This window comes from Atopobium sp. ICM42b (genome assembly GCA_000564995.1).
Taxonomy (GTDB): domain Bacteria; phylum Actinomycetota; class Coriobacteriia; order Coriobacteriales; family Atopobiaceae; genus Lancefieldella.
The window spans coordinates 1-51,040 of record JDFH01000007.1 but is presented as its reverse complement, the minus strand read 5'-3'; the positions used below and the strand labels follow the sequence as shown (position 1 = coordinate 51,040).

General features: G+C 47.0%; 42 protein-coding genes. 31 read left to right on the top strand and 11 right to left on the bottom strand.

Annotated features, from left to right (window positions below):
- Positions 1–121: 121 nt before the first annotated feature.
- From HMPREF1493_RS03060 to HMPREF1493_RS03040, 5 genes are all read right to left on the bottom strand, one after another.
- On the bottom strand, positions 122–2,038 hold the full coding sequence (locus HMPREF1493_RS03060) for an ABC transporter ATP-binding protein (protein ID WP_035427760.1): 1,917 nt from the start codon (positions 2,036–2,038) through the stop codon (positions 122–124).
- On the bottom strand, positions 2,031–3,932 hold the full coding sequence (locus HMPREF1493_RS03055; protein WP_051485238.1) for an ABC transporter ATP-binding protein: 1,902 nt from the start codon (positions 3,930–3,932) through the stop codon (positions 2,031–2,033). Before HMPREF1493_RS03055 ends, HMPREF1493_RS03060 begins: the two co-directional genes overlap by 8 nt.
- Complete coding sequence (locus HMPREF1493_RS03050) at positions 3,917–4,381, bottom strand: MarR family winged helix-turn-helix transcriptional regulator (protein WP_035427759.1); 465 nt, start codon at positions 4,379–4,381, stop codon at positions 3,917–3,919. Before HMPREF1493_RS03050 ends, HMPREF1493_RS03055 begins: the two co-directional genes overlap by 16 nt.
- A gap of 143 nt (positions 4,382–4,524) precedes the next feature.
- The gene (locus HMPREF1493_RS03045; protein ID WP_035427758.1) at positions 4,525–5,421 is read right to left on the bottom strand and encodes an alpha/beta fold hydrolase; all 897 of its coding nucleotides are present in this window, start codon (positions 5,419–5,421) and stop codon (positions 4,525–4,527) included.
- A 21-nt stretch (positions 5,422–5,442) separates the two neighbouring features.
- Positions 5,443–7,482 carry a class I tRNA ligase family protein gene (locus HMPREF1493_RS03040; RefSeq protein ID WP_035427757.1) on the bottom strand — a complete coding sequence of 680 codons (2,040 nt, stop codon included), beginning with the start codon at positions 7,480–7,482 and terminating at the stop codon, positions 5,443–5,445.
- Positions 7,483–7,609: 127 nt separating this feature from the next.
- On the opposite strand from HMPREF1493_RS03040, the gene HMPREF1493_RS03035 reads away from it, so the two are divergent.
- From HMPREF1493_RS03035 to queA, 3 genes are read left to right on the top strand one after another with little or no spacing between them, the layout of a single operon-like run.
- Positions 7,610–8,476, top strand: coding sequence for a CPBP family intramembrane glutamic endopeptidase (locus tag HMPREF1493_RS03035; RefSeq protein WP_035427756.1), 867 nt, complete (start codon positions 7,610–7,612; stop codon positions 8,474–8,476).
- Positions 8,476–9,108, top strand: coding sequence for an epoxyqueuosine reductase QueH (locus tag HMPREF1493_RS03030; RefSeq protein ID WP_232215494.1), 633 nt, complete (start codon positions 8,476–8,478; stop codon positions 9,106–9,108). The genes HMPREF1493_RS03035 and HMPREF1493_RS03030 overlap by 1 nt, the downstream gene beginning before the upstream one ends.
- Positions 9,098–10,261, top strand: coding sequence for a tRNA preQ1(34) S-adenosylmethionine ribosyltransferase-isomerase QueA (gene queA, locus HMPREF1493_RS03025; protein ID WP_035427755.1), 1,164 nt, complete (start codon positions 9,098–9,100; stop codon positions 10,259–10,261). The genes HMPREF1493_RS03030 and queA overlap by 11 nt, the downstream gene beginning before the upstream one ends.
- A gap of 118 nt (positions 10,262–10,379) precedes the next feature.
- On the opposite strand, the gene HMPREF1493_RS03020 is transcribed toward queA, so the two are convergent.
- Entirely contained in the window at positions 10,380–11,690 is a 1,311-nt protein-coding gene (locus HMPREF1493_RS03020) for a coiled-coil domain-containing protein (RefSeq protein ID WP_035427754.1), read from the bottom strand.
- A 183-nt stretch (positions 11,691–11,873) separates the two neighbouring features.
- Between HMPREF1493_RS03020 and HMPREF1493_RS03015 the strand changes: the two genes are divergently transcribed.
- Complete coding sequence (locus HMPREF1493_RS03015) at positions 11,874–12,146, top strand: HPr family phosphocarrier protein (RefSeq protein WP_035427753.1); 273 nt, start codon at positions 11,874–11,876, stop codon at positions 12,144–12,146.
- A gap of 66 nt (positions 12,147–12,212) precedes the next feature.
- Entirely contained in the window at positions 12,213–12,590 is a 378-nt protein-coding gene (locus HMPREF1493_RS03010) for a phage holin family protein (protein WP_035427752.1), read from the top strand.
- Here HMPREF1493_RS03010 and HMPREF1493_RS03005 read toward each other — a convergent pair.
- Entirely contained in the window at positions 12,559–13,785 is a 1,227-nt protein-coding gene (locus HMPREF1493_RS03005) for an Mbeg1-like protein (RefSeq protein ID WP_035427751.1), read from the bottom strand. The two genes, HMPREF1493_RS03010 and HMPREF1493_RS03005, sit on opposite strands and share 32 nt — an antisense overlap.
- A 72-nt stretch (positions 13,786–13,857) precedes the next feature.
- Between HMPREF1493_RS03005 and HMPREF1493_RS03000 the strand changes: the two genes are divergently transcribed.
- Positions 13,858–15,003: an acyltransferase gene (locus HMPREF1493_RS03000; protein ID WP_051485237.1), complete on the top strand. Its 1,146-nt coding sequence runs from the start codon at positions 13,858–13,860 to the stop codon at positions 15,001–15,003.
- A gap of 5 nt (positions 15,004–15,008) precedes the next feature.
- Here HMPREF1493_RS03000 and HMPREF1493_RS02995 read toward each other — a convergent pair whose 3' ends face one another.
- On the bottom strand, positions 15,009–15,851 hold the full coding sequence (locus HMPREF1493_RS02995) for a YaaA family protein (RefSeq protein WP_035427750.1): 843 nt from the start codon (positions 15,849–15,851) through the stop codon (positions 15,009–15,011).
- A 106-nt stretch (positions 15,852–15,957) separates the two neighbouring features.
- On the opposite strand from HMPREF1493_RS02995, the gene HMPREF1493_RS02990 reads away from it, so the two are divergent.
- The 6 genes from HMPREF1493_RS02990 to HMPREF1493_RS02965 are packed head-to-tail and all read left to right on the top strand — an operon-like array spanning position 15,958 to position 27,909.
- Positions 15,958–19,101, top strand: a complete 3,144-nt coding sequence (locus tag HMPREF1493_RS02990; RefSeq protein ID WP_035427749.1) for a PD-(D/E)XK nuclease family protein — start codon at positions 15,958–15,960, stop codon at positions 19,099–19,101.
- 6 nt (positions 19,102–19,107) lie between these two features.
- A complete protein-coding gene (locus tag HMPREF1493_RS02985) occupies positions 19,108–22,605 on the top strand; it encodes a UvrD-helicase domain-containing protein (protein ID WP_051485236.1) in 3,498 nt (1,165 codons plus the stop codon).
- Positions 22,606–22,617: 12 nt separating this feature from the next.
- Positions 22,618–24,930, top strand: a complete 2,313-nt coding sequence (priA, locus tag HMPREF1493_RS02980; RefSeq protein WP_035427748.1) for a replication restart helicase PriA — start codon at positions 22,618–22,620, stop codon at positions 24,928–24,930.
- Between the two features lie 8 nt (positions 24,931–24,938).
- Positions 24,939–25,481: a peptide deformylase gene (gene def, locus HMPREF1493_RS02975; RefSeq protein WP_035427747.1), complete on the top strand. Its 543-nt coding sequence runs from the start codon at positions 24,939–24,941 to the stop codon at positions 25,479–25,481.
- 8 nt (positions 25,482–25,489) lie between these two features.
- Positions 25,490–26,413, top strand: coding sequence for a methionyl-tRNA formyltransferase (gene fmt, locus HMPREF1493_RS02970; RefSeq protein ID WP_035427746.1), 924 nt, complete (start codon positions 25,490–25,492; stop codon positions 26,411–26,413).
- Positions 26,413–27,909, top strand: coding sequence for an RsmB/NOP family class I SAM-dependent RNA methyltransferase (locus tag HMPREF1493_RS02965; protein ID WP_084058300.1), 1,497 nt, complete (start codon positions 26,413–26,415; stop codon positions 27,907–27,909). The genes fmt and HMPREF1493_RS02965 overlap by 1 nt, the downstream gene beginning before the upstream one ends.
- On the opposite strand, the gene HMPREF1493_RS02960 is transcribed toward HMPREF1493_RS02965, so the two are convergent.
- Complete coding sequence (locus HMPREF1493_RS02960; protein WP_035427745.1) at positions 27,882–28,067, bottom strand: FmdB family zinc ribbon protein; 186 nt, start codon at positions 28,065–28,067, stop codon at positions 27,882–27,884. The genes HMPREF1493_RS02965 and HMPREF1493_RS02960 overlap by 28 nt on opposite strands.
- 99 nt (positions 28,068–28,166) lie before the next feature.
- Between HMPREF1493_RS02960 and HMPREF1493_RS02955 the strand changes: the two genes are divergently transcribed.
- A complete protein-coding gene (locus tag HMPREF1493_RS02955) occupies positions 28,167–29,531 on the top strand; it encodes a thiamine diphosphokinase (protein ID WP_035427744.1) in 1,365 nt (454 codons plus the stop codon).
- Positions 29,532–29,693: 162 nt separating this feature from the next.
- Here HMPREF1493_RS02955 and rpmB read toward each other — a convergent pair whose 3' ends face one another.
- Complete coding sequence (rpmB, locus tag HMPREF1493_RS02950; RefSeq protein ID WP_012808949.1) at positions 29,694–29,882, bottom strand: 50S ribosomal protein L28; 189 nt, start codon at positions 29,880–29,882, stop codon at positions 29,694–29,696.
- A 295-nt stretch (positions 29,883–30,177) separates the two neighbouring features.
- Here rpmB and HMPREF1493_RS02945 point away from each other — a divergent pair, with 295 nt between their 5' ends.
- The 16 genes from HMPREF1493_RS02945 (at position 30,178) to HMPREF1493_RS02870 (ending at position 46,362) form a co-directional block, all read left to right on the top strand.
- The gene (locus HMPREF1493_RS02945; protein ID WP_035427743.1) at positions 30,178–30,525 is read left to right on the top strand and encodes an Asp23/Gls24 family envelope stress response protein; all 348 of its coding nucleotides are present in this window, start codon (positions 30,178–30,180) and stop codon (positions 30,523–30,525) included.
- 37 nt (positions 30,526–30,562) lie between these two features.
- Positions 30,563–32,227 (top strand): DAK2 domain-containing protein, encoded by a 1,665-nt coding sequence (locus tag HMPREF1493_RS02940; protein WP_035427741.1) that lies wholly within the window; start codon positions 30,563–30,565, stop codon positions 32,225–32,227.
- A 3-nt stretch (positions 32,228–32,230) separates the two neighbouring features.
- The gene (gene recG, locus HMPREF1493_RS02935; protein WP_035427740.1) at positions 32,231–34,423 is read left to right on the top strand and encodes an ATP-dependent DNA helicase RecG; all 2,193 of its coding nucleotides are present in this window, start codon (positions 32,231–32,233) and stop codon (positions 34,421–34,423) included.
- A 50-nt stretch (positions 34,424–34,473) separates the two neighbouring features.
- A complete protein-coding gene (gene rsmD, locus HMPREF1493_RS02930) occupies positions 34,474–35,052 on the top strand; it encodes a 16S rRNA (guanine(966)-N(2))-methyltransferase RsmD (RefSeq protein WP_035427739.1) in 579 nt (192 codons plus the stop codon).
- Positions 35,053–35,060: 8 nt separating this feature from the next.
- A complete protein-coding gene (gene coaD, locus HMPREF1493_RS02925) occupies positions 35,061–35,570 on the top strand; it encodes a pantetheine-phosphate adenylyltransferase (RefSeq protein ID WP_035427737.1) in 510 nt (169 codons plus the stop codon).
- A 126-nt stretch (positions 35,571–35,696) separates the two neighbouring features.
- A complete protein-coding gene (locus tag HMPREF1493_RS02920; protein WP_012808943.1) occupies positions 35,697–36,194 on the top strand; it encodes an SPFH domain-containing protein in 498 nt (165 codons plus the stop codon).
- A gap of 5 nt (positions 36,195–36,199) precedes the next feature.
- The gene (locus tag HMPREF1493_RS02915) at positions 36,200–36,769 is read left to right on the top strand and encodes a YceD family protein (RefSeq protein WP_035427736.1); all 570 of its coding nucleotides are present in this window, start codon (positions 36,200–36,202) and stop codon (positions 36,767–36,769) included.
- A gap of 147 nt (positions 36,770–36,916) precedes the next feature.
- Positions 36,917–37,096: a 50S ribosomal protein L32 gene (gene rpmF / locus HMPREF1493_RS02910; RefSeq protein ID WP_012808941.1), complete on the top strand. Its 180-nt coding sequence runs from the start codon at positions 36,917–36,919 to the stop codon at positions 37,094–37,096.
- Positions 37,097–37,172: 76 nt separating this feature from the next.
- The gene (gene plsX / locus HMPREF1493_RS02905) at positions 37,173–38,156 is read left to right on the top strand and encodes a phosphate acyltransferase PlsX (protein WP_035427735.1); all 984 of its coding nucleotides are present in this window, start codon (positions 37,173–37,175) and stop codon (positions 38,154–38,156) included.
- A 168-nt stretch (positions 38,157–38,324) separates the two neighbouring features.
- Positions 38,325–38,561: a phosphopantetheine-binding protein gene (locus HMPREF1493_RS02900; RefSeq protein ID WP_035427734.1), complete on the top strand. Its 237-nt coding sequence runs from the start codon at positions 38,325–38,327 to the stop codon at positions 38,559–38,561.
- 13 nt (positions 38,562–38,574) lie between these two features.
- Positions 38,575–39,306, top strand: a complete 732-nt coding sequence (rnc, locus tag HMPREF1493_RS02895; RefSeq protein WP_035427733.1) for a ribonuclease III — start codon at positions 38,575–38,577, stop codon at positions 39,304–39,306.
- Positions 39,307–39,323: 17 nt separating this feature from the next.
- Positions 39,324–42,863 (top strand): chromosome segregation protein SMC, encoded by a 3,540-nt coding sequence (gene smc, locus HMPREF1493_RS02890; protein ID WP_035427732.1) that lies wholly within the window; start codon positions 39,324–39,326, stop codon positions 42,861–42,863.
- Positions 42,863–43,768, top strand: coding sequence for a signal recognition particle-docking protein FtsY (gene ftsY, locus HMPREF1493_RS02885; protein WP_035427731.1), 906 nt, complete (start codon positions 42,863–42,865; stop codon positions 43,766–43,768). The genes smc and ftsY overlap by 1 nt, the downstream gene beginning before the upstream one ends.
- Positions 43,768–45,147, top strand: coding sequence for a signal recognition particle protein (gene ffh, locus HMPREF1493_RS02880; protein ID WP_035427730.1), 1,380 nt, complete (start codon positions 43,768–43,770; stop codon positions 45,145–45,147). Before ftsY ends, ffh begins: the two co-directional genes overlap by 1 nt.
- A 108-nt stretch (positions 45,148–45,255) precedes the next feature.
- A complete protein-coding gene (locus HMPREF1493_RS02875) occupies positions 45,256–45,636 on the top strand; it encodes a YbaN family protein (RefSeq protein WP_035427729.1) in 381 nt (126 codons plus the stop codon).
- Positions 45,637–45,696: 60 nt separating this feature from the next.
- Positions 45,697–46,362 (top strand): hypothetical protein, encoded by a 666-nt coding sequence (locus HMPREF1493_RS02870; RefSeq protein WP_035427728.1) that lies wholly within the window; start codon positions 45,697–45,699, stop codon positions 46,360–46,362.
- 67 nt (positions 46,363–46,429) lie between these two features.
- Here the strand turns inward: HMPREF1493_RS02870 and HMPREF1493_RS02865 are convergent, their stop codons facing one another.
- Positions 46,430–48,109, bottom strand: a complete 1,680-nt coding sequence (locus HMPREF1493_RS02865) for a L,D-transpeptidase (protein ID WP_035427727.1) — start codon at positions 48,107–48,109, stop codon at positions 46,430–46,432.
- Positions 48,110–48,336: 227 nt separating this feature from the next.
- On the opposite strand from HMPREF1493_RS02865, the gene HMPREF1493_RS02860 reads away from it, so the two are divergent.
- Both HMPREF1493_RS02860 and HMPREF1493_RS02855 read left to right on the top strand, forming a co-directional pair.
- Positions 48,337–49,989 carry a hypothetical protein gene (locus HMPREF1493_RS02860; protein WP_035427726.1) on the top strand — a complete coding sequence of 551 codons (1,653 nt, stop codon included), beginning with the start codon at positions 48,337–48,339 and terminating at the stop codon, positions 49,987–49,989.
- Positions 49,990–50,066: 77 nt separating this feature from the next.
- Positions 50,067–50,900: a TrmH family RNA methyltransferase gene (locus HMPREF1493_RS02855; protein ID WP_035427725.1), complete on the top strand. Its 834-nt coding sequence runs from the start codon at positions 50,067–50,069 to the stop codon at positions 50,898–50,900.
- Positions 50,901–51,040: the final 140 nt, after the last annotated feature.

The following is a 51,040-nucleotide window of genomic DNA, read 5'->3' as shown; positions in this document are numbered from 1 at the left end:
GCCTAAAAGCCGACGCTAACACGCTGCAGAATCATAATCCCCCGCATATGAACTGCCTCCCATTTCTTGGACATAAGAAATGGGAGGCAGTTCGATGACAAGGCGTTTTACGTGTCAGACGTTACTCAAGCTCAAAGGCTCCTGTGTAGAGCTGGTAGTACGTTCCTCGCTTGGCGAGAAGTTCGTCGTGTGTACCGCGCTCAATAATGCGACCGTGGTCAAGTACGACAATAACATCTGCATTTCTAACCGTAGAAAGACGGTGAGCAATAACAAAGGTGGTGCGGTCGTACATCAGAGCGTCCATACCACGCTGGACAATTGCTTCAGTACGTGTGTCAATGCTGGAGGTAGCTTCGTCCAGAATCATGACGGGTGGATCTGCAACCGCAGCGCGGGCAATGGAGATGAGCTGGCGCTGTCCTTGGGAGAGGGCGCTGCCGTTGTCCTTAAGCATAGTGTGGTAACCCTCTGGAAGACGTCTGATAAAGTCATCGGCACCAGCAAGTTTTGCGGCCTTCACGCAGTCCTCATCAGTAGCATCAAGACGGCCGTAGCGGATGTTATCCAAGACGGTACCTGTAAAGAGATTGACGTCTTGCAGAACAATACCGAGAGCACGACGAAGAGCGCTCTTTCTAATCTTGTTAATGTTGATGCCGTCATAGCGAATCTTGCCGTCTTCAATGTCATAGAAGCGGTTGAGCAGGTTAGTAATGGTTGTTTTACCAGCACCTGTTGCGCCAACAAAGGCAACCTTCTGACCAGGTTTTGCATAAAGAGAAATATCATGCAACACGGTGTGGCCAGGCTCGTAGCCAAAGTCAACATCAAAGAGGCGAACGTCTCCCTTAACAGGGGTGTAAGTAACCGTGCCGTCACTGTGTGGATACTTCCAAGCCCAGTAACCGGTGCGGTATTCAGCTTCCTGAACTTTACCGTCAATGGTTTCTGCGTTGACTAAAGTAACGTAACCTTCTTCAGTCTCTACTGGTTCATCAAGTAGCTCAAAAACTCGGTTAGCACCAGCGATACCCATAACAACAGAGTTAATCTGACTAGAAATCTGGTTGATCTGAGCGGAGAACTGACGTGTCATGTTGAGGAAGGGGACAGCTACAGCAATGGTGAAAGGCAGTCCAGACAAAGAAACGTTTTGAATGTTCAGAGCAATAAACACACCAGAAACTACAGCAACTACAACGTACATAATGTTGCCCAGATTGTTGAGGATAGGCATAAGCGTGTTGGCATAAAGATTTGCATTTCTTGCAACAACCATCAGCTCATCGTTGATTTTGTCAAATGATTCAATAGTTTCTGCCTCATGACTAAAGACCTTAACGATCTTCTCGCCATTCATCATTTCCTGAATGTGACCCTCAACATCTGCGGTAGTTTTCTGAGTCTTAACAAAGTTTTTTGCGGACTTACCGCCAAGGTTTTTAGTAGCAAGACCCATCAAAGAGAAGCCAAACAGAACGACCATGGCCATAAGTGCGCTGTAGTAAAACATGATGAATACTACTGCGATGATAACCACAGAGGTAAAGAGGAGGTTTGGAAGACTGGTGCCAATCATCTGGCGCATTGCGTCAATATCATTGGTGTAATAGCTCATGATGTCGCCATTGAGGTGCGTATCAAAGTACCTAATAGGCAAGTCCTGCATATGGGAGAACATCTTTGAACGCCATTTTTGCAGAGCTCCCTGGGTGACAATAGCCATACCCTGGGTAGAGATGATATTCGCAAGAAGTCCAATGACGTAGAAGGTGGCGAGAAGAGCTACGTTCTGGAAGACTAAGCCTTCAGCAGAACTCCAGTCACCAGTATCAATAAAGTTAGAGATGATAGAGAGGATTCGTTCCAAGAAGACACTTGGGAGTGACTGCATAATTGCTTGGATAACAGCACCAAGGAGTGCTATAGGGAGAAGGACAGGATAGAACTCCCAGAGCATTTTAATGGTTCGAGTAAGAATTTTTCCCACGGGAAGCTTTGGTCTTGTGTTGTTTGTTTCTGTTGCCCTACTCATGAGAAGTCACCTCACCTTCCTGAGACTGATTTTCATCAACACTTTGCTTGTTCTGTGAGAAGTACACTTCGCGGTAGATTGGGTTATCTTTCAGGAGTTCTTCGTGCGTACCAATTGCGTTAACGCGACCGTTATCCAGAACAATAATCTTGTCAGATTCTTCGATACTGGAAGTACGCTGAGCAATGATGATCTTGGTGGTATCAGGCAAGAAATCTTTAAGACCAGAGCGAATTAAAGAATCTGTCTTTGTATCAACAGCACTGGTAGAGTCATCAAGAATAAGTACTTTTGGACGTCTAAGCAGTGCGCGCGCAATACAGAGTCGCTGCTTCTGACCACCAGAAACGTTGTTGCCACCCTGCTCGATATGAGTCTCATATTTATCAGGGAAGGTTTGAACAAAGCTATCAGCCTGAGCAAGACGAGCTGCCTCAAGAATCTCTTCATCGGTAGCGTCAGGGTTACCCCACAGGAGATTCTCTTTGATGGTACCGCTAAAGAGAACGTTTTTCTGAAGAACCATGGCAACAGCACCACGAAGAGTGTCAATGTCATAGTCTTTGACATTGTGTCCGCCAACAGAAACGCTACCAGCGGTTACATCGTATAAGCGAGGAATAAGCTGCACCAGCGTGGACTTTGCAGAACCGGTACCACCGATGATACCGATGACCTCACCAGAGTTGATGTGAAGATCTACACCAGACAGGGCTTCTCGACCCTCTGGACCGGAATAGGAGAATCCAACGTTCTCAAAATCAATGGATCCGTCTGTAACCTCGGTCAGAGGATTTTCTGGGTTGTTAATAGTGGAAGTTGCAAGAAGTACCTCACAGATGCGGCGAGCACCTTCTTCTGCAATGATGATCATGGCAAAGACAAAGGAAAGCATCATGAGTGACATAAGCATCATAAAGCCATACGTAATAAGCGAAGAAAGCTGTCCAACGCCAAATGCAGTTCCTTGAGAAGAGACAATCAGGTACGAGCCAAAGTACAGAATGAAGACAAACAGCACGTAAATAGTGAAGTTCATAAATGGAGAGTTCAGAGCCATGAGCCTCTCGGCTGCTGTAAAATCTTCGCGCAGCTCTTCTGAAGCTTTATCAAATTTCTGACGCTCAAAGTTTTCATTTACAAATGACTTAACAACGCGGATACCAGCCAAGTTTTCTTCAGCGGATTCATTGAGTGCGTCGTATCTCTTAAATACCTTTTTAAAAATAGGAATGACTCTAGAAATAATGAAGTAGAGGCCAATTCCTAGAAGAGGCATGACGGCAACAAAAATAATGGCAAGCCAGCCGCCCATGATAAAGCCGGCAATAAACGCTGCAATAAACATAAATGGAGCACGAACGGCCATGCGGATGAGCATCATAAATGCCATTTGTACGTTAGAAATATCCGTAGTAAGGCGTGTTACTAACGATGACGAAGAGAATGCATCAATAGTGGTAAACGAGAAATTTTGGATATTACGGAACATATCACGACGAAGATTGCGTGCAAAGCCCGTGGATGCTTTGGCAACAGAAATACCGGATAGTGTTCCAAACAGTAGCGACAGCATTGCCATAGCAGCAAGAACAGCGCCAGACTGAATGACAGCGTTTAGTTCTGCCCCCGTACGAAGCGTATCAACAAGATTGGCTGTTCTAAAAGGAATGAGGATTTCTAAGATGGTCTCAATTAACACAAAGAGAGGAGTGAGGATAGTGTCTCTTTTGAATTCACCGATACTCTTTGAAAGCACTAAAGCAATCTCTTTAATGGAAAGATTACTGACATCTACAATACCTGTCAGGGTAGAGGGAGCCAAGGTAGTATCTGCTTCAGATGTTTCAACCATGCTTTCAAGTTCTTCAGTTGAAGTTACTTCTTCTGACATGCTTTTTCTCCTTTCTCATCTCTGTTAATTGTGTCCCAATGTTCAACTAAACGATCTAGATATGCGCAGAATGTAACTTTTTCTTCATCTGAAAGAACCGACAAAGCCTGTGCTTCAAATGACTCGATGGCCTCTTGAGCTTCTTTTGCTTGTTTTCGACCTTCTTTTGTCAAAGAAAGAAGTGTTTGTCTGCGATCTTTGTCTACGCGCGTACGTTCAACAAGACCTTTTGCTTCAAGTTTGCTCACCATTTCTGAAAGAGATGCAGATGTATTCTTTGTCTTGGCGAGAAGATCTTTTTGGGTCATATCTCCATCACGATAGAGCGCAGTCAAAATAAATTGTTGACCGCCACGACATCCGCGCGTGATGTAAAGATAATGACCTAGATGGCCAAGATTGCGAATAATGTGCATCTCTTGAGTAGGTGAGGTTGATGCTTGATGCATGAGCACCTCCCGTAACAGAAATAATTCTTGCTAGGTATTTTACTCAAAAATCCTGAGATAGCAAGGTACTTAACAATTAAGTACCGAAGTTTTATTTTCTTGAAATAAAAGCAGGTAAATTACTTAAAGTTTCAGTGCCGTTCTTAAAGATAGGCAAAATTTGCAAAAATTCTTCTCACCACCGCACCAGGAGACACCTTGGGAACATTGTGAGGGCATCCTGGAATGAAGAGAAGTCGAGCGGTAGGAATTGCCTCAGCAATACGGCGAGTTTCCTCTGGATAAATCTCGTCGTACTCTCCTGCCATGACAACAACAGGAACGGAGATGTGTTCAAGGGACGCGGGGTCAATATGAGGGTTATCTACCATGAGTTCCAAATGCTCTGCAATACGAGCCGCCTCAGCAGGCGAGGGAACGGGATAGCCATCTTCTAGAACAGCACCTTCCCAACCTTGAGCTGCCCAACGTTTATTGCCCTTGATACTTTCATAGAGCCAGGTCATATCACCTAACGTGTCAGGCTCAAGATTTGCTCCGATAGATACGAGGGAGGCAACTACGTCTGGATAGTCACGTGCCAGAAGAAGACCAAGAATAGCTCCGTCAGAAAAGCCCACAATATGTGCAGATGAAATACCAAGCTGCCTCAGGACAACATACGCATCTTCTGCCATCTGCTCGTAGGTAAAGGCGGCAGTTCCTCGGGTGCTTAAACCCTGATCTCTTGAATCAATACCAATTGCGATGTAACCGCGGCTGCATACTTCATCAATGATGGTGCCAAAAATTCCGTGCTCTTCTCCATTTCCGTGGAGAAAAACAATGGGAGTTGCAAACGTATCATCGGGAACAGACGCCAAATAAGCCGCAGTTGAAGCGAGGTCTTCACAGGGTTTCTCGCCAGCAGAGGTGTGGGGAGTGTAGACAAACGTTGCAATTTCTGCGCCGTCATCAAGCAACACCTGAAGATGGCTCTTCAGGTGTGCTGTTGGCTTGCTATAAGGTTTTGGGCGGTAGACGGGCGGAAACTCAACCACGTATGCTCCTAGCTGCGCGTTTTAATTCTTCTGGCTGGGATGTGCTTTGAAGAAGTCAAAGCGAGGAGGAAGCTCTTCAAGCTGGTGCTCCTCTGCGCTCTGGCCAAGTTTTGCCGCAAGCTCTTTTGGACCCATAAAGGCGTTCTCCCAAGAGAAGAACTCCTCATGTGGGAAGTTGAGAGCATCTGCAATGCGCTCGCAGCCTTCCGGAACAGCCGGGTGCATAAGCAGTGTGATGGTCTTGAGCGCATAGAATGCATCAGCAAGTGCCTGGTCGTAGGCCTCGTCATTGCCCTGAGCGGCCTTGGAAGCCTCGCCCCAACGCTTGTTTTCTGCGCGAGCATACTCATCAACAGCGGCAAGTGCAGAGTGTGCGTCAAAGCCGTATGCAAGCTGCTCGTACTTCAGCAGAACCTCTTGAGCAGCATCGATAACTTCCTGGTGAGGCTCACTGATGGGCAGGTGACCACCACACGCATTGGCTGCACCATACAGGCAGCTACGAGCCATGCGGTTAAAGATGTTAGTGAGAAATGCTGACTCCTTGAGCGCTGGATCAACAACGCGAGGGTCATCCTTTACCAGAAGATCTGGCTCGCCGTCTTTGCCCTTCCTGGATACAGAGGTGTCAAAAGCCTTTGGCGAGAAGGACACGGCACGCTGATCAAGGCCAAGTGAGAGCCAGTGAGCGCGAAGCTGCTCTGGAGTGTAGAACTCAAGGAGCTCTTCAGCCATTGGAGGCTTGATAGCACCAGAGCTGGAAGCCTTCTTGTTCATGAAGAGAATGTGGTAGTTAGCAACGGGAGTATCGGTGATAAGACCCCAATCAAGTGCATCCCACAGCGGGTTCTGGACAATGCAGTAGAAGAAGATGTTGTCCTGACCAATGAACTGGTAGACAGCAGCATCGTCACTGCACCACCAATCGCGCCACTCGTCAGAAGAGTAGCGAGAACCACCGTTGCTAGCGTCTTCAGAAAGAGCAGCGCGTGTAAAGGTGATAGGAGCCCAGAGAGACTCAGTCCAAACCCAGATGGTAAGGTCTTTGAGATCTTCAATGTCTGGAGACTTAAGGCCCCAAGAAATGTTGCCCGTCATACGGTAAGGCAAAAGCGTCTTGCTTGTTCTAAAGCGGATTCCAGCCTCTTTGAGTTTCTCGCGAGCTTCATCTCTATCTTGCCAGTTTTCAAAAACAACAGAGAAGGAAGAAGCGTTACCTTCTGGCTCAATGACATTATGAGCTGGGAGGGAAGAGGCAACGCCGTCAAAGTCTTGGCGGTAGGAATTTTGAATGTAGATAATAGGCTCGGTCAGAGTCTCTTGAACGGTAGAGGTAACAACTGAGCGAATCTGTGGGTTGTTCTTCCACTTTTCTACCAGGTTGTTTAGAAACTCTTTGTATTGTGGCAGGTCAAAGTACCAGCTTGGTGCAGGACGAAGCTCTGGCGTGGTGCCGGTGAGCTGCGAAATAGGGGCAATGAGCTCCTCTGGGTTGAACTGATGACCCAGGTCGCATTCTTCTGCATAAGCCTTCTCTGACTTGCAGCCCTTAATAGGGCAACGTCCATTGACCTGGCGACCATTAAGGAATGTGTGAGCCTCGGTATCGTAAAACTGTTTAGTTGAGAGCTTGGAGAGTTTACCGCGCTCGTAGAGGCGGTGCATGATGCTGTCAGCCATCTCTTCGTGGATCTTTGCGGCGGGTTCTAGCGCGGAACCGCCGTAGAAATCAAGCGAGATATTGTAGGCGTTAAGAGCGCTTTTCTGCAGGTTGTGATTATGATTAACGTAATCAAGGATGGTACCCTCGTAGCCCTCTTCTTCAACCTTTTTGCGATAGCCCTCTGCAATAGGAGAGCCATAGCAATCAGTTCCCGAGATAAACAAAACGTTTTTCTGGCCAATTCGATCTCTTAAGAAACGAGCAAAGAAATCTGCTGGGACAAAGACGCCCGCAATGTGTCCAAAGTGGAGATTCTTATTACCGTAGGGCATACCACCGGTAATGACAGCGCGCTTAGGAAAATGAGGGCGGTTGTTCATGTCGTAGCTTTCGGCCATGGATACCTCGCAGTTGGAATTAGTAGATTACGCAAATTATCTTCTTATTCTAATCTTTTTTGATTCACTACACGAATAGATTCAGAAGTCGATACTATAGTGAGTAGAAATTATGTAAGGAGAGTTTGTGGGAAGAAAAAAGCCAAAGACAAGCCTTGAGTTTGTTCTAAAGGATCCACCAAAGTCTGTGGTGACGCCCTTCCTTGTGGCTGACCTTGCACTTTTGCTTATGTTTGTGTGTCATATTCCGCTGATGGTTATGGGAGAGCTCCCACCCAATGACATCCTTCCAGCCGTGTTGGGTCTTCTAGGAAGCATGTTGGCAGGCGGCTTGATTCTTGTGTGGATTGCCCGCGTCAATAAGCGAGATTTTAGGTCTTTGGGTCTTCGAGTAAGCTCCTGGCCAGGATTTATGCGCGGAGTTACCTTTGGCTTTTTGATGGTGCTGTTTACCTTTGGCTCTATCATGCTCATTGAAGGCTTTGATTTTAACTTCAACGCTTCCTATAACATTTTTGCTGCTCTCTTCTTACTTGTGGCAACCCTTATTGAGTCCGCAGCAGAAGAAATCTTGTTTAGAGGTTACCTACAAACTGGTGTTGCAGCTAAGAGTTCTTTCCCTGTAGCGCTTGTGCTTCAAGCAGTGCTCTTTACCGCAACGTATGGACTAACGCCTAACATCTCTATTGCCGCAGCAATCTCAGTCTTTTTGATGGGCATTCTTTATGGCTTGGTGTTTTGGCTTACCGATAATCTGCTCATGACCATTGCTATGCACTTTATTTGGAACTTTGTAACCGGCCCTATTCTGGGCATCTCGGTTACCACTACGCTTCTTCCTACCACGCTCTTAACAGCGTATCCTGCAGCATCTGAGTTTATCTCGGGTGGCGCCTACGGTATTGAAGCAAGCGTTGTTACCATTTTTGTATGCCTTGCTGCCTGCGCTATAGTAGGTTGGAAATGTTATAAGGCACAAGGCGAGAAGAACTAATGGCTTCAAACATGCTTCAGTCAATTGAGACTCTTTCAGTAGAGCCGGGAACACCGCTGCTGCTCCATGCATGCTGTGGTCCGTGCTCACTTGAGCCCTTAAAACATCTGAGGGAAGAAGGTTTTGAGCCAACCATCTGTTGGACTAATCCTAATATTCAGCCTGTTGAGGAGCATGATAAGCGTCTTCAAACCTTACTTACGTGGGCTCAAGAAGAGGCTCATGTTGAGGTGATTGTGGCAGGAGATCCGCGAGAGCAGTGGGAGCGAGCTGTGGCCCCTCAGGGATTTGAGCGAGACCGTCGCTGTCGTGCTTGTTACGCAATCCGCTTGGCAGAGAGTTGTCGTGTGGCGGCTGAGCGCGGGTTTGAATACGTTTCTACAACACTGGCTGTCTCGCCCTATCAGCTTTTTGATGCGTGCGAGGATGAGCTGGTGTCTATTGCGCATGCTCATGGACTGACGCCTGTATGGAGAGATTTCCGTCCGTATTACCCAGAGGCTACAAAAGAGTCTCGTGAGCTTGGTATGTATCGACAAAATTATTGCGGTTGCAGATATTCTGCGGCCGAGGCTCAGATAGAGCGTCATGAAGCTCGTGACGCAAGAAAGGCAGCACGTCATGCGAACTGACGATTTTGATTACAACCTTCCAGAAGAGCGTATTGCACAAGCTCCTGCTGAGCCAAGAGACTCTTGTAGGCTTTTGGTGCTGCATAGAGAAGATGGCCGCATAGAGCACAAGCACTTCACTGATATTGTGGAGTATCTTGAGCCGGGTGATTTGGTTGTAGTTAACCAGACGCGCGTTATGCCAGCTCGCCTTGTAGGTAAAAAGCAAAATACGGGCGGCGTCTCAGAAACGCTGCTTTTAAAACGTCGAGAAGATATTGATGCTCTTGGTGGCGTATGGGAGTGTCTGGTAAATCCTGGTAAGCGTCTAAAGCCTGGCGCAGTAATTGAATACCGTGCAGGTGGCTTGCATGCTCCTGACTCAGCTCCTGTTGTGTTGACGGGCACCATTGTGGACTTTGTTGACGACAACAGGGGAGGTCGCCTGGTGCGTTTTGAAGCACAGGGAGACCGTACCCTTGATGAGGCTATTCATGAGGCGGGCCACGTTCCACTGCCTCCGTATATTACACAGTACGAGGGAGACCCAGAGAAGTACCAGACGGTCTACGCTATGCAGGACGAGCATTCTGCTGCAGCTCCTACCGCGGGTCTTCACTTTACTCCTGAGCTCATTGAAACCATCAAAGCAAAGGGTGTTCAGTGGGCATCTGTTGAGCTAGAGGTGGGTATTGATACCTTCAGGTTGGTAACAGAGGACGATCCTACTAAGCACGTCATTCATACCGAGCGCTACCACGTAGCTCCAGAAGTTGTAGAAGCAGTAAAGGCTACCAAAGCCGCTGGTCATAAGGTTATTGCCATTGGTACTACCAGTGTTCGCTCGCTTGAAAGTGCTTGGGATAATCAGATTCCTTCAGCTGAGCCTCCTGTTGTTGCCCGTCGCTTTGAGGAGGCAGAAGACTCTGCTGCAGTGACTCATAAAGGCGATATGGTTGCTCGAGAGAATGCAACTACTAATCTGTACCTGATGCCAGGCTCTACATTCCACGTGGTAGATACTATGGTGACCAACTTCCATGTTCCACGTTCAACTTTGATGATGCTTGTTTCTGCCTTTGCAACGCGCGAGCAGATTATGGACGCCTATCAAAGTGCCATTGACGAGAAGTACCGCTTCTTGTCATTTGGTGATGCCATGATCATCATTTAGCGAGTTTGGTTACGTGACCATGACCCTTACGTTTAACTTGAGAGTTTAGATGTAGAAAAAGTGCCCACAGTATTGTGAGCACTTTTTCATACGATGATTTGTCTGGGCAAAGACTAAATTACCAGTTAAAAATCAGCCAAACAAAAGACGCAAGAATCGCTATCATGCCAAGAACAACAATGATGAAGCCAATGCGCTGACCACGAGTTGTCTCTCGAAGGATTTTCTCGCCAGTAATAAGCTCTTTAAGGGTGAGCTGCTTGGTATTGATGTTAATTACCTGCTCGTCAACAGACTTTCTGAGCTCCTCAGTAATTTCTGGTGTTGCATGAATTTCTTTAGCATCGTCAATAATCGACTGTGCTTCATCATGTTTATCTGCTGCTTCGTTAAAGATCTCCTTGGCTGTCTTAATTTTCTCTTCAAGACCCTCTATATCTTTGCTTAGAATCCTCTGACGAGCATTAGCCTCAGCTACTACGGCGTCATATTCTTGCTGTTTCTGCTCATAATCTTTGCGAGCTGCATCAATAGAAGACTCTGAGGACTCCAACGATTTGCCCTGGGTCCAGTAATGCGTTTGTGCCATCTCAAGTGAAGACTGGAAAGAGTTCTGTAGTTCCTCAACTTGCTTTTGGGCCTGCTCTGCACGAGCAAGCTCTGACTTAAGGTCTTCCTCAATGCGAACAATTGCATCGTGATTAGCGGCAGGGTCTGTCTTAAGACCAGCAAGCTCTTCTCTCAGAGAAAGCTGTCTTGCCTGGGAGTTTTCCAGTGCTTTATTTGCAGACGCTACAGCAGCATCGCGTTTCTCGGTAACTTCTTTAAGCTGAGCCTCGGCGTTTTTGACACCACGCTGCGCCTCAGAGATTGTCTTTGAGATATCATCTAGCCTGCCTTTTGCTGTGGCAGCAACTTCTTTGTAAGGCTTAATCTTTGCTTCGTCGTCAACTTTTTGCTGTTCAAGCTTCTGAATAAGCTGGTTTTTCTTAACCGTGAGAAGATCCACTTGCGTAGATTGATCACTCATGACCTGAGCGGTTTCTGCAAAAATTTTCTCTTGCTCAGCGATAATCTGGTCAAATGAGCTCTGTACGTAGTCTCTGTGTTCTAGATCTTGTTTGTCTTGAGCAAGGTGTTCTTGCATCTGCTTAAGCTCTTGCTTTGCAGAGTTTGTCTCTTTGGCAGCGTTGTGGACTTCTTTGGTAGCCTGGAAACCTTCTGCAACAGCGGTTGTGGCGCTCTCAAATGCGCTGCTAACACCTTTTGCTACAACCTGAGTAGTGTCCTTGGCAATCTTTTGAATGTCCTGGGATTTGCTGGGTTCAGGTGTGTCTGCAGACTCATTCTGCTCATTAGAAGTGGTTACTTGAGTATCTATCGTGTCCAATTCCTCAGGTTTTGAGTTTTGGATATCGTTTTCAGCCATGGTGAACCTCCTACAAGAGTTCCGACTTTTTATTTTTACCCTGTTTTTGAGCAAATCATAGTCTAATTTGGTTCTTTCTGGAAATAAGATTGGATATAATACGTTATGTTTTGTTACGATAGTAACGATTAATCGAGAATAACTCTCGAGTAGATTTTTGGTTTCCGGAAGGGGAGTCCACTTATGGTTTCAAAGCAGACTACTATCATCAATGCAACTGGTCTTCACGCTCGTCCAGCATCCGTCTTTGTTTCTGAGGCAAAGAAGTTTGAGAGCAACGTCACCATCAAGAATGTTGACAAGGACTCCGCACCAGTTAACGCTAAGTCCATCATGATGATTCTTGCTGCTGGCCTTGGTACTGGCACCAAGATTGAGATTGCATGCGACGGCGCTGACGAGCAGGCAGCCCTTGACGCTCTCGTTGCTCTTGTTGACAGCGGCTTCGGCGAGTAAGCTAACGGCTACATACTGTGCACGTCAAGCCCGGCTTTGCCGGGCTTTTTTCAAAGAGAGGTTAGTATGACATTTGTTGCAACATGGCTTGTAACTACTGTTGCTACGTTGGTGGCCTGCACCTTAATTCCAGGTCTAACTATTGTGGGAGGATCGTGGGCAGGTCCTATTCTGTTCTCGTTGGTGCTTGCAGCAGTTAACACGGGCATTAAGCCTGTTGTTAAGCTACTCTCATTGCCTATTAATGTGCTGACCCTAGGTATTTTCTCGCTCTTTATTAATGCTTTTATGCTTGAGCTTTCAAGTTTTATTTCTAGGAATTTGCTGCATGCGGGCGTTGCTATTGATTCTTTAGGCACCGCTATCCTGGGATCAATAGTTATCTCAATTGTCTCTTCAATTGTGATTAGCCTTACTGGTTTGAAGAAGGAGAACCTTTCCTAAGTTCCTTCTGGGCTTTATCCAGTTTGGCAAAGCTTTCTGAGATAGCAGAAGTTAGCTGAGAAATCTGGGAAGACTCAGTAATGTTTTCAATCAAAGATGTTGCGGATGCATTGACAAGCGAACCAAGGAGGTCAAAAAAGACTTCTTTGGTTTGCTTTTCTGTTTTAGTGAGTGCCGCAACAACAGGCTGTAAGTTTGCGGGCGAGCTAATAATGTCGCTGAAATAGACTGCTCCGCCTGCCGAAAGGGCGTCAAAGAGCTCGTTAGTAAAGTGCTCACGATCGGAGAGGGGGAGTTCTTTATACCAGTTGCTAAACGCCTCGTTAATCTTTTTACATTCCGGCTGGAAGTCGTCAGCAAACTCAAAGGTGTCGCGCATGACCTGCCATGAAACACCGTCGTGAGCCATCATACCTGTCTCGGAGCTTTTTACGATGAGCTTTGGAACAGCAGGATCATCAAAAATCATGCCAACTACACTAAACTCAGGCAAAATTCTGATGTATTTATCTCCAAGCACCTTGTGGGCTGTGGTGGGAAGAATTTCTGGACACATGTTAGGACCGTCGTTACTCCAGACGCGATCAATTGCGCCAAGCAGCTCTTCAGGACAGACTATTGCTGCGTATGCCGCAAGGTTGCCGCCCTTAGAGTGGCCACCAACCATAACATTTGCGCAGGTAGTGCTATTGCCTGCTGCAAGGTGTTCGCGAATACGTTTCTCAAGGTATAGTGCCGCCGACTTATCAGCGGACGTAACCTGGAAGCTAAGGTTAAGGTTTTCTCGCCAGCCAACCAGGGTACCGTCAGTTCCTCTAAAAGAAACAAACATCTGTCCTGTAGGAAGATAGGCGGTAAATGCTGCAAACTGCAGGTTTTTCTCGACATTAATGCGGTCTACATAGCGACCAAGTTCAATGTTGGCAAAGCGGGGAGCGTTGACCAGTGCTTCAAGGAAGGTTCCGTCAACGCGAGAAAATCCCGTGATAAGAGACGGATCGTCATCGAGTTTCTTCAGCATTTTGGCGCAAGCGTCACCAAGCAGAATGCGTTTCTCGCTACGCTCAGAAGGCACTATGCCGCCAAATCCCAGATAGGAAAGGATTGAGAGAATCAGGTTATCGACGTTGTTAAAAGGGTCATTCTCAAACGTCAGATCGCCGCGCCAGTGTAGATAGTCAACGACATTTGCCATGATGCCTCTTTCCTGCTGGTACTTTTCGTATACTAAGCATAGATGAAGTTTGATTGATTTGGGGAGAAGTCCGTGGAAAAAGCTACAGTTTCTTCAAAAGCAATTGCTACCAAGAAGCGCTTTGTTTTTGCAGATGTTCTTACCATTTTGGCAGGTATTGCTGTTGTTATGCTACATACCTCGCTTAATGTATTCTCGCTTGCCCACACAAAAACTTGGGCCTTCTCTTTAGCTCTGCAAGCAGCGTTTATTTACGCGGTACCCATCTTTTTTATGCTGAGTGGTATGAATTTGCTTGGGTATAGAAGCAAATACTCCACAAAGACATTTTTTATGAAGCGCGCAAGAAAGACGCTGATGGCGCTCATTTTTGGCAGCATAACGGTGTATTTGATGTATGTGCTTTTTCCTACAAAGTTTTGGGGTGCAGAGGAATTTGCTGCGAGCGCCAGCATTGCTGATTTTGTGAAGCGCTTTCTAACCAATAACGTAAACAGCACACTTTGGTTTATCTATACCATTTTGTATCTGTATCTTTTGACACCTGTGCTTTCTTTGGTAGTTCAAAAGAAGGAAACCCTGCTATATGTTATGGCGCTTACGCTCTTTGTGAGCTTTGGATTGCCGCTACTTGAGTTCATTGGCGTTCGCGGTGTTTACTTTGATCAGCTGTTTAGATGGGCTGCGTTTAACAGCGATGGCCTTTTCTACTATCTGCTGGGTTATTATGTTAAGACGTATTACGACGAACTTCCAAAATTTACTAAAAACAATCTTGTGCTTGCTGTAATTTTCTTACTTTCATCTGCGTCCATGTTTGGCTGGGGACTTATTGCTAACAACTTTGGAACCCCACTGACGCCAGAAATGACATATCAGAGTTATCCCATTACTATCAAAAACTTCCTTTGTGTAGTACAAGCGGCATCTTTGTTCTTGTTTGTGCTGAACCTTGAACCAAGTCTGCAGGAGCTTTCCGATGGTACCAAGAAGCGCATCAGCACGGTATCTGCTGGTGTTTTAGGAGTTTATCTGTTCCAGATTCCTGTTATTAACTTCTTGGGACTAAGACTTGGTCGATTCCCATACAGTTTGCTTGGAAATGCTTTTGTACGAGGCATCTTTGTTTTTGCAGTCACAATTGTTGTAGTTATGGCGTTCCAATGGCTGATGAGACAGATAAAGAAAGCTCAAAAGACTAGCACTAAGAACGCTTAAGCCTATTAGTTTTGAGCAGTGACTAGCGTAAGCGTTGCTTCTCCAGAAGCATTTGCTGTGCTTACGTCAACGTCAATGACGCTTGGTAGATTGCTTGCAATTTCTACAATTTGAGACACGCTGACTTCTTCAGAGAGCTTTCCGTTTGCTCGCTGCTCAAAGAGGGCACCTGCGAGTACACCACGCATATGTTTTGCGTTATGCGATACAACACTGCGCTTTCCCGTACTAGGATCTTCTCGCTGAACAACAACTTGCAACAACTCGCTAGGGTGCTTTGCCGATGGCGTCCACATCTTTCTGTATTCTCCCGAGCGGCAATCCACAACTATTTGATCCTTCAGAGCGGCGTTTAACAGGGGATTAAGCTGCTTTTTCCAGTAAGTTGCAACGGTACCAACGGTGGGCAGCTTGATTGAGGCAGACAGTCTATAGTTGGGGAGAAGATCGTGCGGTCTTACAACTCCCCAGAGACCAGAGAAAATCATGATTTCTGAGTTAAGGATATCTGCTGGTAATGTGACTGTTTTCTGCGTGTTTTCTAACGTGGCGTTTTCAAGTGTTTGGTTAAATTTTGCAGCTTCAAAAAGTACGCCAGTATAGAGATTGAGCGCGGTTGTGGTTGGAGCTTCATAGACGTCTAGGTTGTCGGCTATGTCACCGACGGTATTAGGACCAATTTTAAGCATCTGAGCTGCGTTTGCGTGGGAACATACCTGGTGTAAGTCCTTGATGAGTTCTTCTCGACAGCTGGTGAGTTCAGAACCAAACAAAAGTGATGAAAGATTAAGAGAAGGTCCCGAGGTGGGAGCGGTTTTTCCTGATGATGGAGGAAGCAAAATAATCATGAAAATCCTTTTGATACGGGATTTTTAGTTGTTGTTTAGTTTGATTCTAATTTATGTCCGGTGTGCGTGGTAACTTTAGAAGTAAGAAAAATCGGAGAGGTGACGTATGGGCTTGCTTCTGTACAAACAACAAACAGGTGCTTTCTTATCAAACTCTGTTAAAGAGCAGTTAGAGACTTCGCTTGAGAGGTGGGGTTCTGCTCAGCTTATAGTGCCTTCTTCCGATGCTGTGCTGTTGGTTAAGAGGAAGCTTGGAGCCATCCAAGAGCTTTCTGTTGGCGTGAATGTTTCAACTTTTGATGAGTGGATGCGCGATCAATGGAAGCTGTATGGAAGCTCTGATCGTCTGCTTTCAAATACGCTTCGCAAGGTATTTTTCCAGCAGGTTTTAGATGGAATGTCTACCGATGAGCTGGGTCCTTTGAATGCTGGCAAGGGTACGGTGGAGCTTCTCTCTAAGCTTGCTCCAGAGTATCTTACAGAGCTTGATCAGATTATGACCTCTGGTCAACTTTCTGCTGGTCAGATGAGTGCCTGTAAGGTACTAGAGCGCTACAAGGCGCTGCTTGAAGAAAAGTCTTATATCGAGGTGTGTCAGTGTCTGGATTACCTGCTGCAGTCCATTCCAGCGCAAGGACCTGCACTGGTTTTCTCGCGAGTTGAAGATCTTTCGGAGGCGCGTCTTAAGTTTGTGCGCAAGCTGTCGCAGAAGCGTGAGGTGTCGTTTTCTCTCTACGTGCCCGAAGGACCTGCAGGTTATGCGGCAGAGCAGCAGCTGGAGTTGGTCGGCGGCCCGGGATGCGATTGTCGTGTGAATGCGGAGCCGGCGCCAGCCTCAAAAAGTCAGGAGCTCAACGATCTTCTCGCCAGGGTGTTCAGGGCCAAGGAGGGCAGTGAGGTTACGCCGAGCGGTGCAGTAACGTTTTTGTCGCCGCTGGGTCAGCATGCCGAGGCAGAGTCTATCAGCAGGTATATCTCTCAGCGCGTTGAGTCTGGTAACAAGAGCTTTGTGGTGTACACCTCAGATTCACAAAGGGTTTGGGACGCGCTCTCGCAAAAGCTTGCAGCTAAGGGGATTGCTGCTCACTATAAGCGTTCGGTGCGTATTCAAGACTCGCTTGCAGGACGTGCGTTTGCTAGCTTGATTGATGCGTACGTCACGCTCAGTGAACGCTCAGAGCTCGAGAAAAACATTGACTACCAGGCATCTGACCATCAGATGGGGGATATGTCGTGGTGGCCTCCACGTACTCTTACGGACTATCTGATTTCACCTATTTCAGGCATAAGTGTTGAGCGTGCGTGGATGCTGGATAAGAGTTGGCGCGGTAATAGAACGCTGTATGCCACCAGAGTGCTTGAGACGCTTTCTAAGGCGGCTATGAGCTCGCGTTTGTGCGCAGAGACCATCAAGAGCCTTGAGCTTGGCAGAATTGGCTCTGCTGCTCAGCGCATTATTGAATACCTTTCTGCAGAAACATCTGATGAGCAGTCAGAGGCTGCTCAGTCTAATGAGTTGACACTTCAGTCTCTTCAAAATCAAGAGTCGCTTAAGGTAATGAGTAAGATTGTTTCTTCTGCTCAGGAGCTGCATGAGGCAGGACTAAAGCTCTCTCCTCAGACACTTAAATCTTTTATTGACCTCTGCAAAGATCAGATGGTCATGATGCCTGTTTCTAATGGTATCCAGTCTGATATTCAGGTGCTAATCGCTCCTGTAAGCCAAGCTCATTCTTTTGAGCCACATTCTTTTGATGCCGTTATTTTCCAGGGTATGGATACGTTGAATTTTGGCGTCAAAGCATCAGACGGTGCGCTTCAAGAGTTTGTTCGCCATGCAAGCCAAATGCCTAAGGTATCAGAGTTTGCACGATATCAAAGAGATTTTTATACGGCGCTTACAACTGCTTCCATCAGCGTTGCGTTTGAGAAGGTTGAGCAAAAAGATGTCTTTAATGCAGTAGCTCTCAGTGAGGTTAAAGCATGCTATCCCAAAGACTATGCAAAGAAGACAGGGGTTGCACGCGGAGAAGAAGATGTGCTGGTAAACCTGTTGCCTCAAGCTACTGATCCAGAACGTGTTGCAGAACTCCCAACAATCGAATCTGGTGAGATCGATCCTAAGCTCAAAAACATTGTGGTACTTCCACGTCATTTGACGAGGGAGACTCTTGAGCAGGAATTACAAGGTCTTATAGAGGTCTCGCGAGAAGGTCTACCACTTCTTTCTGCTTCTCAGATTGAAACGTATCTTGAGTGTCCCTACAAATGGTTCACGCAACGTCGAATCAAAATTTCTCAGGTAGACACTGACTTTGCCCCAATGCAGATAGGAACCTTTATCCATCGTGTTTTGGAGCTAACACACGCAACACTTTTAGCTGAAGCACTTGGTTGTGATGTGGCTGAAGTTGATTCAGTGGTTGAATCTGCACTTTTGCAAGACATTCCTGGCTCTAGGATTACATCTGATAACCTAGATCATGCAAAACAAGTGTTAGACAGCTGTTTTGCTCAGGTGTGGGATGAGCAGTTCAACAACATTAACCGAGCATCTTCAAATGAGCTTATTCCGCATAGCATTCAAGAAAGAAAACAGGTTGAGAATATACGAGAAGATCTCAAGGATCTTCTTGAGTTTGAAGCTTCGCACTTTATTGGCTATCAGCCCAGATTCTTTGAGCTTCGTTTTGGTAGAGAAGAAAACGTTGTTGAGTATGCGGGAGCTCAATTTACTGGCTCGATTGACCGCGTAGATGTAAACGCTCATGGTCAGGCACTTATTATTGACTATAAACACAAGGCCACAAAAGATTTGAAGGCTTATTCAGCAAAGTTAAGTCTGGATAGTGAGCTCTCAAAAGAGATTCTGCCAAGGCATGTACAGTCTGCAATATATGCTCAGATTATGAGAAAACAGCTCACCAAGTATAAGCTTGAGCCAGTTGCTGCAATTTATCTGGGCACCAAAGAGCAAAAAGATAAGCCTTCATTTGCTCTTGCAGGCATGGCAACAGAAGCGGCAACAGAACATATTTGGAACATACATCCGGAAGATAAAAAGCTTAGGGACCAGGCGGTTATGGTTGTGTCTCAAAACTCAGCGGAGTTTGCAGACTACTTGGATGCTTGGGAGAGTTTAATTGCTCAGAAGGTCCAAGCCATGCTTTCTGGAGATGTTCGAGCCAATCCTTGCGATAAGGATGCATGTAGGTATTGTCCAGTAAAACTGTGTGACAAGAGGAGGTAAGCTACTATGGCTGACACACGTTATACGCCTGGTCAAGAGAAGACCATCAAGACGCTTGATAAACCTCTTTTTGTTGCAGCAGGTGCTGGTTCAGGAAAAACTTTTACGCTTACACAGAGAATTGTGTGGGCCTTAAAAGAAGGCTCTGGAACAGACGGAAAGCCGTACCTGAGTAGTCTTGACCAGGCATTGATTATTACGTTTACCAATGCCGCAGCTACAGAAATTAAAGAGCGCGTTAGGGAAGCTCTAGAAAAAGAAGGCCTGCATAGCGCTGCGTTGCAGGTTGATGATGCATGGATTAGTACGATCCACGGTATGTGCAGCAGAATTTTAAAGATTCATGCACTTGATTTAGGTCTTGATCCTGAGTTTGAAATCATTGACGACATGACCAGAAATCAGCTGGTCAATATATCTATTGAAGAAGTACTCAGAGAGCTTTCTCAAGATGAAAGCTCTGCTGAGTTTCTCTCAATCTATGCAGGGAACAGAGATGCACTGAAGTCTCGTATTGAAACGCTGATTTCATATGCTCAGTCATCTCCTGTAGGAATGGATGCTATTTCGTTTGTAGGGGATAGCTCTGACCTGGAAGTTCTAAAAGCGGAGCTTGAGAATCTCTGTGGTGCACTTGAAGCGCTAAAGGGTGCAATTGCTGCCACAAAACCAGATGAAGTAGAGCAGTTACAAAGTGTTCAATCTGAGCTTTCAAGTAAATTGCAGCAACACTTGTTTCTCTCGCTCACTGATTTTGACCAGGCGTTTTGGGAGGCTCTGGGAAAAGCCGTTAAGGCCATCCGTTCTTCAAAAGAAATAAAAAATGTAAAAGATGAAGCTGTATACCGGCTTAAGGTTTGTAGCGCTTTATTTGGACTTATTCAGGACATGTCTGAGGGTCAGAGTCTAAAAGATGTTACAGAGCAGGTCTACAAGCTCTTTAAACAGAAGAAACTTGCTGTTGGCGGCCTTGATAACGATGACCTTTTGCATCTAACGGCAAAGGTATTCGAAGAGCATCCAGAGATTGCAGCTGTTTACACGGATAAATTCAAGCTCGTAATGGTTGATGAGTTCCAAGATACGGACCAGCAACAGGTGCAGATGATTAAGAGTCTCTCAGGTAAAGATGCTCAATATCTCACAACAGTTGGTGATGCGCAGCAGTCAATCTATCGATTCCGCGGTGCTGATGTTGATGTGTTCTTTAGACGTCAAGCAGAGGTTTCAGAAGATTTGCAACCCCGTCTTGTAGATAATTTCCGCAGTCACAACGAAATTTTGCGATTTGTTGCAAAGGTTTGCAGCGCTGACGGCATGATTCCTAACTTTATGGATCTGTCTGCTGGGCGAGAAGAACCTGCAACTCCGTTCATTGCTCATTCGCCACGCGTATATTTTGAAGTCACAAAATTTGAAAAGTCAGGAAATTCTAAGCCAGGCGATGACGTTACAAGAAGCCAGCTTGTTGCGTATCAACTTGCAGATAGAATCAACACGCTTATGCAGGATGAGAAGATCCAAGCAAAAGATGTTGCAATTTTGATGAAATCAGTTAAAAAGGCACAGCCCTATATTGAGGCACTTCGTACCTTTGGAATTGAAAGCGTGGTCTCTGGAGCTTCAACGTTTGGTGAGCAGCCTGAGGTTCAGCTGATTGGTAGTCTTTTACAAGCACTCGCAAATATGTACGATTCATACGAGGGACTGTTTCCTGTACTCTCGAGTGAGATTTTTAGTCTTGATGCATCTGACCTGCTTCTCTTGGGCACTAATTTTGGAGAAAATGGTCAGAGGATTACCAATAGAGATATTGCAGAGTCAGTGGTAAATGATGCATTCAATCCACCTTTTGAGGTAAGTCCAAAGCTCAAAAATGCTTTAGAGGTGTTGAGTAACGCTCGTAGCTCTCTTTCAAACAAGAGAGTTTCAGACGTTATTAAAAAGGTAGTTCTTGATGCTGGATGGATTTCTCGCCTTCAAAAGATGGGAAATGAGGGGCAGTCAAAGATTGCAAATATCTTTGCAGCTCTTGAACAAATTGATAGCTTGCAAAAGGAGCTGAGCATTGGCGTAGCTTCAGTCGCAAAAGCGTTTAGTCAATGGTGTGATACAGCTAAAGAGTCACCAAAGGTGCTTCACTGCAGCACTCAAAATGCGGTTACCTTTATGACTATTCATGCTTCTAAGGGATTGGAATTTCCTGTTGTTGCTGTTGTAGGAGCTGTTTCTGGTCCTAAGGCAGGCGCTGGTAGTGAACCATTTTTGCATGTTAGAAAAGACGATTCGTATCAGATTGCATTCTCAAGCAGTTCTAAAAAACTTCATGAATTGTATGATGGCTGTCATGAGGTCCCTACAAGCCTTGATGAGTGTAAGAGTCTTCTTGAGTGGAGAATGTTCCTGGAAACTCAAGAGAATGAGTTTGAAGAGCAGGAGCAGAACCGCCGTCTGTATGTTGCTTTGACGCGAGCTCGTGAAGCAGTCATTCTTACTTCAACCATCGACCTTACTAAAGAGGGAATTAGTCCTCGTTATACGCGCAAAATTACAAATGCCTTGTTTGAAGAGCCTCCACTTTCTGCTGGTGAGCATCAGTTTGAATATGGTGGAAATCTTGCTGGTTGTATGCGTGTGGTTCAGGGTTCTGGCAAGAAGGATGAGCCAATTCAGGTTGAAGGTTTAGAGTTGGTTGAACCTTCTGATTGCAACCCAAGTGAAGAGGAAAACTCTCAGGCTGTTGAAACGTTTGACCTCTATGAGAAGGTAAGACTAAGTGTTACCTCAGAAACTACTTATGACCAGCGAAAAGGCTTCTTTAGTTATTCTTCTGCTCACCAACAAATGGCAGAGAACTTTAAGGGCGAGAATAACAAGGCGCTTGAGGAAGGGTGTCAGGCACAAAGCCTGGAATATGATACAGATAACCCTCAACCAGCGGCTGAGACTTCCGTTGTGTTGCCTGGCACATTAGCTGACGATGGAGTAGATCCAACAAGCCTCGGCTCAGCCTTCCACGAGCTTGCTCAGATTATGGTTGAGACTCAGTCTAAGGTTGATGAGAAAACTATTGATAGATTGTGCTTGAAGAACAGCGTTCCTCAGCGCGCGATATCACGAGTCAAACAAGCACTTGAATTGTGGAGTAACTCTGCAATTAGACAAGCAGCATTAGCTCATGATGTAGTTATTGCGGAGTCTCCCTTTACGCTACAGGTTGATTCTAAATATGGGAACTATGTAGAAGGAGCCATCGATCTTCTCGCTTATAATAAGGGAAGCAAAGATGCGCTGGTAGTTGACTATAAAACAGGCGATAAAGGCCTTAGTGCAACTCAGATTTATGAGCATCATCAGATGCAAGCAAACTTCTATGCCTACGTCTTGATGCAGCACGGATTTACTAAGGTTGAGTGCGCATTTGTTTGTGTTGAGGTTGAAGAAGCTGGTCAGCCGCACGTTGCTCGTTACACATTTGATGTAAACCATCAACCATGGCTTTAAGGAGGCAAGAACGTGCCTTTTGCACATGTTGTTTTAGACATACCAACTCGTGCTCTTTCTGGCACGTTTGATTACGCCATTCCAGAATCTTTGGAAGAGATTGCGGTTGTGGGAACAACGGTCTTGGTACCGTTTTCTCACAGGCAGGTTGTTGGCTACGTTGTGGGTGTCTCAGACCGTGTGTCTTCAGGTTTAGATGTTTCGCGCGTCCTTCCAATAACACAAGTTCTAGCAGATTCAGCGTTTGATGAGCAGTCTGCACAGGTAGCAGAATGGATGAGCAAAGAATATGCCTGTAGTTACGCAGATGCATTGCATCCGTTCTTAGCGCCTGGCCAAAAGGTTAAAGTCACCAGAAAAGACGCAGAATCTCCTTGGCAGCTTGTGTGTGAGAAGTCCGGTCCTGTTGATGAGCGATGGGTTGAGCTGACAGAAAAGGCGGCTGACTTTACGCCTGCGGCAAATGCAAGCAAGCAGCGATCGGTGCTTGAGGCTCTGGCGCAAGGCGCCATGAGGTTATCCGAGCTCTCGGCCACAATCCCAGGAGCTCGCAGTGTAGTAACTGCACTGCAGAAAAAAGGCGTCGTTGAGGTGCGCGCACAGCGACAAATTCGTGGAAGCCAGGAGGGTCTGGGAACCACGCTTTCAAGTGGCGTAGCACCTCGTCCTCAGCAACTTACTGAGGGGCAAGAGTCTGCTCTTGCAGCAATCGAGACTGCACAAACTGCTGCTCAGGGCGATATTGTGCTTATTGATGGTGTAACGGGCTCAGGTAAAACCGAGGTGTATCTCTCCGCTATTGAAAAGACCTTAGCGGCTGGCAAGGGTGCTGTGGTGCTTGTCCCAGAGATTTCTCTTACCGCGCAAACAGTAGGCCGATTCCGTTCACGTTTTGGTGAGCAGGTGGCCGTTCTTCACTCAAAGCTTTCACTTGGTGAGCGTTTTGACCAGTGGGATTTAATCAGGCAGGGTAGGGCGCGCGTGGTAGTAGGTGCACGATCTGCTCTGTTTGCGCCCATCCAAAACCCTGGACTGTACATCATCGACGAGGAACACGAGGCTTCATATAAGCAAGATTCGCTCCCACGCTATCACGCGAGAGAAGTTGCTGCTCAGATGGCGCGTCTTCGCGGTGCTGCGCTGGTGCTTGGTTCTGCAACACCTTCGCTTGAGAGCTTATATCGAACGGCTCAAGGAAGTTGGCGTGGCACTAACTGGACTCGCGTTGCCATGACCGAGAGGCCTGGCGTGGCGGTTCTTCCGCAGGTCCAGGTAGTTGATATGGCTTCCCAGTTCAAAAACGGAGGCAGATCGGTCTTCTCGGCAGCTCTTGCTGAGGCTTTGCAGGAGACAACAGAACGTGGCGAGAAAAGCGTTCTACTCCTTAATCGTCGAGGATTCGCAAACTTTTTGATGTGTCGTGAGTGTGGCTGTGTGCCCGAGTGTCCGCACTGCTCGACGTCTCTCACGTATCATGAGCGCACGCATTCTCTGGTTTGTCACAGTTGCGGCAGACAGTGGTCTCAGCATGCGTATCCTAACCCTTCCAGCAAATGTCCAAACTGCGGCAGCCGTTATATGGGTGCATATGGTGTGGGAACACAGCGTGTAGAAGATGAGCTCAAGCTTCTGCTTGGCAGCGATGCGCCAATTATTCGTATGGACGCCGATACTACGGCCAAAAAGGGCGAACATCAGCGTCTTCTTGAGCTTTTTGATGCAACCCCTGGAGCGGTGCTCATTGGTACGCAGATGATTGCAAAGGGCCTGGATTTCCCTGATGTCACCTTGGTTGGCGTTATCAATGCCGATACCATGCTTAAGTTGCCAGATTTTAGGGCGGCAGAGAGAACATTTGACTTGCTAGAGCAGGTTGCTGGTCGTGCGGGCAGGGGAGAAAAGCCAGGTAAGGTCATCATTCAGTCGTACTGGTCAACACATCCGGCTATTGCTTCTGTAGTTACACATGACAGACGCCCGTTTCTTGATGCAGAGCTTAAAGAGAGAAGAGAAGGGGCTTACCCGCCCTTCTCGCGTTTGTCTAATGTGCTTTTTTGGGGCGCCTCAGAAAAAGAAGTTCGCCGCGTCGCAGATCAGATGGCAGAGGCTCTTCACGCGAAGTTAGATTTACAGTCAGGATGGGAGATTTTGGGTCCTGCTGATTGTGTAAAAGCCAAGGTAAAAGATAAGTATCGCAGGCATATTTTGGTAAAGGCCCCCGTGGATGCTCAGGTAGGAGAAATTCTTTCTGAATGTGCTGCTTCACTTGATAAAAGAGTGGGTATCAACATGACATTAGATGTTGATGCTTACGACATGATGTAAGGAAAGTTATGAGTTCTGAAGCTGATGATATGGTGCTTTGGCCAGACCCTCGTCTGAGCCAAGAGTGCGAAGAGATTGACGATATTAACGACGATGTTCGCAAGATGGCCGAGCATATGCTCAAGGTTATGTATGCCACCGATGGCGTTGGTCTTGCGGGCCCTCAGGTTGGCTATATGAAACGTATGGTAGTCATCGATGTTGATTATCCAAACGGTCAAGAGAACCCTTTTGTGCTCATTAATCCAGAGATTAAAGTTGCAGATGGCGAGCCTCGTGTATATGAAGAGGGCTGCCTTTCGTTCCCAGGCATTACCGTTCCGGTTACGCGCCCAAGTCATGTTGTTGTTCACGCATATAACCTCGATGGTGATCTGATGCGTTATGAGGCAGAAGGAGATCTTCTCGCCGTTTGTTTGCAGCATGAGATTGACCACATCAACGGCATAACCATGCCAGATCACCTGGGACCAGGTGCTCGTATGGAGATACTGCAGGAGTATAAAGAGGCACTGGCTTCTGGCGCCCGTCCTGGTCAAACTGACTATTAGGAGTTGGCATGCGCGTAGTCTTTATGGGAACTCCAGATTTTGCTGTTCCGTCGCTCAAAAAACTTGCCCATGATCACCAGGTTGCTTTGGTTATTACAAGGCCAGATGCCGTTCGCGGTCGTGGCAAAACGCTTGAGCCGTCTCCCGTAAAAGAATGCGCACAAGAGCTTGGATTACCCGTTCTTGAGGCAAACCGCATGACTCCAGAAGTAATTTCTTCCATGCAAGCGGTACAACCAGAAGCGCTCTGTGTGGTTGCTTTTGGCTGTATTTTGCCAGATGAAGTTATCTCTCTTGCACCTTATGGTGCTCTGAATGTACACGCGTCGCTGCTGCCTCGCTGGCGAGGAGCCGCTCCAATTCAGCGTGCTATCCTTGCTGGTGACGTTGTCGCTGGCGTTTCTATCATGAAAATTGCGCACGAGCTTGATGCAGGAGATTGGTGCAAGCAAGCATCGTGTGAGGTCGGCTCCAAAAATACCGAGCAGCTCACTGACGCTCTAGCACATTTGGGTGCTGACGCACTGTCTGAGGCTCTTTCTGAGCTCAAGGAAGGCTCTCTTGAGTGGCATGTACAGGATGAGCGAGAAGTAACGTTTGCTCCTAAAGTTACTAAGCAAGAAATGAAGCTTGCTCCAGAAGATTCAGCCCAGGTAAATGCGTTGAGGGTTCAAGCTTCTTCTGATACAGCTCCTGCGCGCGCTTCGGTTGGTGGCAGATCTTTGCGTGTTCTCTCCGCTCAGCTAGCTCCAAGTGAAGCCTCTGTTGCCCAAGGTCAGGTTGCTCTTCAAGATCATAGGTTGTTCCTTGGCTGTGCTGAAGGAACTCTTGAGCTTCTTGAGGTGCGTCCAGATGGCAAGCGCTCTATGGATGCAAAATCATTTGCCGCAGGACTTCAGAAGTCCCAGATGACCTGGCAGATGCTTCAATAATGGCCACCTTAACTCCTGCTCGAAGAGTGGCCTATCAGGCATTCTTTGAGTGTAGACGCAATAATTTACGTATTCGTGATTACTTACGAGAGTCAAAAGATTTCTTGGAACTCTCTGTACAAGACAAAGCTTTTGCTACTCGTCTTGCACTAGGGGCTACCCTCACAAAGGGCAAACTTGATCAAGCTCTGAGGAATCATCTTAAGTCAGGTATTCATCTAGAGCCAAAGGTACAGGACGCTCTCCGTATTGCTGTATTTGAGGTTTTATATTTAGAGACTAGACGTGACGCCGTCATTAGCCAAGGTGTTGAGCTGGTAAAGTCTATCTCAAAGCGTTCTTCTGGTCTTGCAAATGCTGTGCTTAGAAAAATTTCTGAAAAAGAAGCTCAGCTGACGCGCGCGAAAAACCCGAAAACTCCTTCAGAGCTTTCGTGGGCGTCAGGCATTCCTGAGTGGATTTGTTTGGAGATTATTGAGTCGCTGGGAGAGTCTGCCGCTCAAAAGCTCATTCTTAATTTAAAGAACCCAGCTCCTGTGTATGTTCTACAAAGAAACGTATCAGAACAACAATTGCAGAGCAGCTCTTTAGAGCTACAGCAAACAGTTCTTCCAGATGTGTATGAGGTAAAAAATCCTGCTCAACTGAACGTTGACGCATATGTAAAGAAAGTTCAGCTTGTTCCTGCAGATTTAGCTTCTCAGCTTGTGGCACTTCTCGCGGCATCCTATGTAGACCAAGATATGCTTGAGGTTGGACAGGGTAGAGGGACCAAATCTTTGTTGCTCTCTCATGCATTTGAGGTGCTAGATAAAGAGAATCCCCACATCACCGCTGTTGAGCTTGTAAAAGGAAAGTCCCACGTTTCAAAAAGAAGATTGAAGACCGCTGGACTTTCAGATCAGGTTACATCACTCACGTTTGATGCCACACAGTTTGTATCACCAGAGGTTCCAGAGGAGCTTAATCAAAGCTTTGACGTGGTGTTTATTGATGCTCCATGCTCTGGTTTGGGTACGCTTCGTCGTCACCCAGAGATTGCATGGAACCTGTCTTCAGAAAGCCTGTATGACGGAGGAGAACTTACTGTCTTGCAGACCAAACTCTTGCAAAGCTGTAGCAGTCGTGTAGAGGTGGGTGGCTTTATAGTCTATGCAACGTGCTCACTCTCAAATTCAGAGAATCAGCAGGTTGTAGATGATTTTCTTGCAAGTCCAGAAGGCTCTCAGTTTGAGGTGCAAAGCCTTTTTGAGTGTCCTGCGCGTGCACGTTTAACACCAGAAGCGCAAGAGTTTCTCGATACATGCATACGCCAGAGGGATTTTTGCAGACGGCTTTTGCCTCCGCCGATTGCGATGCCCACTTTATGGCGGTGCTCAAACGCAAATAAAAAGCTCTTGTTGTGTTGTCCAACAAGAGCTTCACAAATACGATTTATGAGCGGTCCAGAGAGCCAAAAAGCGTGGAATTACTTTCCTTTGCTATCGGTGTTATAAAAACCGCTGCCCTTAAAGACAATGGTTGAGGTGTTGTAAACGCGCTCAGTCTCGTGTCCGCATTTTGGGCACTGAGGAGCTTCAATCTTCAGGCTCATTGGGCGCTCAATCTCAAAGGTATTGTCGCAGTGTGTGCAATGATAGCTATAACGTGCCATGCATCCTCCATGAAAACAATTTATAAACGTGAGATACTTTACCCTACTTAGAGTAGATATTTCACGATTGCAACTAATAAGTTTGTTTACGGAGGCATTATGCAGGTGACCGGTGCAATTTTTGATTGCGATGGAACTCTTGTTGATTCAATGCGCGTTTGGCATAACGTTTTTGGCGCTGTTCTTCCTAAATATGGCAAGACTATTGATTCGGATATTTTTGACCGCGTAGAGGCTGTTTCCCTCATTGGTGGATGTCAGATTTGCGTTGATGAACTGGATTTGCCTATTACAGCGGAAGCTTTGTATGAAGAGTTCTGCGCGTACGTAATTGATCAGTACCAACATCATGTTTCAATCATTCCCGGTGCAAAGGAGTTCTTACAGGAGCTCTACGATGCAGGTATTCCTATGGCCGTTGCTTCGTCAACTCCCGTGCGAGAAGTTCGTGCAGCTCTGGCAGCTCAAGGTATTGAGCACCTCTTCAAAACAGTGGTCTCAACAGAAGATGTGGGGGGAGTGGACAAGGTTGAGCCTGATGTTTATCTTGAGGCTCTTCGCCGTCTTGGCACCGATAAGGCAACTACCTGGGTCTTCGAGGATGCCCCGTTTGGCGCACAGACAGCACAAAATGCGGGCTTTCCTGTGGTAGCGCTCTACAATGATCATGACGGCCGCGACCCCGTCTTTATGCGCGAGCACTCTAACATCTTTGCCCACACCTACGGCGAGCTGTCGCTTCTGCGCCTTCAGGACTACGAGCGCCCTCTGACCGCAGCGCCTTCTGGCGAGAAACCCCTTGAGGTCCTTGTTGTGGGCGGATCCCCAGAGGCGGTTTCACACACGACGCTGTCTACCTGCGCCCAAAGCGCTGACTACCTGATAGCGGTTGACCATGGTGCAGATGCATGTCACGCTGCCGGCGTGATTCCACAGCTTGCGCTTGGAGACTTTGACTCGGCTACACCAGAAACTCTGGCTTGGCTCAAAGAGCAGCAGGTACCTTGCATGAAGTTTAATGCGGACAAGTACGATACCGACCTGGCTCTTGCTTTAAAGTCCGCCGAGTACGAGGCTATTCGTAGAGATAGCAAGCTCTCTCTTACGGTTGTCTCCACATCTGGCGGACACCTTGATCACCAGCTTGTAGTGCTTGGTCTTCTCGCCACGTGGGCAAAGACGGGCAAGGCAAGTGTTCGAGTTATTGAAAATGACTTTGAGATGCGCTTTTTAACTGCAGGCCAGGTTGATTCTTGGCAGCTGAGCGCAACTGATGTAGGTAAAAAGATGTCCCTTGTGGCTTTGTCAGAGGAGTGCGAGGTTTCTGAGGCCGGCATGAAGTGGAATCTTGATCACCAGAAGTTCACCTTGCTGGGAGACGACGGTATTTCAAATATCGTCGAATCAGACAATTCCTGGGTAAGGTGCGAGAAGGGCTGTCTTTTGGTGCAGCTTTGGAACTAAACGTTTATTGAGTCGCGTCTGCGCTGCGTTTGAGTTACAAAGCCCCAACGAGCGGCTGTAAGTCCAGCAAGAAGTATTAGTTGTTGCTGTCAGATAATCGAGCTAAGAAAAAAGGTCGCCGAAGCGACCTTTTTAAATTTGAGGTAAGACGAGCTAAGTTGCTTAGTTGCGAGCAATCTTGCCGGACTTGAGGCAACGGGAGCAAACATTCATCTTCTTGCGCTGGCCATCGACAACGACAGTAACACGCTGGATGTTTGGCTTAAAGGTGCGGGCCACAGTACGGTGAGAGTGGGAGATGGAGCGACCGGCAACGGCGTGCTTACCGCAGAAATCACAGACCTTCGACATGAGTAAGACCTCCATAGGATAGGCGCCCTCTGCGCCTAAAATTTCCAAATAGCCGAATAAATATAGCACAATATATTGTGTTGTCAAAGTATGAATATAACATTCACAATTGGATAGCTTTTAGACAGCTTTTTGAATGTTTTTCATTTATTACACCAAGATTAAATAACAAGAAAAAGATTTGTCAATTGCAAGGTTATCAACTTGTATATATAAGCCGCTTTAATAATAAATGTGCTCTGCGGTATACTAAATAACAATGACTAACCCTGGTTCTTGCGAGAGGAGTTATGTAATGACTACCGCTGTTCCCGGAACACTAAGAGTTTCTAATGATTGCCTTGCTGACCTGGCGGGCTATGCAGCTATGGAATGTTATGGCGTTGTTGGCATGGCAGAGATTGATGAGGCAGCAGGTGTTGCTCGTCTTCTTCCAACGTACCGACTTCGTAAGGGTATTGATGTAACCCCAACTCCTAAGGGAGTTCAGGTTGACCTTCACATTGTTGTTGAGCAGGGCGTTAACATGGCGTCTGTTGTCGACAATCTTGAGAGCTCAGTAAAGTTTTTGCTTAAGCAAATTGCAGAGCTTTCATGTGTTGATGTAACTGTACATATCGAGGCCATGCGTAATTCTCGCTAAGCTTTTTGCTTCAAATGAGTAGGAACTGAGGTCTAACGTGATTTCAAATGTCATTCGCACCTGCTTCCCTGTAGCAGCTCTTGCCGTTGCAGACAAAGCAGAAGAGATCAACAAGCTCAACGTTTTCCCTGTACCAGATGGAGACACCGGCACTAACATGTCCCTTACCCTGGGCACCGTTGTTCGTGAGGTTCAAGATCTTCCTCAAGATGCAAGCATGCAGGATATTGCAAAGGCAATCACTCACGGCTCTTTGATGGGAGCTCGTGGTAACTCTGGTGTTATTACGTCTCAGATTCTTCGCGGTATTGCTGAGGGTCTTTGTGACGTTAAGAACCCTGAGGCAGTAACTCCAAAGGACATTGCTCACGCATTCCGTCGCGGTAAAGAGGTTGCTTTTAAGGCTGTTAGAAAGCCAGTTGAGGGCACTATTCTTACCGTTTTGAAGGACGTTTCTGCTAAGGCAGACTCCCTTGAGAAGTCTCAGCTCACCCCAGTTGAGGTTTTGGACGCTCTGGTTGTTGAGGCATATGAGTCTGTTGCCCGCACTCCTGAGCTTCTTCCTGTCCTCAAAGAGAACGGTGTTGTTGACTCTGGTGCATTTGGTTTCGCAACCTTCCTTGAGGGCTTTGTAAACGCTGTTACCGGCAAGACTGAAACAACTGACTTCCAGACTACCGTCTCTGTTTCTGATGCTAAAGCTGCTACTAGCGCAAAGGTTGAGATTGAGCTCAACGATGACTGGGAGGGTTCTGAGTATCGTTACTGCAATGAGTTCCTCTTCAAGGCAGATAGCCCAGACTTTGACGAGGAAGCAGCTCTGAACTTCCTGGCAACTATGGGTGATTGTGAGCTTCTTGTTGGCGCAAACCCAGACTACAAGATTCACGTTCACTCAAATACTCCTAACAAGGTTCTTGAGTACATGCTTCAGTACGGCCAGATTTTTGAGGTCTTCATTCACAACATGGACCTTGAGGCTAAGGAGCGTACCGAGAAGATCGCTGAAGATAAGAAGGCTGCGGCTGCACCTAGAAAAGAGCTTGGCTTTGTTGCAGTAACTGCTGGTTCTGGCACTGAATCAATCTTGAAGTCTCTTGGTGTTGACGTTGTTGTTTCTGGCGGTCAGACCATGAACCCTTCAACTGCAGACATTCTTGCTGCAATTGAAGAGGCCAATGCAGACCAGGTTATTGTTATGCCAAATAACTCCAACATTCGTATGGCAGCAGAGGCTGCTGCAAGCGCATGTGAGGATGTTAAGGTTGCCGTTATTCCAACCAAGTCTGTTCTTCAGGCATTTGCTGCAATGTTTGTTGTTGCAGATGGCGTTCCATTTGAAGAGCTTGTAGAAGAGATGACTGACGCTATCTCTGGCGTTCGCTACGGTGAGGTAACCACTGCAGTCCGTGATTCCTCTGCAGCTAACGGCACCCCTATTCACGATGGTGATGTTATGGGTATCCAGGGCGGCTCCATTGATGTTGTCGGCTCTGATGTCATGCAGGTCACGCTTGACCTTATTGCCAAGATGCAAGAGGAGGAAGAGGGCGACAACCTCACCATTCTTGCAGGTGAAGACTTCTCTGACGAGCAGCTCGATCTTCTCGCCAGTAAGATTGAGGACACCTATCCAGACCTTGAGGTTGACGCTCAGCGCGGCGAGCAGCCACTCTATCCAGTCATCTTCTCTATTGAGTAGGAAATGTCTGAGTCCAAGGTAAGCATCGCTCCCGCATCAGAGCGAGTAGCACATACCTGCTCACTTGTTGATAGTGTGACCAGGTTAAGGTATGTCAATGCAAATCGTGCCGAGGCGCTTGAGCGTCTCGGCATTCTGCGTGTTCGAGACCTTTTGCTCAACGTGCCTCACCGTTACCTCGATTTTTCTCATCGCGTGCAGATTGCTTTTGCGCAGATAGGTGAGGACGCTACCATTACAGGCCGCGTTGCTTCGGTAAAGACTAAGCGTCCACGTCCTAAAATGGTCATTGTTGAGATTGAGGTTGTGGATGATACGGGCGTGCTCACAGCTTCGTTTTTTAGGCAGCCTTGGATAGCTGAGCAAATCCACGTTGACGATGAAGTGGCGCTAAGCGGTAAGGTTCTCTTTGCCTACGGTTACCGCCAGATGAAGTCACCGTTTTACGAGGTGCTTAGTACGGCAAAGTCTGACTCAAACGATGAAGCACGCTCCAAAGAGACACCTTCAAAAGCTGCAATTCTTCCTGTTCACCCAGCTACCGAGGGTGTGAGTCCTGCATGGATGCGTCGCATTATGTCAGCGGCTTTGGCGGACACGGGAGGCGTGTGTGATTGGCTGCCTTCAGAGCTTGTCACCAAACACCACCTCATGTCGCTCTCATCGGCGCTTCGTGAGGTTCATTTTCCCTCCAGTTTGGACGCAGCTGAACAGGCTCGTCGCCGTCTTGCCTTTGATGAGCTCTTAAGTTTGCAGCTTGCTCTTTTGGCCAGGAGAAACCTTGAACTTGCAGGTCATAAGCCTTTTGAACACGTTATAAATGGACCTAAAGTTAAGGCTCTGATTGAGGCTTTGCCTTTTGCTCTAACTGACGAGCAGAACCATGCTGCTCAAGAGATTCTTTCTGATATGGCAGCACCACGTATTATGAATCGCTTGCTTTTGGGTGATGTTGGTACTGGTAAAACAGCTGTTGCTGCCGTTGCCTTAGCTGCAGCAGCAGATTCTTCAACTCAGGCAGCTGTGATGGCTCCTACCTCAGTTCTTGCTCAGCAGTACGCTCAAAAGATTGGGCCTTTGCTTTCGCTTGCGGGAATTACGTGGGCGCTTATTACGGGTTCTACCTCAGAAGAGGAGAGGCAGCAAATTGAACTTTGCCTAGCCGACGGTTCTTTGTCCGTTGTCTTTGGCACCACTGCGCTTCTCTCAGATCGCGTGGTATTCAAGCAGCTCACCCTTGCCGTTGTTGACGAGCAGCATCGTTTTGGCGTTGATCAAAGAACAGCGTTGCGCAAAAAAGGACAAGGCGTAGATCTTCTCGCCATGAGTGCAACGCCTATTCCGCGTACGCTGGCGCTTTCTTTGTACGGAGACGTTGATACGTCTCGCATTACCAAGAGGCCAAAGGCAGGTGCTGGCGTTACCACCAAGTTGTGTGTGCCAGAAAACCTTGACCAAGCATACGCCGCTGTCGCCGAAGCTGTTCAGGCTGGTCATCAGGCGTATTTGGTCTGTCCTTTAATTGACCCAAGCGATTCTGAAGAAGAGCTTGAAGATGTTCCTGAGGCCGCTCGCACGAATGGTAAGCTCTACAGTGCAACTCGCGTATATGAGGAGCTTTCAAAGACCGTTTTCAAGGACTTTACCTGTGATCTTTTGACCGGCAGACTGCCTGAGACACAAAAAGATCAGGTAATGGAAAAGTTCCGCGCAAATAAGACGCAGATTCTGGTCTCTACAACCGTCATTGAGGTTGGCGTTGACGTTCCTAACGCTACGGTCATGATTGTCTTTAATGCGGATCGTTTTGGACTGGCTACCTTGCACCAGCTCAGAGGCCGTGTTGGTCGAGGCGATTTTCTAGGAACTGTGTATCTTGCAAGTAACGCCAAGCGAGGCTCTACCGCAAGAAAGCGCTTAGCCGCCCTTGAGCAAACCTCCGACGGCGCACGCTTGGCAGAGCTTGACCTTGAGCTCAGGCACGAAGGAGAAACCTTGGGATACCGTCAGTCGGGCGGCACCACGCTCAAGATTTCTGATCTTTACGCGGATGCGGACCTGATTGAGGCAGCCCACATGGACGCTCTGGCAATTACTGCTCAAGACCCAAATCTTACCAGCGACGCCTATGCTACGCTGGGAATTGAGGCAAAAGATCGCTTTGGTATCTACTTTGAAGAGCTCGGTTATAAGTAATAACCTGCAGGTAAACTGTAGTACAAGATAGATTTGGTGGCGAGAAACCCATGAGGATTGTTGGCGGAAAATGGAAAGGTCGTGCAATTGAGGCCCCTGATGGCAAGGGGACTACACGACCAACCACTGATCGTACGCGTGAGGCAATTGCAAGTTCTATCTTGGCTTCTCGCGGTCTTGACCTTAGTGAGTCCAGAGTGCTTGACGCTTTTGCAGGTTCAGGTGCTATGGGTTTTGAGCTTCTTTCTAGAGGAGCGCTGTACGCTGCTTTTGTTGATAAAGATAGAAAGACGTGCGATCGCATTAAGCGTACGGCTAAATCTCTTGGGGTTTCCAGTTCTGAGATGAATGTTATCTGTGGCGATACAGCTCGCTTAGCTGAGTCATCCCAGCTGTTTGGAGGTCCTTTTGACGTGGTTTTTCTGGACCCTCCTTATGCCGTTGAGGCAGAGGTAGTATCCAAGCTGCTCAAAGACTTGACTCAGGCGGGAAGTTTGACAAAAGATGCTGTAGTAGTCTATGAGCATAGCCATAAATCTGATTCAGTTTCTCTTGATAACTTTGAGCTTTCTAAGAGTAAGCGTTATGGTATTGCTCAAGTTGATTTACTTGTTCGTTGTGAGGGATAGGAGATACGTTGAACAGCATCACTCACGTAGTTGTACCAGGCACTTTTGATCCCGTCACAAACGGACACCTTGATGTAATCAAACGAGCTTCTCGCCTTTTTGAAAATGTTACGGTAGCTGTTGCAGCTTCCAAGCGCAAACACGGCACGGGAACTACGTTTTCTCTTGAAGAGCGTGTACAGATGCTTAAAGACGCTCTGGTAGATGAAGGACTTGTGGACGTTTCTGTAGAGCCCATGGAAGGTCTTCTGGTTGATTTCTGCAATGCTCGCGGCGCAGGTGGTGTTGTTAAGGGCCTAAGAGCTATGACAGACTTTGAGTATGAGCTGCAACAGGCAGATCTTAACGCTCATATGGCTCCTGAGCTGGAGAGCGTCTTTGTTATGTCCAGTCCAGAGTACGGCTATATTTCTTCCTCAATTGTGAGAGAAATTTCAGCTATGGGCGCAGATGTATCATTTTTGGTACCAAAGAACGTCATTAAAAAGCTTGATGCTCTGCATAATTGCGGTAATTAAGTATATTTGCCCTGCATTTTCATTATATTCTGCTAACATTCTTAAAAAGGTGTTTTATGCGTCGTGCTCATAAGGGCTAAAACTGCATATAACACAGCTTATGTATTGGATTGAAAGGAGCCCTGGATGCAGCCAGGCGAGGAAATTGAGAGCCTTGTATCTGAGATTGAGCAGATGGTAACTGAGGCTAAGTCACCTTTTATGGATGGCGGTAACAAGAAGATTATTGATGCCCAGGACTTCTACGAGCTGCTTGACGAGATTCGTCGTGTCTTCCCAGAAGAGTTTGCAACCGCTCGTCGCATCATCAAGGAAGAGGATGAGACCCTTGAGCGCGCACGTGCTCAGGCAGAGTCCATCATTGCTGACGCACAGCAGCAGGCTATGATTCTTGCTGGTGACCAGGAGGTTGTCCGCCTTGCTCAGCAGCAGGCAGATGGCATTCGTGACCAGGCAGAGCAGTATGAGCGCGATACTCGCTACAACGCTGAGGAGTATGCAGATACAGTTCTTGCTCACCTTGAGGAGAACCTCAAGAGCCTGACAAATTCAGTCTCTCGTGTTCGTCAGACACTTGATGAAAACTCTGGTCCTCGTAACACCAGCAATAACGTTGCCTGGTAATTCCAATGCAACCAGTTCTTTATGCACTAGATGATCGTCTTGCAAATGCAGGCGATACCGTGTCTTATGCGGGTCATCTTAATGAAGACTCGTATGAGCTAGGGGAGCATGAATTTTCTCTTCCTATGGGAATTGATTTTGATCTGGTGCTTACCAACGCGGGTGAGGGCATTTTGGTTACCGGAATGCTTCGTGCTGACGCAGTTGGTACGTGTGACCGTTGTCTTGAGGACGCACATCTCTCTTTAAACGCAGAGGTAGATGAGTATTATCTCTTTGAAGAGCCTGTAATTTCTGCAGATGATGAAGATGAGGCAGATTACGTTTTAGTAAATGCCGATAAAACCATCGATCTTGCAGAGGCTCTTTTGCCTTCGCTTGTTATGGAGACGCCTTATGTTGTACTGTGCAAGTCCGACTGCAAGGGACTATGCCCAGTATGCGGTTGCAATCTGAATGAAGAGGATTGCGGTCATGCAGCTCAGATTGAGCAGAAGCGAGAAGAAGAAAAGCTTGCTTCAAACCCGTTTGCGGCTCTCAAAAATCTTGTGATTGAGCCGGATTCGGAAGAGTAAAATAAAATTTCTTCTCCTAAATGGTGAAGAAATGCTGTATCTACGTACAAAATGTGTCAGTACGTGGTATAGTATCCAACGCATTATGTGAATGGGTCGCGCCCTCATATGTTTTAGGGGCGCTAGCAAGAGCAAAAGAGGTTTAAGATGGCAGTACCTAAACAAAAGAAGGGCCGCGGCGCAACCCACACCCGTCGTTCGGCAAACAGCAAGCTTAACGCAGCAGCTCGCTCTGTATGCCCACAGTGCGGCGCTCCAAAGCTTCCTCACCACGTATGCCCTAACTGTGGCTTCTACAAGGACCGTGAGGTTGTTGTTACTGAGTAACACTCATACATCGTATGGCCAAGAAGGCTGGTTCTTTAGGGGCCAGCCTTCTTTTTTATAGCACTAAGGAGTTATCATGCCCGTTATTTGTGTAGACGTTATGGGATCTGACCAAAGCCCTGAGGTTGTTCTTGAGGGAGTTCGTATGGCTCTTGAGAAGGACAAAGAGCTGGAGGTTCTTCTCGCTGGAGCTGATGAGTTTGTTACTCCTTTTGCAAGCAAGCATGAGCGCGCAAAGGCTTTGGTAACCACTGAAGTTATTGCCATGAGCGAGCATCCCGCCAATGCGGTTAGACAGAAGAAAGACGCCAGTATTGTAAGGGCTGCCCAGGCAGTCAAGGCTGGAGAGGCTGACGGTCTTTTTTCGGCAGGCTCTACAGGAGCAGTGCTTACGGCAGCTACCTTTGGTATTGGTCGCATCAAGGGCGTAAAGCGCCCTGCACTTACCCTGATTCTTCCTGGACTTGGTGGCCATAAAACAGTCTTTTTGGATACTGGTGCTAACGCTGATGTGCGTCCAGAAGTTTTGGTGCAATTTGCACAAATGGGTAAGGCTTTTGCCAATGCATCGCTTGGAATTGAAAACCCAACCATAGGGCTTCTCTGCAATGGTTCTGAAGAGACCAAGGGTTCTGAGCTTGCTCTTTCATATCACGCAGCTCTTACAGAAGCGGCTATTAATTTTGGTGGAAATGCTGAGGGAACTGATATTTTAGGAAGCCGCTTTGACGTTATTGTGACAGACGGCTTTACAGGAAATGTGGCCTTAAAATCCATTGAGAGCACGGGTAAGTTTATTATGTCTAGCCTCAAAGACGCAATTAATTCCTCCAAGAAGGCTGCGTTTGGTGCACTTCTTTTGAAGGATGCTCTGAAGGCTACAGCAGCGGAACTTTCAGGAGATTCTGTTGGCGGCGCCTTCTTGCTAGGTATTTCTGCACCTGTACTTAAAGGACATGGGGCTACCAGCTCTTCTGCTGTGTGCGCAGGAACACTTTCTGCAGCAAATGCAGTACGTGCCAACCTCATCGAGAAAATTTCTTCGTCAATTCAGCTGTAGTAAAAGCGTCTGTACATAAAAATTTTTATAACTATGGTGGAGCCCATGGACAATTCTGTGGGCTTTACTTTTTCTAAGATTGTTTGTTTCAGCTTTAGTAATGTCATCATACAGACGCCCATCACGGGGTAAAATTAATAGCGTCATTGTTGTGTGCAAGGAGGATGTATGGATCGCACAGAAACACTTGAAAAGGTAATTGACGTTGTTAGAGAGACACTGGACCTTGACGATTCCGTTGAGCTCACAGAGGGTACCTCATTTAAAGATCTTGGTGCAGACTCATTTGATCTTTTGCAGCTTGTCACAGACCTTGAGCAAGAGTTTGATATGACCTTTGATGCAGAAAACATCGATGAGATTGCTACCGTTGGTGACGCAGTAGATGCTATTCTTGCTGCTTAAGTAGGTTTTATACGTGAAATTGCACGAACGAGTAGCTGCTGCAGAAGCTATTTGCGGTCACACATTTACCAATAAAGAACTTATCGAGGCTGCCCTCACACACCCTTCGGCGGTGGAGGGCAAGCCTGTTTCTGCTTCGTATGAGCGCCTGGAGTTTCTGGGTGACTCAATTCTTGGTGCCATTATTGCAACGGAGCTGTTTGAGCGTTATCCAGATATGGATGAAGGCCAGCTTACTAGGTTGAAAATCTCTCTAGTATCCGGCCACACGCTTTCCATTGTCTCTGATGCTCTAGGAATTTCTCCCTTAATTGTTATGGGAATTTCCGAGAAGGGCACGGGAAAGCGTGGCATGAAGTCTGCTCTGGAGAACGTCTACGAGTCCATTGTTGGCGCGCTCTACCTTGATGCGGGTTTTGATCCAACGCACGATTTTGTTATTCGTACGCTTGGACCTCACATTTCTCCAGCGCTGGCAGTTCGTTCGGTAAGCCCTAAATCTCGTTTGCAAGAAGCGGTACAGGCTAAAGGCAAGGCTACTCCTGAATATAAGCTTATTGGCGAGAGTGGACCTGCTCACACACCAACGTTTACCGCTGTGGTATTTGTCGACGGCCTTAAGGTGGGTCGTGGACAGGGACCATCAAAGAAAGCCGCAGAGTCAGAAGCCGCTCAAGACGCACTGGTACGTCTTGGTGTGGATGACGCTCCGCTTGATGCTGATGCAGAAATGCACCTAAGGTAGAAAGGTACCCTGTACCCGTGTATCTAAAATCGCTGACACTTAAGGGTTTTAAGTCATTCGCTGATAAAACTCAGATGGTTTTTGACCCCGGTCTTACCGTTGTCGTTGGTCCTAATGGCTCGGGTAAGTCCAATGTCTCTGACGCAATTCTCTGGGTATTAGGCGAGCAGAGCGCAAAGATGCTCCGTGGCCAGGCCATGGAAGACGTCATCTTCTCTGGCTCATCAGCAAGGGGAGCGGTGGGCGTTGCTGAGGTAACGCTGGTTCTGGATAACTCCGACCACACCATTCCTATTGATTTCTCTGAAATTGGCATCACCAGGCGCATGTATCGCTCTGGAGAGTCTGAGTACCTGATTAACGGCGCTCCTTCAAGACTCATGGATATCCAGGACATTTTGCATGACTCTGGTCTGGGCAAAGATACCCACTCCATTATTTCTCAGGGCAAACTCGATTCCATTTTGTCTAGCCGTCCTGAGCAGCGTCGTGAGCTCATCGAAGAGGCTGCAGATATCTCTAAGCATCGTCGCCGCAAAGAGCGTGCGGAGCGCAAAATCTCTTCCATGGATGAGAATCTCACGCGAGCCAAAGTGGTTTCTCGCGAGATTACCCGCCAGCTTAAACCGCTTGAGAGGCAGGTAGATAAGGCTTCTCGTGCAAAAGAGTTGTCTGCCCAGCTCAAGGATTTGACGGTGCAACTTGCGGTTGATGACCTTCGTCAGCTGCAGTTTACGCATGGAAAGCTGGAGGCTCGCGCAAAAGAGGCTGAGGCTGCCATTGAGCTTGCGCAGTATCGTGCGGGCGAGAAAAACCGTGAGCTTGAAAAGCTCCAGTCACTTCTTGAGCAAAAGGGTCTCTTTGTTGGAGACTTGGGTGAGCAGCGCCGTCGCATGCAAGAGATTCTTGGTCGTATGGGATCTGACATGCGTCTTTTGGAGGAGAAGGGCAAGAACATGGTTTCTCGCCTTTCTGACACGCGTATGCAGCTTTCTGTGATGGATAAACAGAAGGCAGACGCCGCAAAAGAGAACGAAGAGCTTTCTGGTCAGCTGGCAACAATTCGTGCAAAGGTTGCGGATCTGACGGAGAGCGTGAACGCGCTCCAAGAGGCGGCTAACCAGGCAATTGCCGAGCGTCGTGCTCTTGATGTAAAGATTTCTGACTGCACTGCGTCTGAGCGAAGTGCGCGCAATACCGCTGATAAAGAGACGCTTGCGTATGTAAAGCTTGAAGAGCAGATTGCTCATGCGCAGGTAGAAGACAAGATGTTCGAGTCCAGGTTGTCTCAGATTACCGAGGCCCTTGAGATTGCTCGTGCTGCTCTAGAAGATAGTGGCGCTAAAGAAGCAGAGCTCACGGCGGCTCTTGAGAAAGCTCGTCAGGAGTCCGAGGCGTTTGTCGCTGAGATTTCTGAGCGTGCTTCTGCACTTGAGGCGGCTCGCGAGGCAGAGCGTACTGCTCGCCAGGAGCTTTCTAGTAGTGAAGCTACGCTTGAGGCACTTCGTGCGCTTGATGTGGAAGTCCAAAAGGGAAGTCCTCTGGCAGAAAAGCTTGTTGCGGATGCAGCAACTGCTTCTCTTGTTTTTGGCAGACTTGCTGATTATCTTGAGGTTCAGCCAGAGTTTGAGGCCCTTGTTGAGCAGCTTTTAGGAGAAGATCTTTCCGCGCTTGTTGTAGACAAGCAGCAAAACATTCAGACGCTCTTTGAGCGCGTTCAGACGCTTTCTGAGGACGGCAAGGCTACGTTGGTTGCTCTTTCTGACACAACTCCAGCTCTTGCTGCGCCTGCACATACAACGTCTTTGCTTGAGCACGTATCTGCTCAGAAGGGTGCCGAAGCTCTTGTGCAGGCGCTTTTTGGTCACGTTTTTGTTGCTCAGAGTCTTGATGATGCCTACGCTGCTCGCAACGTTGAGCCTCGTGGGCTTTATGCGCTCCCTGACGGCACGTTGCTCTATCCAGACGGTCGTCTGATCCTGGGACACACATCTCAGGCTGAGGACGGCTCTCTTGAGCGTAAGCGTCGCATCCGTGAGCTTGAGGGTGCGCTTCCTTCCCTCAAACGCCATCTTGAGGCCGCGCGCTCTGCAGTTACCAACTGCGAGAATGAGCTAGCTTTAGTTCGCGAGAAAAGCGCGCAGTCCAAGGGTGAGGTTGCTCGCCTCAACGGTGAGCTTACCTCTATTGCTGCGGAGCGAGGCCGTCTTGAGGGACAGGTTGCGTCTTCTCAGGCTGAGCTGAAACAGGTGAGCACTTCTCGAGAGCAGGCCAAAGAGCGCGCTCAAGAGGCTCGTGCGCACATTGATGAGCACAAGCGTGCGGCTGAAGAGGCTAAGACTCGCATGGAGTCGCTAGCTTTGGAGCTCAAAGAGTTGCAGGATCAGCATGAGGATGCCATTCGCGCACAGGGTAGGGCCAACCGAGAGCTTTCGGATGCAAAGACGGACCTGACTGTTGCAAAAGAGCGCGCAACGAGCATGACTTCTCGCCAGGCAGAGCTTGAGAGGCGTCTGTCTCAGCTGGATGAGCAGCTTGCTGCTGCTAAACAGGCAACGCATGCGCTTGAGGTAATCAGGTTGCGCGTGGATCCGCTGTACAGGCGCTATGATGCCCTGCACCAGAAGGCGCTTGAGTGGGCGTCTAGGCTCAAGGATCGCGCGTCGTTGGCGGAGGCTGACTCTGAGACACTGCGAGAGACCATCTCTGAGGCAAAAGACGCTGCTTCTGAAGCTGCGCTTGCGGTAGAAAAAGAGAAAGACGCCGCTAACCAGATTAGCGTTGAGATTGGCAAGCTTGAGGTTCAGGTTCAAAACGCCATCGAGGCCATTCTTGCTACGGGCGCCTCATTGGACGAGGCATTGACGCTTCCTGAGCCAGAAGATAGAGAGCAGGCAGAACGCATTGCTGCGTCGCTCAAGAGTCAACTTGAGGCACTTGGTCCTGTCAACGCCGTTGCCATGGATGAGTACGAGCGCCTCAAAGAGCGTGCTGACTACATTAACGAGCAGGTAGCTGACTTAGAGGCTGCTCGAACCTCACTGAAGAAGATTATCTCGGCTATTGACCGCAAGATGCGTAGCCGCTTCCTTGTTGTCTTTGACCGCGTCAACCAGAACTTCTCCGAGATCTTCTCGATGCTGTTCCCTGGTGGTCATGCTCACATTGAGCTCACTGACCCTGACCATCTCTCCGAGACAGGCATTGAGATTGTGGCTCAGCCGCGCGGTAAGCGCATTACCAAGATGATGCTCATGTCAGGTGGCGAGAAGAGCCTCACCGCCCTGGCATTGCTCTTTGCTGTATACAGAACGCGTACTGTTCCGTTCTACGTTTTTGATGAGGTTGAGGCCGCGCTCGACGACGCCAACCTCTCCAAGCTGCTTGATGCCATTGAGCAGCTCAAAGAGACTACTCAGCTGATTGTCATTTCTCACCAGAGGCGCACCATGGAGCAGGCTGATGTTCTGTACGGTGTATCTATGCAGGCAGATGGTGTCAGCCACGTTGTCTCTCAGAGGCTTGATAAGACAACCGGAAAGGTAGTTGATATCTAATGGGCTTTATGGACAATCTTCGCCGCGGTCTTGAGCGTTCTCGTGAGACTTTAAGCGAAATCTTTTATATGGGTGGAGAGGTCACCGAAGACTTTTGGGATGACCTTGAAGATACGCTTGTTATGGGAGACATGGGCGCTGAGGTGGCTATGCGTGTCACCGATGACCTGCGTGAACGTGCGGCGCGAGAAAACCTTATGCGCTCCGATCAGCTACGTCGTGCCCTTGTAGAGCGCCTTACAGCAGAGTTTCCTGTTGCAGAAAGAGACCCCTTTACAGATACGCCTTCCATTGTCTTGTTTGTAGGCATTAATGGCGCTGGTAAAACTACCACTGTTGGAAAGATTGCTGGTCGTGCGCATGCAAGCGGCGTTAAGACCTTGATTGGCGGCGCTGATACCTTCCGTGCTGCTGCAATTGAGCAGCTACAGGTTTGGGGAGAGCGCTCTGGTATTGAGGTAGTAACTAGAGAACGTGGCGCTGACCCTGCAAGCGTTTGCTTTGAGGTTGTTGAGACTGCAGAAAAACAAGGCACTGAGCTGGTACTTATTGATACTGCTGGACGCCTGCACACTTCATCTGATCTGATGCGCGAGCTTGCTAAGGTTGTCTCGGTTACCAGAAAGCGAGCAGGAGATATTCCTGTTAGCGTTGTCTTGGTTATTGATGCAACTACCGGTCAAAATGGCCTTAACCAGGCAAAAGAGTTCAATGACGCACTGTCCTTGGACGGTCTTATTGTTACAAAGCTTGATGGCACCGCAAAGGGAGGAATTGCTTTGGCAATTTCTAACCAGCTTAACCTGCCTATTTATCGTATTGGTGTGGGCGAGTCAATTGATGATCTTCAGACGTTTGATGCTCGTTCATTCTGTGAAGCACTTGTTGGTGAGGGAGTTCAGTAATGTTTAACAGCCTGCAAGATAGACTGCAAAATACATTTTCCGCTCTGCGCGGAAAGGGCCGTCTCACTGAGGATGATATCAATTCAGCAATGCGAGAAATTCGCATGGCTCTTCTCGAGGCTGACGTTAACTACAAGGTAGTCAAAGAGTTTGTTGGCCGCTGCAAAGAGCAGTGCATGACCGCTGACGTCCTGGAGTCTTTGTCCCCAGCTCAAAACGTTGTCCGCATTGTTCTGGATGAGCTCACGGCGCTGCTCGGCTCAACCGAGTCCAAGCTTACGCTGGCACAGAATCGCATTCCAAACGTCATCATGCTTGTTGGTCTCCAGGGCTCCGGTAAGACAACTGCGGCGGCAAAGCTTGCCTATCTGCTTAAGTCTCAGGGTAAGAATCCTCTGCTTGCCGCCTGCGACGTTCACCGTCCTGCAGCAGCAGATCAGCTTGAAACACTTGGTTCAGAGATTGGCGTGCCAGTCTATCGTGGTGACGGCAAAGACGCTGTTGCTATTGCGTCTCAGGCAATCCAGGAGGCTGTTGACCACCTCAATGACCTGGTAATTGTCGATACCGCGGGTCGTCTTCAAATTGACGAAGAAATGATGGAAGAGGCCGTTGCTATCAAGCGCGCCGTCAAGCCAGATCAGATTCTTATGGTTGTCGACGCCATGACCGGCCAGGATATCGTCAATGTTGTTAGCACCTTCGCCGAGCGCGTAGACTTTGACGGCGTCATCATGTCCAAGCTTGATGGCGACGCTCGTGGCGGTGGTGCCCTTTCCGTACGTGAGGTTACCGGCAAGCCTATCAAGTTTGTTTCTATGGGCGAGAAACCCGATTCACTTGAGGTTTTCCACCCAGATCGTATGGCCAAGCGCATCCTTGGCATGGGTGATGTTATCTCTATTGTCGAGAAGGCCCAACAGGCAGCAGATGAGAAGCAGGTTGAAGATGCTGAGCGCATGTTGCGTGAAGGCTTTACTATGGATGACCTGCTCAATCAGATGAACCAAATTCGCAAGATGGGCGGTCTTGCAAAGCTTATTGGTGCTTTACCTGGTGGTGACCGTATGATGGCCCAGCAGGGTGGTGTGGATGATAGCTCTATGGGAAAGATTGAAGCTATCATTCGTTCCATGACCAAAGAAGAGCGCATGCGTCCAAAGATTATTAATGGTCAGCGCCGTCGTCGCATTTCTATGGGATCTGGTCGTAGCGTTCAGGAAGTTAATCAGCTTATTCGTCAGTGGGGAGAGATGAATAAGATGATGGGCAAGATGAAGGCTATGACTCAGGGCGGTAATGCAAAGAAGGGTCGCCGTGCCATGGAGTCCATGATGAAGAATATGGGCTTTGGCGGAGGTCAAATGCCACGTTTTTAGGCGTTGCTAGTAAATAAATTTATATAAGAAGTACTTTGGTTTGAGCAATATCCCTACTGCTTTTTGTTAAACATGGTAAACTCTCTCAAAAAGCAGTGGGGAGTATTTATGTCAGTTAAACGCGTTGCCTTTATGGCACTAGGTTGTATAAGCTTGGCACTTGCTGTGCTTGGTGTAGTGCTTCCCATTTTGCCAACTGTTCCATTTTTGGCACTTGCTGCATTTTGCTTTGCAAAATCATCCGACCGACTCAATAATTGGCTTATTAATACAAAGTTTTACCAAAATAATCTTGCTGATTTTAAAGCTGGAAAAGGGATGACTGTTAAGACTAAAATACGCATCCTTGTTACAGTAACCTTGGTCATGGCTGTAGGTCTGATTGCCATGCTTATGAAAGGCGTTATTGTTGGCAGTATTGTCCTTGTCATTGTTTGGTTAGGACACATTTACTATTTTGGATTTAAAGTTAAAACGATTAAAGAGTAAACAATTGTTACAATAGCTTCTAGTTAGTTTCATTATTACTAGGTAATGATGAGGTGACAGATGATGCAGCGTAGGAAAAGAGTTATTGTAGGCATAATATTGTTGTCAGCTGGGCTGATAATAGGCCTAATAGTGTTCTATAAACCAAAAAATGTATCATCACTTCAGATAACAAATTTAAAGAAATCGGCCGCACAATGTGTTGCTAGTCAACTCAACACATTTAATGATTACAGTGAAGAACTGGGGCCAGAGTATAACTATTTGAAGATAGATAGCATCGAAGATCTTGAGATATCAGGTCCTATTTTATGTGCTACAAAAATGGAAAATGGAGATATTGCAACAACAGGACTCTTGTGGGTCATTAGTAGGAATAACAAGTTGATAGCAGTTGTTGATCAGGATATATATGCATTATCTATACTTTCAAATTTTGGATTTTCTATCAATCAAAGCATGTATCAAATGAACATTCCTTTACTTGAAGAAATGCATACACGAGGATTACCCGTCATAAAGTGGAGTGTTCAAAATGCAAGTGGTGGAGAAATGTACCTATCAGACGGGTTGTTAGGTTCACATGCATATAACAATATTACTAATATTGGTATTAGGCAAAGTGATTCTGATTTTCCTTCTGCCAGTTCATTGATCACTTCTCGCTTAGGTTCAGAGTATCTTGATTTTATGGCAAACAAAGAGCGTGTTGTAGATCTTCCGTAAGACATAAAAAATGCGCGCTTCAGAAAACAATTCTGAAGCGCGCATAATTTTATTCTCTAAGAAAAACCTAGTAGTGAATGATAATTGGATCTCCATCTTTGGCGATATCAAAGAGTTTTTGAGCGTTTTCATAGCTTAGGTTGATGCAGCCATGACTACCGCCTGTTCTGTAGATGTTTCCACCAAACGCACTTCTCCATGGAGCGTTGTGAAAACCAACTTCTTGACCCTTTACGCCAAGCCAGAAGTCAACGTGTGCATCCCAACCTGGTTTGCCATTCTCGTCATTTGGTCCCAGGAGACGAGCGTCTCTAATGTGGCTGGTAATATACCAGACTCCTTCCGGAGTGTTGTGATGTCCGTCTGGGATACCTGTTACTACATCGGCTTCCCAAAGAATAGTTCCATCATCACCATAAAGAACAGCATGCTGAGTGGTAAGGTCAACGTCAATATAACGACCGCCCCAGTCCTGCTCGCCCTGTTTAGTAAACTTATCGGCCGACTGTTTTGTAGGCAGTTCAATCTTTGTTGCCTGACCAGCGGACAGACCGTCAGAGATAGCTTTTACAGCAGCGTCATTATCAATAACCCAACCGTATGCACCAGCGGCCTTTGTAGTGAATTCTTTTCCATCCCAGCGCTTATACGTTCTTGAAGTTCCACGAGTATCTACTGCAGGAGCAAGTGTCTCGTTGACCCATTTGGTAATAGCGTCTGTATCAAATGAAATAGAGAGATTCTCATCAAACTTAATCCAGCTAGCAATGGTGTCTTGATCAAGCTGATATGCAGCAGAATCTCCTAGCATCAAATCAACCGCAGAAGCAACGTATGAATTAGCAGTCTTCAAGGCAGTATCAAGGTCTTCTGCGCTCATGAGGCTTTCTGGGCCAAGCTGTACGGTAGTGCTCAGATTATCAAAAGCGGTTTGCAAGTCTTTATGGACGCCCTCAAGAGATAGTCTTGTAGCAATAGCGTCGTCAGCAAAAATAAACTTTTTAGCCGAGCTATCGTAGGTAATACCATTGTTCTCTAGAGTTTGAGCAGATTCTTTTGCCTGCTCAATTCTTTGATTAAAGAGTGCGTCTGCCTTGCTTGTATCATACGAAGCGGTTGCATGTGGACTCAAGGACCTGCTACGAGTAATCTCCAGTGGCCACATCCAAGGATTCTGCTGACTAATAGCATCGTGAGCATATCCAGCTGCGTCGTACGTCAAATCAATGTCAGATGCCTTGATGGTTAAATCTACGCCGTTTCCAGAGACTTGGACGGAGTAATTTGAGGCCTCGTTTGCTCTAGAAGCTTGTAAATCTGAAGCAGGTTTTAAGGAGTAGTCCTTACCATAAATGCTGGTTTGAGGCATAAAGAAGAAGTTAAAGAAGATTGCTCCACCCACGTACACAAGGGCGAGAATACCAACGAGCACAACAGGTATCTTCCACCACTGATGTTTCTTGAGAACAACGGGAGCCTCTTCTTTTTCTCCAAGTTCTGCGCTATCAAGGGGAGCAATGACAGTTAGATCATCTGCCTGCTCTTCTGGCGCTTCCGCTGATTGTGAAGAATCATTAAGCTGATTGGCTTTTACCTGCTCTTCATTAAGAGCAACGTACATATCAGTATCGCCAAGGCTTGGTACTGAGTCTTTAAGAGAAGGCGCTTTCTCTGTAGCTTCCTCTGAAGAAAGAGGTTGTAGGTTAGCGGTATGAGAAGCAGAGCTTTTTGCAAAGTGCTTAGCCAAGGAGCACTCCTTATAAAAACGAAGTTACATAGCAAAAATCAGTGTGTTTTGACAAACAGACTTTCTGCAAATGAGTCAAAGACACATTCATTTAGTGTAGTGCATATTCACCACATATTTTATGGAACTTACGTGGAATTATTTTCTATAGGAGATGAACAAAAATGGAGTAATATATACGACATTTAGAAATAATTATTTTTCAATTGCAGGGGGAGTAATAGCGTATGTCATCAACTAGAGTCAATAGTACTACGCAAAATATTAGATGTGTTTGTACTGCTCTTGCCGTACTTCTTTTATGCATTTCAGCTTTTCCTAAAATTGCTGTAGCTACTGCTTCAACTAGCCAATCAAATTCTCATTCTACTAATCAGTTGTTACTGCATACTGATGTCAAATCGTATGAGCTTCTTCCTTCTGATTTTGCTTCGCTTGTTGGCAATGATTCAACATCGTTTGATACTCTTGAGCAAGTTAAGCCTTATGAGGCAGTTAACACTGATTCTCATCCAAACTATAGCAAGGTAAGTGATTTTGTTTATTTAGATAGAGATCAGTTTGACTTGTCGCTTTTCTCGCCAGATGATTCTCTGAGATATACAACAGATGATGCAGCTGTAGATGCATACATTCAGACTCATCCAGAGCTTGCCGGTGTGACTGATCGTAGAATTTTGCTTCCAGTGTTTGAATTTGATTCAGACAATGATATTCAGACTCACAGAGACAGAGTTAATTCTTACATTGCTAATGGTCAGCTGGCACAAGGGTCGGTTGGTCAGGATAATACCGCTGTTATTGATACCAGTTTGCCTATGGGTCAGTATAAGCTGGAAAAAACGCTCTCGTATGATCAAGAGCATGGCTTCTATTACATTTACACCATGCACGTGGGTGTATCTAATATTGATCGTAACCTCACAACGTTTGTTGATAGCAACGGAAATAAGACTGAAAAACAAGGTCTATTCCAAGCTCCAGAGGTAGTGGGCAATGACATTCTTGACCATAAAGAAGTGGATTCTTATACGATTTCTGCTGGTTATGATGGTGATGGTAATGTTGCGCGTCCAACTACGTATGTGACGCATATTACGTATTACTACACCCTCGCGCACACCGCATATGTCTCTGATACTGGAACTACCTTAAAACCTATTGACGCTGGTCTTCAGAATGCTCCTGCTACCATCTCTTCTTACAACTATGACCACACGGTTGATGCAGGAACAAGGCGAGTGCTGGACATTGATGCCGTAACAGCTCGTCTTATGGCAGAGATTCAATCGCAAGATATTACACAGCTTTTCCCTGTTAGTGCTGCTACGCACAATGGCGATATTGTTATCAGTAGGACTCCTGGATATGATACCTACGATGTTCAGTTGTTTGAGAATGGTCAATTTACTATCGATATGACTTATATGCCAGATGGCACACCTCGTGTTGTTGATGCCGACGGCAATGCTATTTATTTCTCCAATCACTTTAAGGATGTTGTTTATTCTTCATATCAAGATGACACCTTGCCTGTTGGTCAGTATCGAATTGAATATCTGCTTACCCCAACATCTGCAGATCCAGATAACTTTGATTCGTACCAGCATTTAAAAGTTAATCTTGTTGTTGGCACAAGTGATACTTCTCAGCCAGCCATTACTGCAAATTGGACTCACGTATACGTAAAGCAGCCTGAGACTACGCCAGAAACACCTGAGACGCACACTCCTGAGGAGCCTCAGCAAGCTCAGAAGAAGTCACAGCTTCCTGATACTGCAGATTATTCTCAGATTGCGCTTCAGGGCACACTTGTCTGTTCCTCTGTCTCGCTGGTTTCTCTGAGCTTCTTCCTCAAGAGAAAGCTGCTACAGAAGTAATCTAGGAATACATGACGTTACTCTTGCCTCAAGAGTGAGAGAATACTGTCTATCAAGAGGCGAGGGGTACGTTATTTATGGCAACACATCCAGTTATTCACATAGATTCATCTGACGACAGCCGCCTTGATGTGTATGCTCGATTGACTGATAACCAGCTTCGTAATCGTCTTGACCCAACTCGCGGCGTCATGATTTGCGAGTCACATTTTGTGATTGAAACTGCACTTGCCGCAGGCTGCAAGCCGCTTTCGTTTCTTGCAAATACTTCTCATACAGACAATATTTTGCAAATTGTCGAGAAGTTCCACCCTTTGTCAGATGACGTTCCTATTTTCATTCTTCCAGATGAGCAGCTTACACAGCTTATTGGCTACAAAATGAATAGAGGAGCGCTCTGTGCCATGAGGAGACCTCAAGGTGCATCGCTAGAAGAGATTCTAAGCACGTCAAAGCATATTGCCGTACTAGAAGATTTAGTAGACGTTAACAACGTTGGTGCTGTCTTTAGGTCAGCTGCGGCCCTCAATGTAGATGCTGTTATCTTGACTGCTAAGTGCGCCGACAACCTCTCAAGGCGTGTCCTGCGCGTTTCTATGGGAACGGTTCTTAAGGTACCTTGGACTCGTTTGGATGAAGAGACAACTTCACTGGATTTTATAGAAAAGCTCAAGGCTCATTCTTTTACTACGTGTGCCCTTGCACTCACAGATTCTGCAGTACCTCTTAATAAAGAGCTGGTAAAAGGCAAAAAAGCTGCACTATTCTTTGGCAGTGAAGGCTATGGACTTGATATGAAAACCATTAAGGCTTGTGACATTACCACCATCATCCCCATGTCTCATCAGGTAGATTCACTCAATGTTGCTGCATCATCTGCTGTTGCTTTTTGGGAACTTTTTGCTCGATAACTTGAGCAGGAAACCTTTACATACGGCACAAAAAAACGGCCACCTACGAGAGTGAACTGCCTCCCATTTCTTGGACACGAGAAATGGGAGGCAGTTCAAAACACACCTAAGTCAGATAATCTGTTAAAAAGACGTATACA

Coding starts and splice junctions, on each gene's coding strand:
- HMPREF1493_RS03060 (WP_035427760.1), bottom strand. CDS start 2,038: ATGAGTAGGGCAACAGAAACAAACAACACAAGACCAAAGCTTCCCGTG.
- HMPREF1493_RS03055 (WP_051485238.1), bottom strand. CDS start 3,932: ATGTCAGAAGAAGTAACTTCAACTGAAGAACTTGAAAGCATGGTTGAA.
- HMPREF1493_RS03050 (WP_035427759.1), bottom strand. CDS start 4,381: ATGCATCAAGCATCAACCTCACCTACTCAAGAGATGCACATTATTCGC.
- HMPREF1493_RS03040 (WP_035427757.1), bottom strand. CDS start 7,482: ATGGCCGAAAGCTACGACATGAACAACCGCCCTCATTTTCCTAAGCGC.
- HMPREF1493_RS03030 (WP_232215494.1), top strand. CDS start 8,476: ATGGCTTCAAACATGCTTCAGTCAATTGAGACTCTTTCAGTAGAGCCG.
- queA (WP_035427755.1), top strand. CDS start 9,098: ATGCGAACTGACGATTTTGATTACAACCTTCCAGAAGAGCGTATTGCA.
- HMPREF1493_RS03020 (WP_035427754.1), bottom strand. CDS start 11,690: ATGGCTGAAAACGATATCCAAAACTCAAAACCTGAGGAATTGGACACG.
- HMPREF1493_RS03015 (WP_035427753.1), top strand. CDS start 11,874: ATGGTTTCAAAGCAGACTACTATCATCAATGCAACTGGTCTTCACGCT.
- HMPREF1493_RS03010 (WP_035427752.1), top strand. CDS start 12,213: ATGACATTTGTTGCAACATGGCTTGTAACTACTGTTGCTACGTTGGTG.
- HMPREF1493_RS03005 (WP_035427751.1), bottom strand. CDS start 13,785: ATGGCAAATGTCGTTGACTATCTACACTGGCGCGGCGATCTGACGTTT.
- HMPREF1493_RS02995 (WP_035427750.1), bottom strand. CDS start 15,851: ATGATTATTTTGCTTCCTCCATCATCAGGAAAAACCGCTCCCACCTCG.
- HMPREF1493_RS02990 (WP_035427749.1), top strand. CDS start 15,958: ATGGGCTTGCTTCTGTACAAACAACAAACAGGTGCTTTCTTATCAAAC.
- HMPREF1493_RS02985 (WP_051485236.1), top strand. CDS start 19,108: ATGGCTGACACACGTTATACGCCTGGTCAAGAGAAGACCATCAAGACG.
- def (WP_035427747.1), top strand. CDS start 24,939: ATGAGTTCTGAAGCTGATGATATGGTGCTTTGGCCAGACCCTCGTCTG.
- fmt (WP_035427746.1), top strand. CDS start 25,490: ATGCGCGTAGTCTTTATGGGAACTCCAGATTTTGCTGTTCCGTCGCTC.
- HMPREF1493_RS02965 (WP_084058300.1), top strand. CDS start 26,413: ATGGCCACCTTAACTCCTGCTCGAAGAGTGGCCTATCAGGCATTCTTT.
- HMPREF1493_RS02960 (WP_035427745.1), bottom strand. CDS start 28,067: ATGGCACGTTATAGCTATCATTGCACACACTGCGACAATACCTTTGAG.
- HMPREF1493_RS02955 (WP_035427744.1), top strand. CDS start 28,167: ATGCAGGTGACCGGTGCAATTTTTGATTGCGATGGAACTCTTGTTGAT.
- rpmB (WP_012808949.1), bottom strand. CDS start 29,882: ATGTCGAAGGTCTGTGATTTCTGCGGTAAGCACGCCGTTGCCGGTCGC.
- HMPREF1493_RS02945 (WP_035427743.1), top strand. CDS start 30,178: ATGACTACCGCTGTTCCCGGAACACTAAGAGTTTCTAATGATTGCCTT.
- recG (WP_035427740.1), top strand. CDS start 32,231: ATGTCTGAGTCCAAGGTAAGCATCGCTCCCGCATCAGAGCGAGTAGCA.
- rsmD (WP_035427739.1), top strand. CDS start 34,474: ATGAGGATTGTTGGCGGAAAATGGAAAGGTCGTGCAATTGAGGCCCCT.
- HMPREF1493_RS02920 (WP_012808943.1), top strand. CDS start 35,697: ATGCAGCCAGGCGAGGAAATTGAGAGCCTTGTATCTGAGATTGAGCAG.
- HMPREF1493_RS02915 (WP_035427736.1), top strand. CDS start 36,200: ATGCAACCAGTTCTTTATGCACTAGATGATCGTCTTGCAAATGCAGGC.
- rpmF (WP_012808941.1), top strand. CDS start 36,917: ATGGCAGTACCTAAACAAAAGAAGGGCCGCGGCGCAACCCACACCCGT.
- plsX (WP_035427735.1), top strand. CDS start 37,173: ATGCCCGTTATTTGTGTAGACGTTATGGGATCTGACCAAAGCCCTGAG.
- HMPREF1493_RS02900 (WP_035427734.1), top strand. CDS start 38,325: ATGGATCGCACAGAAACACTTGAAAAGGTAATTGACGTTGTTAGAGAG.
- ftsY (WP_035427731.1), top strand. CDS start 42,863: ATGGGCTTTATGGACAATCTTCGCCGCGGTCTTGAGCGTTCTCGTGAG.
- ffh (WP_035427730.1), top strand. CDS start 43,768: ATGTTTAACAGCCTGCAAGATAGACTGCAAAATACATTTTCCGCTCTG.
- HMPREF1493_RS02875 (WP_035427729.1), top strand. CDS start 45,256: ATGTCAGTTAAACGCGTTGCCTTTATGGCACTAGGTTGTATAAGCTTG.
- HMPREF1493_RS02870 (WP_035427728.1), top strand. CDS start 45,697: ATGATGCAGCGTAGGAAAAGAGTTATTGTAGGCATAATATTGTTGTCA.
- HMPREF1493_RS02860 (WP_035427726.1), top strand. CDS start 48,337: ATGTCATCAACTAGAGTCAATAGTACTACGCAAAATATTAGATGTGTT.
- HMPREF1493_RS02855 (WP_035427725.1), top strand. CDS start 50,067: ATGGCAACACATCCAGTTATTCACATAGATTCATCTGACGACAGCCGC.